Raw genomic sequence first — 54,682 nt, 5'->3', positions numbered from 1 at the left:
CGATCGGTGGCGGGCGGCACCAGGGAGGACAGCTCGATGCGGGTCTTTTCCCGCCGCGCCGCTTCGTGGGGCGACAGCGGCGCGGCCAGCACCACCGCCGAATCATGGATGCGGGCGGCGGGGGCGAGGCGGGCGACGGAGTCGAAATCGGTGCCCTGATTCGAGCCGGTCTGGATCGGCTTCCAGTAATCGGCGGCCCAGTGCTGGGCCAGCCAGGCCGAGACCAGGGTCTTGCCCACGTCGGTGTCGGTGCCGGTGACGAAGACGCCCCTCATACGCGGTAATCCAGCAGCAGAATGTCCCAGGTGACGGTGCAGGGTTTCCCCATGGCCTTGATGATGCGCCGGAGTTGTCCCGGCGGCAACGGGCGATGGCCGGGCTTGGGCGTCTGGGCGCCCAGCGCTTCTAAGGATTTGAGGAAGTCCCGCCCGTCGGCATAGTCCAGGGTCAGGGGCTGGGACTCCACCTGGGCACCGGCAAGCATGGCGGCCAGGGCTTGCGCTTCGGGATAGTCGGGCACGCCGGAGTCCAGGCCCAGCGCCCGGTGCGCGTCCTTCCACTGGGCGAAGGTGCCGGCGCCTAAGGTGACGAGCAGCAGCCGCCCGCCGGGGGTCAGCAGGGCGGCCAGCCGGGCCAGGGTGGCGGGCAGGTCGGCGAACCACTGGGCCGCCAGGGACGAGACGATCATGTCGAACGGCCCGGTCACGTGGGGGGCCTCGGCATCCATCACCGCGAAGGAGACCTCCGGCAGGCGGGTGGCGGCGGCCTCGACCATGGCGGGGCTGAGGTCGGTGGCGAGAATGCGCGATCCCGCGGGCAGGGCGGCGGCCAGACGGCGGGTGAGCAGGCCGGTGCCGCAGCCCAGCTCCAGCACGCTGACGGGGGCGGAAAGGCCCCCCAGCCGCTCCACCAGGGCATCTGCGGCCCAGACCTGGGCGCGGGCGGCGGACTCGTAGGTGGCGGCGGCGGCGGAAAACGCCCCGGCGATGGCCTTCTTGCGGCTCATGCCTCCAGCCTCGCGGCGAACAGGCGGACCTGGGACGCCACCCAGTCGGGATGGGTCAGCGGCAGCAGGTGCCCCGCGCCCTCGGCCAGCACCAGGGTCTCGGGGGCGAAGCTGGCCAGGCTCATGCCCCGGGGCACGATGGGATCATTGGTGCCGGCCAATGCCAGGACCGGGCAGGGCAGCATGCGAAGCGTGGTGCGTTCGTCGCACTGGCCCAGCCAGGCCAGCGTTTCCTTGAGCGGCTCGGGGGCGATGGCCGAGGCGTCGGGGTCCTCGATGCCGCAGCGGGCGAGGAAGTCGGCGGTCACCTGCTGCGGCGCTCCGTCGAAGCGGGCCAGCATGCGTTCCACCAGACGGGGCGGCACGCCGTCCACGAAATTGGGCGAGCGGGTGAAGCGGGGAAAGGCGTTGACCGCCAGCAATCCGGCCCAGGGCCGGGGAATGTTGGCCAGCGCCCAGGCCAGCCCCATGGAATGGGCCAGGATCAGCGGGCGCGGCACCTTGGGGCGTTTGGGGCGGCCATAGAAGCCCATATCGACGCAATCGCCCCTGAAATCGGGCAGCCGCTCCAGCACCGGCATCCAGAAGCCGGCATCGAAGCCCCAGCCGTGGACGGCCAAGAGCGGCGGGCTCACCGCACGGTCTCCATGCATTCGAGGATGGCGGCCAGCAGCCGCTCGATGTCGGCATCGGAATGGACCGCCGACAGGGCGAAGCGGATGCGGCTGGTGCCGGGTGGCACGGTGGGCGGGCGGATGGCGATGCCCAGCAGGCCGCGCGCCTCCAGCGCCCTGGCCATATCCAGCGTGCGGCGCTCGTCGCCCAGGACCAGCGGCACGATCTGGCAGGCCGAGGGGCCGGTGTCCAGGCCGGCGGCCCGCAACCCTTCGCGCAGGTGGCGGGCCATCAGTTGCAGGCGGGTGCGCTCGCCTTCCAGGCGCGGCACCAGATCCAGGGCGGCGTCGATGGCGCCCAGCGTGGCCGGCGGCAGGCCGGTGGCGTAGATCAGCCCCGAGGCGCGGTTGATCAGCAATTCCCGCAGGCGGGCCGAGCAGGCCACATAGGCGCCGAAGCTGCCCATGCCCTTGGAGAAGGTGCCCATGGCGATGTCGGCGCCCATGCCCGGCGACAGGCCGAAGCCCTGGGGCCCCAGCACGCCGGTGGCGTGGGCCTCGTCCACGTAGAGAAAGGCGTCCCAGCGCCGGGCCAGGGCGGCCAGCGCCGCCATGTCGGTGACGTCGCCGTCCATGGAGAACACCGTCTCGGTGACGATGAAGCGCGGGCCGGGCTTGCCGGCATGGGCGGCGAGCAGGCTTTCCAGGTGGTCGAAATCGTCGTGGCGATAGCGGTAGCGCCGCGCCCCCGACAGTTCCAGCCCGGCATGCAGGCTGGCGTGGATCAGCTTGTCGGCGAAGACCAGGGGCTCGGCCCCCCACAGGGCCTTGTCCAGCAGGGCGGGCAGCACCGAGGCGTTGCACTGCCAGCCGCTGGCCAGGATCAGGGCGGCCTCGGTCTGCTTGGCCCGGGCGATCTTGGCCTCCAGCGCCTCCATGGCGGCCAGATGGCCGGTGACGAGGCGCGAGGCGCCCGAACCGGCACCGAATTCGTTCAGCCAGCGCCGCGAACGCTCCACCACTTCCGGGTGGCGCGACAGGCCGAGATAATCGTTGGAGGAAAAGTTGACCAGCTCGCGCCCGCCGACCCGCACGCGGCCGGCGGGCAGGGGCTCGACCGGACGCAAGACCCGCTTGCGCCCGGCCTGGTCCAGGCCGTCGAGAAAGTGTCCGATGCTGTCGTCCAGGCCCATCATCACCGCGACTTGATAGAGGGTTTTCGCTCCTGTTGCAAAGGGCGCATGCGGGGGACTACATTGCGGCCCCCGCAAGGCATCATAAGAGGACATGGCGGTGACGGCTCAGGCAGCAGTTGACATGGCGGCGAAGGACGACGGGCTCCGGCACGACTGGAGCACCGAAGAAATCGAGGCGCTGTTCGCGCTTCCCTTCAACGACCTGATGTTTCAGGCCCAGACGGTGCATCGCGCCAATTTCGACGCCAACCGCGTCCAGGTGTCGCGCCTGATCTCCATCAAGACCGGGTCCTGCCCCGAGGATTGCTCCTACTGCCCGCAAAGCGCCCACTACGCCACGGGGCTGGAGAAGGAAAAGCTCCTGGCGGTGGAAGAGGTGGTCGAATCCGCCCGCAAGGCCAAGGACGAGGGCGCGTCGCGCTTCTGCATGGGCGCCGCCTGGCGCGGCCCCAAGGGCGACGATTTCGAGGTGGCGGTGGCCATGATCGAGGGCGTCAAGGCGCTGGGCATGGAAACCTGCGCCACCTTCGGCCTTCTGGACAAGTGGCAGGCCCAGCGCCTGAAGGAAGCCGGCCTCGACTACTACAACCACAACATCGACACCAGCCCGGAGCATTACTCCGAGGTCATCACCACCCGTACCTTCCAGGACCGCCTGGACACCCTGGACGTGGTGCGCGACGCCGGGCTGCACGTCTGCTCGGGCGGCATCGTCGGACTGGGCGAGACGCGGACCGACCGCGCCCGCATGATCCAGACGCTGGCCAACATGCCCAAGCATCCCGACAGCGTGCCGATCAACCTGCTGATCCCCATCCAGGGCACGCCGCTGGCCAATGCCGAGCGTCCCGATTCCTTCGACTTCATCCGCACCATCGCCGTGGCCCGCATCACCATGCCAAAGTCGTTCGTCCGCCTGTCGGCCGGCCGCGAAGGCATGACCGAGGAGATGCAGTCGCTGTGCTTCCTGGCCGGCGCCAATTCGGTGTTCTGCGGCCAGAAGCTGCTGACCGCCAAGAACGCCGCTCCGGGCCAGGACAAGAGCCTGTTCGGCAAGCTGGGCCTCAAGCCCATGTGACGTGCCGGGTGGGAGGCCACGCGCCTCCCACCCGTTTCGGCCGATAGTGATACGACATCATTCCGATATCGCTTTTGGCTGATTTTTCTGCTGTCATAAAAGTGCAACAATTCTTCCGTTCCCAGCCTTATGGAGGAACGGATGAATCCGCAGCATCTGGAAATCGCCATTCATCTCGGCAGCGCCTGGGCCGCCGGCAGCCTGGTCGGGGCCGAGCGCAGCTTTCACGGCCGTCCCGCCGGTTTCCGCACCCATGCGCTGGTCTGCGTCGCCTCCGCCCTGTTGATGCTGGTCACCATCTATCAGTGGGAATGGCTGGGCGTGGTGCCCATGGAGACGGTGCGCACCGATCCCACCCGCATGGCCCAGGGCATCATGACCGGCATCGGCTTCCTGGGGGCGGGGGTGATCTTCAAGGAAGGCCTGACGGTGCGCGGCCTGACCACCGCCGCCTCCATCTGGATGACCGCCGCCCTGGGAATTCTGTTCGGCGTGGGGTTCTATTACCCGGCGGTGGCGGCGACAGTGGTGACGGTGGCCACCCTGGCGCTGTTCCGCATGGTGGAATACCGCATGCCGTCGCAGTTCTACGCCCACCACCTGCTGCGCTTCGCCCGCGACAAGGCCATGCCCGAGGCCGAGGTGAAGGGCCTGATCGAAGGCCACGGCTTCACCATCTCCAACATGAGCTACCGCCTGTGCGAGGGCGGCTCGGTGTTCGAATACAAGATGGTGATCCGCACCGCTGACCGCGACAACGTGGAACAGCTGGTGGCCGGATTGCGCGGTTTGGGCGACGTGCTGGAGTTCCGGGTGTCGCCGACGGGCGATTGATTGGAGGCCCCCACCCCGACCCTTCCCAGCGACGCTGGGGGGAGGGTTGGGGAGGGGGCCCTTATCCTTACGCCTTCGGCCGCTTGTCGATCACGCGGCGGGCCTTGCCCATGGAGCGCTCGATGGAGTTGGGGGCCAGCACGTTCACCTTGGTGCTGATACCGATATAGGACTTGATGTGGTGCTGCAGGTCCTTGGACGCGGCCACCAGGGCGCTGTCGTCGTAGGGCTGGTCGGCACGCACTTCCACGTTGACCGTCACCGAGTCCAGATGGCCGTCGCGGGTGACTTCCAGCTGGTAGTGGGGCGCCAGGCGGTAATCCTTGAGGATCAGCTCCTCGATCTGGGTCGGGAAGACGTTGACGCCCCGGATGATCAGCATGTCGTCCGACCGGCCGGTGATCTTGCCCATGCGCCGCATGGAGCGCGCCGTGCCCGGCAGCAGCTGGGTCAGGTCGCGGGTGCGGTAGCGGATGATGGGCAGCGCTTCCTTGGAGAGGCTGGTGAACACCAGTTCGCCCATGGAGCCGTCGGGCAGCACCTCGCCGGTGTGGGGATCGATGATCTCGGGATAGAAATGGTCTTCCCACAGGGTCAGGCCGTCCTTGGTCTCGACGCATTCGCAGGCGACGCCGGGGCCGATCACTTCCGACAGGCCGTAGATGTCCACCGCCTCGATGCCCATGCGGGCCTCGATTTCCTCGCGCATGGCCCCGGTCCAGGGCTCGGCGCCGAAAATGCCCACCTGCAGCGGGCAGGTCTTGGTGTCGATGCCCATGCGGTCCATCTCGTCGGCGATGGCCAGCATGTAGCTGGGGGTGACCATGATCAGCTCGGGCTTGAAGTCCATGATCAGCTGGATCTGCTTTTCCGTCTGGCCGCCCGACATGGGGATGACGGTGCAGCCCAGGCGCTCGGCGCCGTAATGGGCGCCCAGGCCGCCGGTGAACAGGCCGTAGCCGTAGGAGACGTGGCACTTGTCCTGGCGGCGGCCGCCGGCGGCGCGGATGGACCGCGCCATGACGTTGGCCCACATGTTGATGTCGTTCTGGGTGTAGCCGACCACGGTGGGCTTGCCGGTGGTGCCCGAGCTGGCGTGGACGCGCACCACGTCATCCATGGGCACGGCGAACATGCCGAAGGGGTAGGTGTCGCGCAGGTCCGACTTGGTGGTGAAGGGGAACTTGGCCAGATCCTTCAATTCCTTGAAGTCGTCGGGATGGACGCCCTTGTCCTGGCACTTCTTCCGGTAGTGCTCGACATTGTTGTAGGCATGGGTCAGCGACCATTTCATGCGTTCGGTCTGCAGCGCGGAAATCTGGTCGCGGCTGGCGATTTCGATGGGGTCGAGCAGTTCCTTGGCCGGCGGAACGCGGCGATGAGCGGTCTTAGACATAAACATCCTCCCGAAGCGGCGGGACCCTCTGTCGGGGTCTCCGCCAGGACAGTTACAGGTTAAACTTTCTCGATGACCATGGCGATGCCCTGGCCGACGCCGATGCACATGGTGGCCAGAGCCCGCTTGCCGCCGGTCTGGGCCAGCTGCAGCGCGGCGGTGCCGACGATGCGCGCCCCGGTCATGCCCAGCGGATGGCCGAGCGCGATGGCCCCGCCGTTGGGATTGACGCGGGCATCGTCGTCGGCGAGGCCGAGCGCCCGCGTGCAGGCCAGGGCCTGGGCGGCGAAGGCCTCGTTGAACTCCATGACGTCGATGTCGGCCAGTGAGAGGCCCAGGCGGGCCAGCAGCTTGTTGGTGGCCGGCACCGGGCCGATGCCCATGACGCGCGGCTCGACGCCGGCGGTGGCCATGCCCAGGATGCGGGCGATGGGGGTCAGGCCATGGGCCTTGGCGGCGGCCGGCGAGGCGATCAGCAGGGCGGCCGCGCCGTCGTTGACGCCCGACGCGTTGCCCGCCGTGATCGAGCCGCCGGCGCGGAACGGCGCCTTCAGCTTGGCCAGGGTCTCGATGGTGGTCTCGCGCGGGTGCTCGTCATTGGCCACCACCACCGGGTCGCCCTTGCGGGCGGGCAGAGTGACGGGAGAGATCTCCTGGCCCAGGCGACCGTTCTTCTGCGCCGCCGAGGCCTTGGCCTGGGAGCGGAGCGCGAAGGCGTCCTGGTCCTCGCGGGCGATCTTGAACTGCTCGGCCACGTTCTCGGCGGTCTCCGGCATGGAATCCGTGCCGTAGGCCTTCTCCATCTGGGCGTTGACGAAGCGCCAGCCGATGGTGGTGTCGTAGATGCGGGCGTCGCGGGAAAAGGCGCTGTCGGCCTTGTTCATGACGAAGGGCGCGCGGCTCATGCTTTCCACGCCGCCGGCGATCATCAGCTCGGCCTCGCCGGTCATCACGGCCCTGGCGGCGTAGCCCACCGCGTCCATGCCCGATCCGCACAGGCGGTTAAGTGTGGTGCCGCCGATGGAGAAGGGCAGGCCGGCCAGCAGCAGGGCCATGCGCGCCACGTTGCGGTTGTCCTCGCCCGCCTGGTTGGCGCAGCCGTAGGCCACCTCGTCCAGCAGGTTCCAATCCAGCCCGGAATGGCGCGCCATCAGCGCCTTGATGGGGTGGGCGGCCAGATCGTCGGTGCGAACGCCCGAAAGCACGCCGGCGTAGCGGCCGATGGGGGTGCGGGTGTAGTCGCAGATCAGCGCTTCGGTCATCTATGGATTTCCTTCGACGATATGGCCTTCGAGGATGCGGCACTGGCCGCGGAACAGGGCGACCACCTCGCCGGTCTGGGTGGTGACGGTGCAGTCGTAGGTGCCGTTGCGGCCCTTGCGGTGAATTTCCCGGCATTCGGCGACCAGATGGTCGCCCGCCCGAGCGGCGGCGGGGTAGGTGACGGTGCAAGACAGCGCCACCGCCATCCGGTTATAGGCGTTGCAGGCGTGGGCGAAGGCGGTGTCGGCCAGGGTATAGGTGATGCCGCCGTGGCAGATGCCGACGCCGTTGAGCATGTCGCCGGTCACGGTCATGGACAGGCGGGCATAGCCCGGACGAATCTCGTCCAGCCCGATGCCCAGCAGGCGCGATGCGGTATCGCGCTGGCTGAACGCCTCGCCGACGCGCTCGGCCAGGGCCTGGCGCTGGCTGTCCTCGGTTGCCCTGTGGGGCATCGTGTTTCACTCCCGCGGGTCTATCGCCCAATTTGGTATCGTAATACCGAATTAACCGGGGGTGCGTCAATCGGCAGATAAAAGGTGGGCAGCAAATGGAAGGTGGGGACAAACGAAAGCATGTTTCTCTTCGTCTCGGGGGCATACCCCAAGGAAGTAGTTTTCCTTGCAACGATTCCAGTACCGCATTACCGTCAGCCCTGGTGCGCAAAGGGTATAAGGAAGGCGCGACGTGCTTGTTATAAAAGCCGTTATAAAGAAGGTTCTGGGTATCGTGTTCTCCGGAATGACGATGTCAGAAATCTTCGATCTATTCCTGCCCACCCGCCAGTCAGCCTTCGTCCAACGCCGCCGTTCGCTTCTGATCCTGTCGCGCGTCCGGCTGGTGGCGGCGACCTTCGCCGTGCTGACGCCGTTGTGGATTCCGGTCGACCTGATCATCTTCGAAACCACGCTGGCCATGTATCTGGCGGCGCTGCGCGTGATGGCGTCCATCGCCTTCGTGCTGCTGGCGCTGTCCTATCGCGGTTCGGACAGCGTGGCGGTGGCCCGCTGGGGGCTGGTGTGGCTGTTGACCATTCCCACCGTGTTCTTCCTGATCAGCCATCCGCTGCTGGCCCAGTTCGCCATCAACGATCCGGCGCAGCAGGTGATCGCCGCCGGCTACGCCTTCCTGCCCTTCGTCATGGTGGCGGGCCTGTCGGTGTTTCCCATCACCGCCCTGGAAGGCGCGCTGCTGGGTCTGCCGCTGGTGGTGGCCTATTTCCTGACCGGCGTTCTGGGGTATCAGTTGCTGCCCTTCGCGTCCCATCTGGGCGCCCAGTGGCTTTTGCTGCTGCTGGCCATGGTGGCGACCCTGTCGGGCATGAGCCAACTGCACTTCATGAGCCAGTTGGTGGACCAGTCGTCCCATGACGGCCTGACGCGGGCCTATAACCGCCGGGTGGGCGAGGAAATGCTGGTGCAGCAATTCGTCACCGCCATGCGCTCGAAGATTCCGCTGTCGCTGGCCTTCGTCGACCTCGACAACTTCAAGTCCATCAACGACAAGTACGGCCACGAGGAAGGCGACAACGCGCTGCGCGCCGCGTCCACCTCGCTGCGCAAGGTGCTGCGCCGGGGCGACATCCTGATCCGCTGGGGCGGCGAGGAATTCCTGGCGGTGATGCCCAACACCGATCCGGCGGGGGCCGCCATCGCCGTCGCCCGTCTGCGCTCGGCCGGCCTGGGCATGCGTCCCGACGGACGGCCGTTGACCGCCTCCATCGGAGTGGCCGAGCGCATCGCCGACGGCACCGAAAGCTGGAACGAACTGGTCGAGCGCGCCGACCACCGCATGTACGCCGCCAAGCAATCGGGCAAGGACCGGGTGATCGGCTGCGGCGACGTGCTGTTGGCCGAAACCGCCGCCTGACCGCCCGGTTCCCGGATCAGCCCAGCTCGAAGATCCCCTCGATCTCCACCGCCACGTCCAGCGGCAGGGACGGCGCGCCCACCGCGACGCGGGCGTGGCGGCCGGCCTCGCCCAGCACCTCCGCCATCAGGTCCGAGGCGCCGTTGATCACCTTGGGCTGGTCGGTGAAGGCGGGCGTGCAGGCCACGAAGGCGGTCAGTCGCACCAGGCGCCGGATGCGCTCGATATCGCCGCCGGAAGCGGCGCGGGCCTGGGCCAGCAGGTTGATGGCGCACAGCCGCGCCGCCCGGATGCCGTCCTCGATGGAAACGCTGTCGCCCAGCTTGCCGGTTACCGCCAGCTTGCCGTTTTCCAGCGGCAACTGGCCGGAAATGAACACCAGGTTGCCGGTCTGCACGAAGGGCACGTAATTGGCCACGGCGGCCGGCGGGGTGGGCAACTCGATGCCCAGCTGCTTCAGGCGTTGGCTGATGGGGCCGCTCATTCTCCGCTCCTGACAGGTGGTGGTGGGGCGGACAGACTATCGCCTGCCGACCCGCCTGTCATCCACGCCTGCGTTGCCGGCATGGGGCCATGCAATCATGGGGATTGTTGCGGCGCACAATGGTTCCATATGCTTCTTGAAGTCATTCAAGAGCAGGTGTCCCATGTCCCTTTCCCCCACCGTCCGGCCTTGCGCTCCCTCTCCGGTGTCCGAGGGCCGCACCCTCCTGGGTCTGGCCGCCAGCTTCCTGGACAGCCGCATCGTCGCCCCCCTGGCCCTGCATATGGAGCGGGCCCGCCTGCGCGATGAACTGGCCGGGCTGGATCATCGCGAGCTGAAGGATATCGGCATCAGCGATATCGACAGCTTCGTGGCCGGCTGGCGCCCCAACGCCTGATCAACTGGCCCGGTCAGCGAGCTTGAGCCAGCCAGGACTCGATGTCCTGGCGGCTGAGGGTTCCGGTCCGGGATTCCCGTTTGCCCGAGGCCGAGACCAGGATGGTCAGGGGCAGTTCGCCCCGCCATTCGCGGTCGATCTCGAAGCGGAGCTTCTCGACGAAGGAATCGGCGAAGCCCCAGCTTTCCACCTTGTCCAGGCCGGCCCGTTTCAGGGTGCGTTCCACCTTCGGCGTGTCCTCGGGCGGGTCGGTGGTGACCAGGACCACGTCCATGCCGGCGTTCCTGGCGGTCTCGCGCCATTGCGGCAGTTCGGCGAGGCAGGGGGCGCAGGTCAGGGACCAGAAATGCACCACCAGCGGCCGCCCGGCATGGGCCTGCAGCAGAGTCTGCCACGATCCGCGGAGGAAGGGGCGGGGGTCGGCCGAGGCGGCAGCCGGCGCCATGGACAGCAGGACCAGGATCGCCGCGACAACTCTGTTCAGCATGGATTCTCCGTTCGCCCCCTTGCTTGGGGCGGACCCTAATTGTGGCAGCGGCCCCCCGGCGTTGACAACGGTCAAGGCCGTGACGTTTCGTCACTGTTGATCACCTGGGGGGCGGCGTGCTTCAATTCGCCCGCTCTGTTGGGGAGATGACGTGCATGTGGTTCAGATCGGTAAGAGGCGGTATCGCCGCCGTCGCCCTGTTATGCCTGGTGGGAGCGCCGGCACGGGCCCGCGATCTGGTGGTGGGCGTCGAAGCCATCGACTATTCCCCGGTCTACGGCGTCATCGACGGCCAGTTCAAAGGGGCGGCGCGGGAGATTCTCGACGCCTTCGCCAATGCGGGGGGGCATCGGCTGACGTTCCAGGCCCTGCCGGTCAAGCGGCTTTACGCCGAGCTGAACCACGGCGGCATCGACCTCAAATTTCCCGATTCGCCCGATTGGCAGCCGGCCCTGCGCCAGGGGCGGACCACCGCGTTTTCCAAGCCGGTGATCCATTACATCGACGGAACCATCGTCCGGCGCGAGGTGCTGTCCCAAGGTCCGGAAGCCATTCACAGCCTGGGCACCATCGCCGGCTTCACGCCCTTCGCCTGGGGCGAGCGCCTGAAATCGGGCGCGGTGGAGCTGAAGGAGAATTCGTCGTTCGAGCAATTGCTGCGCCAGGTCCATACCAAGCGCGTCGACGGCGCCTACTGCAATGTGGCGGTGGCCCTCAACGCCGCCGATTCCATTTCCGGTCTGGCGGGAAACCTGGCCTTCGCCCCCAATCTCCCCCATGCGGCCGACAGTTACCGCCTGTCCTCGGTCAAGGCCCCCGAGATCGTCGCCGAGTTCGATGAATGGCTGGGCAAGAACGCCCGCCTGGTGGCCGAGATCATCGCCCGGACCGGGGCGGAGCGGGGAGTCAGGTAGGCGCCATTGGGGCCGGAAGGCTGAACCGCACCACCCCGCCCGACGGCGAGGGCTCGACGATGACGCGCCCGCCATGGGCGCGCAGGATGGCCCGGCACATGGGCAGGCCCAGGCCGGTATGGTCGGGGGCCCGGCCGTGGGTCACCTCGAAGACCTCCAGGACCTTGTCGACGATGCCGGGATCGAAGCCCGGACCGTTGTCGCTGACCGTGAATTCCCAGCAATCGTCGCCGCGAACGGCCGAGAGGCTTACGGCCGGCGGAACGCCTGGGCGGGCATGGCGCAGGGCGTTGTCGAACAGCTCGTCCAGCACCTGCGAGATCATCCGTTTGTCAGCGATCAGGGCGGGCAGGGGGGAAAGGTCGATCCGCGCTTCGGTTCCTCCCCGTTCCAGGGCCTTGGCGCGGGCCTGGGCGGCAAGCTGGGCCATGTCGCAGGTTTCCAGCCTGGGTTCCTCGGTCAGGGCGGCCACGTAACGCTGGAAATCGCGCAGCAAGGCGCCGAGATGCGCGGTTCCCTCGGTGATGGAGGCGCACCATTCCATCAGTTCGGTCTCGTCTGCGGCGATTCGCCGCTGGATGCGCTGGGCGCTGATGGCCATGGGGCGCAGCGGTTCCTGCAGGTGGTGGGCGGTCACCATGGCCAGGCGCCGCAATTCGCCATTGGCCTCCTCCAGCTTGATCGCCCGCGTGTCGGCCAGTGTCTGGGCGGCCTCCAACCTGGCATTGCTGCGCGAGACCTGGGCGTAGCTTTCGTGCAGGTTGACGGTGAGCGCGTTGAACGAATCCACCAGCTCGGCCAGTTCGTCGCGCCGCCCCCGCCGGGCCAGTTTCAGCGGCGGCGAATCCGCCTCGGTGCCCATGGTGCGGAAATGGGCGGCGATGGCGGTGATGTGGCGGGTCACCACCAGATGGACGATGTAGAAGATGAAGGCCGAGACGATCAGCGTCTTGATGAATTGCGACAGCAGGATCAGCGCCACCCGGTCGGCCAGGCGGGCGTAGACGCCGTCCAGGCTGGCCGTGGCGACCATGACTCCCAACTGCCGGGTTCCCCGCTCGTCGGTGCGGGTCAGCGGCATGGTCCGGCTGATGACGTGGGCCCCGGCCGGGTTTCCCATGGCCAGGACGATGGGCGAGCGCAGGCCCTCGCCGATTTCCCGGACCTCCAGGGACCGCATGTCGGGCAGCCGCAGCAGGCCTTCCAGCTGCAGCCGCAGATACTCTGTGTCCACGTTCCACAGGCTGACGGCGATGCTGTCCAGACTGCCGCGCTCGATCTCGTTCAGGCGGCCCTCGATGGCCACCACGTCGCGGTGGTAGTCCACATAGAGCTGGGCCGCCGTAGAAATCAGGGTGATCAGGGAGCTGAAGCCCAGAATCAGAAGCAGCAGCCGGGTCGCCAGCCCTGTCCTGCGTCCGGATGCGGCGAGGCCGACGGAGTCCCGCATCAGTGATAATCCCGGCTGGCCTTGATGCGCTCGATGCTGCCGTCGGCGATCATGGCGCGGATGGCGGCATTGATCGCCGGCATGACCTCCAGGCGGCGCGATCCCTTGGCGCACTGGAAGCGAAGCAGCATCTGGGTCAGCTCCAGGCTCTCGCCCAAATGCCGGGCCAGCCCGTTCTGCTCCGCCAAAAAGGCGATGGTCGGCAAGGCGCCCGCCACGGCGTCGACGCGGCCATGGGCCAGTTTGTTGAGGCCCTGGAGATAATCGGTGTCGTATTGCCGGTGGACCGAATCGTCGCCATCGAAGCGGGGCCCGAGCGGCAGGCCACGCAGCACCGAGACCGACAGGCCGCGCAGATCCTCATGGGAGCGCAGGCGCAGGCCCGTGCGGGCGATCACGCCCACCGGATGGCTGGAGATCGCCTCGCCCTGAACCATGAACGGCGCCCATTGCTCGTTCCAGATCAGGATGGTGCAGTCCTGGCGGCTGGTCTCCAACTCGCGGGGGATGCGGGCGAAGGGCTGAAGCTCGATCTGGATGTCCAGGCCGGTCCGCCGGCTCAGCTCGGCGACGATGTCCGGAAACACACCCTCCGCCTTGCCGGATTTCGGCTCGACACTGGCCCAAGGCGCGGTGTCGATGGTGACGAAGCGAACCGGCTCGGCTGCCGCCGTTCCTCCCAGGAACAGGCACAGGGCCAGGATCGCCATCAATCTGGCGGCATGAACCGACATTGCTCCATCCCCACTCGGTCCCGCATCGCCTCCAACGATGACGGAGGACCGATTCGACGGTAGCGAATTTGATGTGTACGTGCAATCACCTACGTCCTGGGGCGGGGCGCTTACTTTCGTCATATTTCATGTAAATCTGATACGAGTTGTGGGGCGTCCCTTTCCGCCCTCCGATGCTAGGATCAATAGGTCGAAGAACGATGGGAGGGGGGCATGACATTCAATCTGAAGGATGTGCGTGACCTGTTGTCCCATCTCGAGGCCGAGGCCGATGGCCGGGACGTCGAGGGCGAACTGGCCCGGGCCGAGGCCGAGCGCCTGATGGTGCTCTATCCGGGAATGGTCAACATCCTGGCTCCCATCGCCGAGCGTCACTCTCGGCAAGCCGCCTGAACCGGCGGGAACTCTCCCCCCTTCATTGACCCCAACCCGCCCGGGCTGGGGTCTTTTCTTTGTCCGCCCCAAGGCGGCGGGCAAAAAAATGGGGCCGGCCCCCGGGGGAGGGCCGGCCCTTCGTTACGCGGATCGAGGAGATTAAGTTCGAATCCGCGCCGGTGTGAGGCACACCATAATATGCCTCAGGTGTCCAGATAACCCATTGATTTTTAATGGTCTGGATGGTGGCCGCGTAGCTAAATCTGGCCGAAACGAATCAACTGACCGCCGCAGAATGCGTCAAAAGCCATGCGGTCGTCCAGCTATATCTGGTATGAGTAAAAAAATGGCGCACCACATATCCACGTGATGCGCCAGATGGCGGTACTCGGATGATCTCAGGCCGTGGGCAGCTCGGCACGGCGATAGAACGTGGCCCCAACTGCCTTTGGATCAAACGCAGGCTCGATACCGAGGCCCCCCAACCAAGCCCTGACGGTGCCCGGAAACAATCGCTTCTCCTTGCTTAGGGTGGACAGTGACACATACTTCGTATCGAACTCGTCCAGATCTTTTGGCTCGATGATCATCTGAATGCGTTTTGTTACGGGGTTGTGGGCGCTGCCGGCAGGGAGCCTCCCGTTTCTGGTCAACCCGCATATAACATTTCGCGTCCACCGCATTCGTGCTTCGACTTGGCTAATGGAGAGGCCGGTGCGTTCAGGCTTAAGCAGTGCTGCCTGAATTTCCTTGGGATCGACCAAGATCGACATGAAACCAGCGATGTCCGCTTGGCGGTATATGCGGTCCAATGTGCCGTCGAGGATCATACGGACCACCGTTACCGTCGAGCAGTTGGCCCGTTTCGCAGCAGTCGGGATTTGGGCGACGTCGATATTTTCGGGGACGGGGCTGCGGGCTCGCGCAGTCAATCGTTCGAGAAAGATATCCAAGTCGCGCTTATCAAACCCATGGTCTTTCAGTACGCCACCCGCCTTGATGAACGGGGTGACAATCCCGGCCTTATGCAGCAGATCGAATTGGATGCGGGGTGTGTTGACGTATTTTCCTGCTGCACCTTTGGGGAGGCAGCGAAGTATCCGTGCGAGGATGCTGGAAGTTCTGTCGTCGGCGAGGAAAGTGGCCTTGTGGGCGCTGAGATGGGCGGCATCGGCGTTCAGCACTCCCGTGGAAACGAGCAGACGCTGAAGCCGCTTCGGATGCATCCCTGTTTCTTCCGAGGCCGTCAGAACGGATCGCAGACGCTCATTGCCTGGGATGATCCCGTAAATCGGCTCGTTTGCCGCCCCATTCGATCAGCGGCGGAACCTCGTCAAGCCCGACGTGGCAGACAGCGAATTTGGCTGCCCCGACGACTGGATGCAGGAGTGACCACCATGGACGACCTTGAACACTTGATTAACACCATGGACTCTGCCCGACACCAGCGTTTCGACCTGTCTCGCCGGCTGTACGGTCGCTATATCACGACCCTGCGGGACAAGACGCTCAGCGGCGAGGTGAAGCGATGGGTGGACGGTACCATTGCCTCACTGTCTGGCGCACACCCTGAAGGACGGATACTGGCGGTCATCGGAGCCTCCGGCACCGGCAAAACCTGGGCGATTGAGCGGGCAATCGATTCGATTCCCGGCCTTAAGGAGGCGATCCTTTGCGTTACCGCGCCGCGACCATGTCCTGCAGGCGGCCGAGCGCCCCGATTACGACGGCTCGATCCTGGTCGGTGATTTTGCGGCAGCCTACGCGGCTGAACGAAGCTGCGAACGCTCGGAAAACATCTTCTTGTCGCCCAGGTGGCACGAGATCAGGCCAGAGAACTCCCGCCTTCGAGTTGACCCAACAAGGGAGGGAAACTGACCATGCTCAGGCTCCGCGTCCCCCTTCTCCCCGGCGAAAGTGCCACCAGCTTCTGCTCACGTCTCGCCCATAGGAACCGGTGCCCGTCCGTTGGGGAATTTTGCCGCGACATGGGCTTTGCGTTTCGCGACGTAATCACCGGCACTGACGAGGCCCTTTTACAGCTCGCGAACCTCGGTGGGGCCGATATCGAGCAACTACGGTCCTGTGCCCTAAGGTTTGACGGATTCGACTACGCCTGCGGAAACAACCTGATCGAGCCCGCCCTCCGACGCTCTATGAACCAACTCATGGTGTGTCCGGCTTGCGTCGCAGCCGATCTTTCCCGGTGGGGTGATGCTGGCGCAGCAGCCCCCGCCGGCCGGACGGCTTGGCTCCTTACCCCGGTCTCGATCTGCGTCGAGCACCACGTCGCCCTGGTCGCTGCCGATATTCGGCCCAAGAATGCACATTGGCGGGCTGCTGAATTCCACGATTTTGCCTCCCGAATTCAGCCCTTCCTTCGGGAGATCGAACACCAATTGGATACTGCTGAACGGAGAGTACCAACCGAGTTGGAGTGCTATCTCCATGCACGCCTCAGCGCCACCAAGCCGGCGATCAACGAATTGGTTGATGCTTTACCTTTCTATGCCGTCCCCCAGGCCAGCCTAGTCATCGGTACATTCCTCCGCTTTGGCCCCAGGGCAGGCCTGAAGCACCTCTCCGATGATCAGCGACGCGAGGTGGAAACTACCGGATTCGACATCCTCAGCGCCGGTCAAGACGCTCTTCGCGCCGCCCTTCGTGCCGGCATGGAGCATTGGCCCAAGGGCAAGAACGCGGCCGGTGCAAACGCTTTCTTTGGAACCCTTCACACCTGGCTTCTTTATCGAAAGGGGGACAGCGCCTATGAGTTTCTCAGAAATGCGATTCGCGAGGTGATGGTATCAGCCACCGCAATGCGGGCATAGGCCCGTCCGGCTCGCCCGATGACGTTCTTGAACTCGGATATATCGATCAGTTCGCCATAGCGATGGAGAGAGTGCATGACGACGGCGGTGGCGGACAGATTGAGCCCCTGCGCCAGTGTCGGTGACGAAATGGTGACCTTGAGGACGTTGTCGCGTAGCAGGCGCTCGACTTCTTTGCGGTAGGCCGTAGGCAGGGCGCCGTGGTGCAGTGCAACGCCGAGGCGCAGGCACTTGAGGATGGCGCTGTCGGGTCCGAGCCACTCTTCGCCGAGGGCGATTGCTGTGTTGAGGACGGCAGGAGCGGCCCCGAGCAACGAGCTTAGCGCGCTGCGCTCATGGAGATCGACGATCACATCTGCAAATGGCTCGACGCTGCGCCGCTCCGGGCAGAAAATGAGGACAGTCTGTCCATCCTCGACCAGCCGCCAGGCCGTCGCGAGACAGAGTTCTCGCTGGTCGCCGGGGAAAAGGCGGGTACGACGCTTCTTTGGCGGCACCCAGTTCGGAGGTGCGCTCCCTGTAAGGAAACGCTGGACCCAGGGGCGCTCGTCGCCGACACGTAGGTTCAAGCGCGCAGTGGGCGATGACCAGACGACCTCACCGAACCGCAGCCGGGTCGGCCGCCAATCATGCTTGATCAGGCCGCCCGGGTGATCCCGCCGCAGCCACCCAGCAAAGTCGTCGAGTTGGTCGCCGTCAGGTAGGATTGCAGATAGGCAGACGATCCGGCGCTGGTGCGCGTCCGGGCGGCGAAGCAGCCGTTGGATCTGCACCTCGTAGCGGACCTCGCGCTCATTGAGGCCGATCATGTGACCTTCGTCGAAGACGAGCAGGCCGACGTCATCAAGAAGGGACGGGTCGTTGCGGAGCGCGAAGTCGAGCTTCTCCGGGGTCGCGACGACGATATCGCGTTCACGGATCGCATCCTCATCGAAGCCGCTTACACCGATGCTACCATAGAGCGCCGAGATCGTTTTGCCGAGCGGACCGAAGGTCCGCTGCAGGGTCGTTTCGGTTTGCGCTGACAGCGCGCGCAGTGGCGTGATGAAAACCACTCGCTTGCCGCCGGCGAGGCAGCGCAGGATGCACAGCTCGGCGATGCGTGTTTTGCCAGCGCTGGTGGGCAGCGATACCACTAAATCATCGGATTGGTCCACCGCGCGGGTTGCTGCCTCGATCTGTGACGGCCACAGGTCGACCTCAGCCTTCTCCCGCCGTTGGAGTAGCGCGATGAACAACTCGCGCATTCGAGGCCAGTCAGCTGCTTCGCTGCCAACGGGCTGGAGCGGCACCTTCTCATGGAAGGTGTTCGACCAGAGGTCCGACAGTAGGTGGATCGCTATTCGATACGTCCACCATTGCGGCAGCATATTCATCTCGCTGCAGATGGAGAGACCTGTCCGAAGCTGCTCCATCGCCTGATCGAGCAGTGGCTTCTCGCCGCGTTCCAGCGCAAGAAGGAATATCGACATGGCCGCAATGAAGACGTCGGTCAGTGCCGTGTCGAGTCCGTCGAAGAGGAGCGCGCTGTCGCCATAGGCCAAGTCGGCATCTGCCTCGGCTTGATCGAGGTTAGCCTGAATGGCGGCCGCAATTCGGGCATCGCTGCCTTGGCCAGATGCCCGATAGTCGAGCACATTGGCGCGCAGGGCGGTGAAATTTCGCCGCATCAAAAGGGCAAGCAGCCGTTCTGTATTCGCGAAATTTTCGTCGGCTTCTACGAGCGCGAGCAGGGAGTATGCTCGGGCGGAGAGATGCGCGAGATGATAGCTCGCTGCGGCAATGATGAAGTGGAAGTCCTGATCGGCCTCCTGGCGATTCCCCTTGGCGATCACGGCCTCAAGGGCGGTGGCCGCCTGCTCGAAGGCGGTGCGCGCCTGTGCAGCGTTACCGCCGAGTTCACGCAGGCGAAGGCCGAGGTTGAGAAGGGCATAGCCGTAGGAATGCAAGTCGTAGCTGAGTTGCGGGGCAAAGGCCGGGGCGTCGGGCGGAAGCACGCCATCTCGCCAAATTATTGCGCGCGCCTGGCCGCGCGCAATAAGGCGGCCGCGAAAGCCGGCGGTTGCCGCTTCTGCGATGTCAGCCGCGATTGCCTCAGGCGTTGTTGGCATCGGCAATCACTCGCTCATAGACGGCGCCGATGAAGGCGGCGTGCCCCTCTACATGCAGGCCGATCCCCCACTGATTGATTGGTCCCCGGTAAGACTGCAGCGAGGCCGTTAACAAGGCCTCCGGCGCATTGCCGGAAAAGGTGAAGAGCAGATGTCGGACGTTTTCCGCCCGGATTCCATGCTTGAGCAACGCGTCATCGATCGCGTCGGCGAGTGGCAGATTGTCCAACTCAAGAAGGCGTGCCGAGATGAAGGAAAGCGCGTGGGCAGACGGTAGTCCACCATCTTTGTCCAGGCCGGCCCGGGCTTCGGTGAGGACCTGGGCTGTCAGGCTGGCGCGGCTCTTCGCCTCCGTTTTTAGGAAATGGAGGCGCTGGGTCTGGGCGTCTTGCAGAATGCCAATGACGTCGTCGCCGCGCATAGCCATGTTGCGATGGTCTTTCCAGCGCAGACGCTTAATCGGAGCTTGATAGCCGCCGCTATGCGCATCAATCCATTCCGTTGCGAAGATTTCGCCAAGATCCCCGGAGCGGATCGCCTTCGTGGTCGGGAGCTTGCCCTGGACCAGCGCAGCCGCAGCCGACTTTCCAAGACGGGCGAGTGCGCGTGCCACCTGTTCTTCCGACGCGTAGTGCCCCGGCACGACGGCCGCCGTTGCCTGAATTCCATTCGGAAGGCTTGCGGCTTGGCCGGTCATCACCCTGCGGAAGTGGTTGCCGATCTGCTCGTCCACCGAAAGGCACCAATCATTGAACTGCACCACGCCTTGCCTCCTAGCGCGAGCCAGTGTCCCAATGGTCGCCCCCTATTTGTTCCCCAATTTTGGGCCGACTCTCTGTTGAGAGCCGGCCCTTAAATGAGGGCCCCAAGAGAGGAAAGAACGGTCCCTCAAAACTGGCTGCGGCATGCTGTTGCTTCGTTTGGGCCAGGTTATGCCGCGCACCGGCCAAACTATGGTGCGCGGCATAGCCGGGTTGGCTTGGTTTAGGAGCAGCCGGTGGTGCCGCCGCAGGTGTCGCACTTCAGGCAGGTGCCGTTGCGCACCAGGGTGAAGTTGCCGCATTCGGGGCAGGCGTCGCCTTCATAGCCCTTCATGCGCGCCGCGCGGATCTGTTCGGCGCGGGCGTCGAACTCCTGGATCAGGGCTTCGGCGTTGACCGCGACGCTGACCGCCGATTGGGCGGCGGCCGCCAGCTGCATGGCGCCGCCCGAGATGTCGGCCGACACCGAGGTGGGGCCCGAGCCCCGCGTCATGAACAGCAGGTTGGACGAGCGCACGTAGCCGCGCGACGCCACCTTCTCGACCACCGCCAGCTGCTGGGCGGCGGCGGCGGCCACGGCGGCCTCCGGCAGGTTCTCCTGGGCGCCGCGGCCCACGGTGTCGGGGGTGAGGTCGGCGGGCTCCACATGGGCCAGGTCGTTACGGCCGAGATAGGAGATGGCCAGCTCGCGGAAGATGTAGTCCAGGATGGAGGACGACATCTTGATGGTGTCGTTGCCTTCCACCATGCCCGAGGGCTCGAAGCGGGTGAAGGTGAAGGCCTCCACGAACTCCTCCAGCGGCACCCCGTACTGCAGGCCCACCGAGATGGCGATGGCGAAGTTGTTCATCATGGCCCGGAAGGCGGCGCCTTCCTTGTGCATGTCGATGAAGATCTCGCCCAGCTTGCCGTCCTCGTACTCGCCGGTGTGGAGATACACCTTGTGGCCGCCGACGATGGCCTTCTGGATGTAGCCCTTGCGGCGGTCGGGCAGCTTGCGCCGGGCGTGCACCTGGGAGATCACCCGCTCCACCATGCGCTCGGCGACGATCTCGGTGCGGGCCGCCATGGAGGCGTCGGCCAGATCGTCGGCCAGCTCGCCCGCGTCTTCCAGCAAGGCGGCCTGCAGCGGCTGCGAAAGCTTGGAGCCGTCGCGGTACAGCGCGTTGGCCTTGATGCCCAGACGCCAGGACAGCATGTAGGCGTTCTTGCAATCCTCGACCGTGGCGTTGTTGGCCATGTTGATGGTCTTGGAGATGGCGCCCGAGATGAAGGGCTGGGCGGCGGCCATCATGCGGATGTGGCTGTCCACCGACAGGAAGCGCTTGCCGATGCGGCCGCAAGGGGACGCGCAGTCGAAGACGGCCAAGTGCTCGTCCTTCAGGAAGGGCGCGCCTTCCAGGGTCATGGCGCCGGTGACGTAGGTGTTGGCGGCGTCGATCTCCTGGCGCGAGAAGCCCAGGAAGGCCAGCATGTCGAAGCTGTAGTCGTCCAGCTTCTCCTTGGGGATGCCCAGGGTCTCGGTGCAGAACTGCTCGCCCAGGCCGTACTTGTTGAACACGAACTTGATGTCGAAGGCGCTTTCCAACTGGGACTCGATCTTGTCCAGCATGGAATCGTCGAAGCCCTTGGCCTTCAGGGTGTCGTGGTTGATGTGCGGCGCGCCGCGCAAGGAGGCATGGCCGACCGCGTAGCGGATGATCTCGGCGATGTCGCCTTCGTTGTAGCCCAGATTGGCCAGCGCCTCGGGCACCATGCGGTTGATGATCTTGAAGTAGCCGCCGCCGGCCAGCTTCTTGAACTTCACCAGGGCGAAGTCGGGCTCGATGCCGGTGGTGTCGCAATCCATCACCAGGCCGATGGTGCCGGTGGGGGCGACCACGGTGGCCTGGGCGTTACGGAAGCCGTGCTTCTCGCCCTTGGCCAGCGCCTCGTCCCAGGCCTGGCGGGACGCGGCCAGCAAAGGCGCGTCGGGGCAGTTGGCGGCGTCCAGCGGCACCGGGGTGACCGACAGGCCCTCGTAGCCGGTGCCCATGCCATGGGCGGCGCGGCGATGGTTGCGGATCACCCGCATCATGGCGGCGCGGTTCTTCTCGAAGCCCTCGAAGGCGCCCAGCTCCTCGGCCATGTCGGCGGAGGTGGCGTAGGACTCGCCGGTCATCAGGGCGGTGATGGCGCCGATCAGGGCGCGGCCCTTCTCGCTGTCATAGGGAATGCCGGCGGCCATCAAGAGGCCGCCCACATTGGCGTAGCCCAGGCCCAGCGTGCGGAACTCGTAGGAGAGCTCGGCGATCTTGGGCGAGGGGAACTGGGCCATCAGCACGCTGATCTCGAGGACCATGGTCCACAGCCGGCAGGCGTGGCGGAAGCCCTCGACGTCAAAGGAGCCGTCCTCGTTACGGAAGCACAGCAGGTTCAAGGACGCCAGATTGCAGGCGGTGTCGTCCAGGAACATGTATTCCGAGCAGGGGTTCGACGCGTTGATGCGGCCCGATTCGGGGCAGGTGTGCCACTCGTTGATGGTGGTGTCGAACTGGATGCCCGGATCGGCGCAGGCCCAGGCGGCTTCGCCGATCTGCTCCCACAGGTCGCGGGCCTTCAGCGTCTTGGCGATCTTGGTCGAGTTGCGGTGCTTCAGGTTCCACTCGCCGTCATTGATCACGGCGTTCAGGAAGGCGTTGTCCACGCGCACCGAGTTGTTGGAATTCTGGCCCGAGACGGTCAGGTAGGCCTCGGAATCCCAGTCGGTGTCCAGCACCGGGAAGTCGATCTGGGTATAGCCCTGGCGCGCGAACTGGATGACACGCTGCAGGTAGTTCTCGGGGATCTCGCACTTGCGGCCGTCGATGATGGCCTTCTTCAGGCGCTTGTTGATCTTGGGGTCGAAGCGGGCCTCGCCGTCCTGGCCGTCCCACTCGCGGCAGGCGGCCATCACCTCGGTCAGGCAGCGCTGGGCGAGGCGGGAACCGGCCACCAGGGCGGCCACCTTCTGCTCTTCGCGCACCTTCCACGAGATGAAGTTCTCGATGTCGGGGTGGTCCACGTCCACCACCACCATCTTGGCGGCGCGGCGCGTGGTGCCGCCCGACTTGATGGCGCCGGCGGCGCGGTCGCCGATCTTGAGGAAGCTCATCAGGCCCGACGAGCGGCCGCCGCCCGACAGCTTCTCGCCCTCGCCGCGCAGCCGCGAGAAGTTGGTGCCGGTGCCCGAGCCGTACTTGAACAGGCGGGCTTCACGCACCCACAAATCCATGATGCCGCCTTCATTGACCAGGTCGTCCTCGATGGACTGGATGAAGCAGGCGTGGGGCTGGGGATGCTCGTAGGCGGACTTGGAGCGGACCAGCTTGCCGGTCTTGAAGTCCACATAGGAATGGCCCTGGCCGGGGCCGTCGATGCCGTAGGCCCAGTGCAGGCCGGTGTTGAACCACTGCGGAGAATTGGGGGCGCCCATCTGGCGGGCCAGCATGCAGGCCATCTCGTCGCGGAAGGCCAGCGCGTCGTCCTCGGCGTTGAAATAGCCGCCCTTCCAGCCCCAATAGGTCCAGGTGCCCGCCAGGCGGTCGAACACCTGCTTGGCGCTCTTCTCGCCGACGATGCGCTCTTTCTCGGGCAGCTTGGCCAGGGCCTCGGCATCGGGCTCGTGGCGGCACAGCCAGTCGGGCACGCCCTTTTCGGCGACGCGCTTCAGCTTGGCGGGCACGCCGGCCTTGCGGAAATACTTCTGGGCCAGGACGTCGCAGGCCACCTGCGACCAGTCGGCGGGGACCTCGATGTCGGCGGCGGAGAACACCACCGAACCGTCGGGGTTGCGGATCTCGCTGGTCGCCTTGCGGAACACGATTCCGTCGTAGGCGGTTTCGCCGGACTTGGTGTAGTGACGCTGGACGCGCATTTTGGCCCCTCTGCTCCGCTTGATCCCTGGACGATCCTGCCGAAGCGGACACAGCAGAGGACGGTCGGCGCCCCGCTGCGGGCGCGTCTCCCCCCTTCTCCCGTGTCGTCCACAATATCTTGTGGTCTTCCCTCGACAGAGACGCAGCCTATGTCATTCCGTTCATCGTCGTCAAATGAATCTTCATGAGTCATTCACATCATATTGTGTTCAAATTTTATGGATTATGGCATCCCTAGTGGTGCCGCGGCTCTCCCGCAGGCGCAGATCAAGGGATTGGAGTGTGGTGCTTAACCCCTCTGGACGGGGAGGGTGCCTTTTGCCTATAGTCCGCCCGACATTTGTTTCGCGAGGATCGAGATGGCGACGCTGGGCACCCTGCTTTTCACCTGGGCCAAGGGCAAGCTGGTTGGAACCGATGCCGAGGGCAACCGCTATTACACCGAGCGCAGCGAGGCCAAGGGCCGGCGCACCAAGCGCTGGGTGATCTATAACGGCAAGGTCGACGCGTCGCGCGTCGCTCCCGAATGGCACGCCTGGCTGCACTACACCGCCGACAAGCCTCTGACCGACGTGGCGCGCCAGCCCTGGCAGCAGCCGCACCAGCCCAACAAGACCGGCTCGGCCGGGGCTTACCTGCCCCCCGGACACGATCTGGCCGGCGGCAAGCGCGACCGCGCCACCGGCGATTACGAGGCGTGGCAGCCCTGATATCCGATTGACGGGGGGACGGGGGCATGGTCAGCCGCGTTGATCGCGATACCATCACGGGCGGCGCCGTCGTCCTGGTCGGCGCCGCGCTGCTGATGCTGGCCTTCGCCATCGGCGGCAAGAGCGCCGAGACCGGCGACGGCTATGTGCTGAAGGCCCGCTTCAACCGCGCCGACGGCATCAACGTGGGCAGCGCCGTGCGCCTGTCGGGCTCGGCCGTGGGCAAGGTGGTCGAGCAGACCCTGGACGAACGCTACCGCGCCGTCCTGACCTTGCAGCTGCGCAAGGACATCGCGCTCACCAGCGACACGGCGGCGGTGATCTACACCGACGGCCTGCTGGGGGCCAAGTTCATCGAACTGAAGCCCGGCGGCGACGAGCAGATGCTCAAACCCGGCGCGGAAATCCAATACACCCAGGATGCGGTGGTCATCGAGGACCTTCTGGACATGATCATCCAGCAGGGCCGCGCCAAGCGCGGCTATCTCGACAAGCCCCTGCCGTCCACCACCAATTGAGCAGGTAGGCCATGGGACGGAATCTGATCGAAACCATCATGGGGGCCGTGGTTCTGGCGGTGGCGGGCTTCTTCCTGGTCTTCGCCTACACCCACGCCAACATCAAGAAGATCGAGGGCTACGAGATCTCGGCCACCTTCGCCAGCGTCGGAGGCCTGGATACCGGTGCCGACGTCAAGATCAACGGCATCAAGGTGGGCACCGTCGCCTCGCAATCCCTGGATCCGGTGACCTACGACGCGGTGGTGAAGCTCTCCATCGCCCACGGCGTCACCCTGCCCGCCGACACGGTGGCCAGCGTCTCGTCGGAAGGGTTGCTGGGCGGCAAGTTCGTCAAGCTGACGCCGGGCAAGTCGGCGACCAAGATCGCCGCCGGCGGCGCGCTGGGGCCGTCCAAGAATTTCAAGTCCATCGAGGAGATGGTCGGCCAGCTGATCTTCCTGGCCACCACCGACAACCAGCCGCCTTCCGCTCCGGCCGCCAAGGAATAGGTCCGGTCTGATGGTGACGCCGCGCACCTGGGGGTTGACGGCGATCACCATGGTGGCGTTTGCCGCCAATTCCCTGCTGTGCCGTGAGGCGCTGCGCCACACCGCCATCGATCCCGCCAGCTTCACCCTGATCCGCATCGCCTCGGGCGCCCTGGTGCTGGCCCTGCTGGCGCGGATGCGCCAAGGCGGGGCTTCGGGCGGCAATTGGGGCTCGGCCCTGGCCCTGGTGGGCTATGCGGTGGCCTTTTCCTTCGCCTATCTGTCGCTGTCGGCCGGGACCGGCGCGCTGCTGCTGTTCGGCGCGGTGCAGATGACCATGATCGGAAGCGGCCTGATGGCGGGCGAGCGGTTGCGGCCGCTTCAGTCGACGGGCCTGCTGCTGGCCCTGGGCGGCCTGGTGGCGCTGCTGCTGCCCGGCGTCACGGCGCCCGAGCCGGTGGGGGCGGGGTTGATGATCGTGGCGGGTGTCGCCTGGGGCGTCTATTCCCTGCGCGGCCGCAAGGAAACCGACGCCCTGGCGGCCAATGCCGGCAATTTCCTGCGCGGCGTGCCGTTGGCGGCGCTGGCCTGCCTTGGGATGGCCGTGGCGGGCGAGCCGCGGGTGGATGCAATGGGGCTGGCTTACGCCGTGGCCTCGGGCGGCGTCGCCTCGGGCATGGGCTATGCGCTGTGGTACGTGGCGGTGCGCGGCCTGCCGGCCACCCAGGCGGCCACGGTGCAGCTCAGCGTGCCGGTGATCACCGCGCTGGCCGGGGCGGCCCTGCTGGGCGAGGCGCTCAGCCTGCGCCTCGCCCTGGCCTCGGTCGCGGTGCTGGGCGGCATCGCCCTGGTGGTGGCGCGGCGGCGCTGAGCGGTGGACAGGCTGGGGGCGAAGAGGCAGGATCGGCCTTCGCGACGCCCGGGACCTAGGAGATGAGAATGATGCGGCGAGTTTTGCTGGCGATGGCGCTGTTGACGGCGGTGGCGGCCCAGGCCCAGACTCCGCCTGCCGCGCCTCCGGCCGCACCTGCCGCCCCGCCCCAGATGAGCGGCACCGACCTGTCCTTCGACACGGCGGTGCTGCAGGGCCTCGACAAGGTGACGGCCCGGGTGGTGACGGTGGAGGCCCCGGTGGGCGCCCCGGTGCATGTGGGGGCGCTGGAGATCATCGTGCGGGCCTGCAAGAAGCGCCGCCCCGAGGACCAGCCGGAAAGCGCCGCCTTCCTCGACATCTGGGAATTGCGCAAGGACCAGCCGGCGGCGGCCCTGTTCCGTGGCTGGATGTTCGCCTCCAGCCCGGCGCTCTCGGCCATGGAGCACCCGGTCTACGACATCTGGGTTCTCGATTGCCGGGGCAAGGCGCGCTAACCCAGGGCGAGTTCCCAAGGTACGAACGCGTCGCGGTTGAAGCGGGCCGGTTCGTCCAGGGCATCGGACAGACGCTTCTGATAGTCGGCGCGGGGGATCTCCACCGCGCCGAACTGCTTCAGGTGGTCGGTGACGAACTGGGTATCCAGCAGGCGGAAGCCGCAATGGCGCAGCCGCGCTACCAGATGGACCAGCGCCACCTTGGAGGCGTCGGTGCGGCGCGAGAACATGCTTTCTCCGAAAAACGCACCCCCCAGGGCCAGGCCGTAGAGCCCTCCCACCAGTTCACCGTCCTGGCGGACCTCCACCGAGTGGGCGAGGCCCAGCTCGAACAACTCGACGAACAGCCGGATGATCTCTTCGTTGATCCAGGTTTCGGGGCGGTCGGCGGTGGCTTCGCCGCAGGCCCGCATCACCGTCTCGAAGGCGGTGTCGCAGCGGATGTCGAAGTGGCCGCCGCGCAGGGTGCGGCGCAGGCTCTTCGAGACGTGGAAAGCCTCCAGCGGCAGAATGCCGCGCCGTTCCGGATCGATCCAGTACAGGCGGTTTTCGTCGCGCGACCGCGCCATGGGAAAAATCCCCGAGGCATAGGCGCGCAGCAGGAGGTCCGAGGTGAGCGGTCGCATGACCCCAGCCTAGCGCAATCAAAGGGCCGACGGCAATTCTGCGTCGGGCGCCTGCCGCCGTCAGCGGCCGCTTCTACCTGGGCAGATAGAACCGGCCGGTGATCCCGGTCCGAGCCAGGGTATACGAGCGGTCCAACTCGTCAAACATGTTGTCGGGGAAGTTGATGAAGCGGGGCGGTATGGACTGGGCGCCCTTGGGGTCGTCGACCGGATGGGCGCGCCGGCTGACGACCTGCACTGCGGCGACTTCGTGGCGGGCCAGCACGCCGCTCAGGGCATCGGCTGGCACCCGGCCGTTGATCACCGCCTGGGTGGCCGAATAGCCGTCGACCCACATGGGCTTTCCGGCCCTGAGGCACAGCAGCAGCGATTCGCAGATGGCCGGGCCGGGAACGGCCTTCAGCCAGGCCACGTCCTCGAGGAACAGGGCCTCGCGCTCCTTCAGTTCGCCGCCGGCCATGTCGACCGCGAACCGTCCCAGGGTGATGGGCATGTGGAACAGCAATCCGGCATGGATCAGCAGCGCCAGGGCGGCGCAGGCCCGGGGGCCGGCGCCGGGGCGGGCGCGCATCCAGGCGACGGCCGGGCCGGCGGCCATGGCGCAGGCGATCATGGCGTCGAAGAAGATGTTGGTGTCGACGCCGGCGCCCCCCGAAAAGCCGATGGCGATCAGCAGCCCGAGCGCCAGATAGGCGCCCAGCTTGGCGACGATTCCCCGCTGGCGGCCCAGCAGGGTGAACAGCCCGATGACCGCGATGGGCGCCTGCAGCAGGTCCAGCATCTCGGTGCTGAGGATGATTCCGCGCGCCGGGTCGTATTGGCGCGACGCCAGGAGATTCCGTAAGAAGTCGCTGCCGAACTTGGCCTCGATGACCAGCAGCGCCAGGGCCGCCAGACCCAGGCCGGTGCCGAGATACAGTGCGCGATCGCGGTTGCTGCCCCGCCAGACCAGATGGACGGTGGTCACCAGCGGCAGGGCCAGGACGTTGTGCTTGCATAGCAATCCGGCCGCGAACAGCAGGGCGACCAGGGGCAGGCGGGCCGCTCCGCCGCGTCCGCCGACGTAAAGGGCGAATCCGGCGCACAGAAAGCCCTGGGCCAGCAATTGCGGGTCGTTGACGCCGACGTAATCGGTGGCGAAGCCCGAAAGCATGCCCAGCGCCGCCGCGCCGGACAGCACCGCGTCTTCCCGCCGGGTGCCGGCGGCGCGGGCCACCATGGCCGCCGACAGGGCGATGGTGGCCACGGCGGCCAACGACAGCAGGCGCCCGGCCAGCACCATGTCGCCGATCAGGCTTCCCAGCATTCCCACCAGATAGAAGGAGAGGGGAGGGTAGTTGTTGACGAACAGCGGGGTGTCGGTCGAATACAGCGAAAGCCCGGCCATGGCCCGCATCTGCTGATAGGCGTTCCAACCCTCGTTGTAGTCGATTTCCAGGGCGGTGCCGACACGCAGGCAGGGATAGGCGAACAGGCCGAGCGCCAGGATGGCGAGACCGGTCACGCTCAGCTTGTAGGCGTCAGTCCTGATCACGGCCCCTCTGGGTGTCGATTCTGTGTGGCGGGGATGTAGCAACAATTCGGCCCGGGATCATCCGTTATTTCCCTGTCTGATTCCTTTCCTGGCGGAAATTATGTCTTTGGTCCTGGGGAGTAATAAGGTGATTTCCCCATATCTGCGATCCTGTACATTCGACCCGCTGGATAATGTGGAGCGAAGCATGGGGGTGGTTCCGCCGGTCGCCGGAATCGAGTTGGGCAGAATCGAGCAGGGCGAGTCCGAGGCGCCCGGATTCGGGCGCCTGCGCCGCTGGCTGATCGCGGCCTTCGTTTCCGCCAACCTTTTTCTCGTCATAGCCTATCTGGTGGTGGTGTGGCTGGGGCCGCGCTACACCATGGAGGAGACGGGGCGTTCCATGCGCACCCTGGCCCTGGCCCTGTCCGAGCAGGTGGAGGCGACCATCCGCTCCGAGGCGGCGATCCTGACCTCGCTGCAGCGTGAAATCCGGGCCCGCGGCGGGGTCGACGCCTTCAGCGAGACCGCGTGGTACGAGATGTTCATGGCGCATCTCAACCTGTTCAGCGACGACCCGGCCGACAAGCCTCTGCACGCCCTGTTCTTCGTCAACGCGAACGGTGTCGCCTCGGCCAGCTCGGTCAGCAATCCCACCCGCCAGGCCGACGCTTCCATGCGGCCCTATTTCGCCTTTCATCGCGACAGGCCGGGCGACGAGCTGTTCATCAGCGAGCTATCCCAGTCCAAGATCACGGGGCTGTGGGTGTTCTTCCTGACCCAGCGCATCAGCGGTGAGGACGGGTCCTTTCAAGGGGTGATCGGCATTTCGCTGCGCGTCAACCGCTTCGAGGATCTGTTCGAGCGCCTGCGCCTGCCCGCCGACGGAACCATCGCCATCCATCGCCTGGACGGCGCGCCGCTCTATCGCTATCCCTTCACCGAGGCTTTCGCCCAGACGCAGCCGGGGGCGTTTCCCGGCCTGGGGGCCATGATCGCCAAGCGCTCGGGACATGACGAGAGGGTCAGTCCCTTCGACGGCTCCTCGCGCATCATCGGCTACAACGTGGGACGCAGCTACCCCGTCCTGGCCGTGGCGACCGTGACCCGCGAAGGCGCCCTGGCCGGGTGGCGCCGGACGCTGTCCTGGTTCACCGGGCTGGGAATCGCCGCCCTGGGGCTGGGCGGGATGCTATTCGCCTTCTCGCTCAAGCACCTGGGCAGCCTGGAGCGCGAGGCCTGGTTGCGGCGCCTGTCCGAGGCCGTCGACCAGAATCCCAACATGATCATCACCACCGATCCCGACGGGGTGATCGACTATGCCAATCCCAGCTTCTGCCGGTTCACGGGGTTCAGCCTGGACGAGGTGATCGGTAAGACCCCGCGGATTCAGAAGACCGAGGAAACGCCGCCCGAAACCTATGCGGAGTTGTGGCGCACCATCCTGGGCGGCAACGAATGGCGCGGCGAATTGCTCAACCGGTGCAAGGACGACAGTACCTATTGGGCCTCGGTGGTCATCTCGCCGGTCATCGACGAAGGTGGGAAGCTGCGCGGCTTTGTCGGACAGCAGGAAGACATCAGCGAGCGCAAGCGGATCGAGGGGCGGGTGGCCGAACTGGTGGCCGAACTCAAGCAGTCCAACGAGGAGCTGGAGCAGTTCGCCTATGTGGCCTCCCACGATCTGCGCCAGCCGCTGCGCATGATCAATTCCTACATGGAATTGCTGCGCCGCAAGCTGAAGCCGGCGTTTGACGACGAAGCCTCGGAATACTTCGCCTTCGCCACCGACGGCGCCAAGCGACTCGACCGCATGATCGCCGATCTTCTCGAGTTCTCGCGCATCGGCCGCCAATCCTCCATGGAGCCCGTCGACCTCAACGGGGTGCTGGCCGACGGGCTGAGGAACCTTGGAATCGCCATCCGCGACGCCGGGGCGAAGGTCCAGGTGGCCGACGGCCTGCCCACCGTCCGGGGTGACCGTTCCGAACTGACCCGCCTGTTCCAGAACCTGATCGGCAACGCCGTGAAGTACTGCCCGCCGGATCGTGCTCCGCAGGTGGAGGTGTCATGCCGCGATACCGGGCACGAATGGCTTTTCGCCGTCCAGGACAACGGCATCGGCATCGATCCCGAATGCCTGGACAAGGTGTTCGGCATCTTCCAGCGCATGGTCAGCCGCGAGCAGTACGAGGGTACCGGCATCGGACTGGCGGTGTGCCGCAAGGTCGCCGAACACCATGGCGGGCGCATCTGGGTCGAGTCGGAGGTGGAGCAGGGCTCCACCTTCTTCCTCAGCCTGCCGAAGGCGTGATCAAACGCACTTCCTGATATAGGGCTTGTTTATCTCCCACAGCTCGTCCAGCAGCTTGACGGCGGCGTCCGAGGAGTTGACCACCGGATCGGCCAGCAGGGCCTGCAGCGCCAGTTCCTTCGAGGCGTGGACGGCGGCTTCCACCGACAATTGCTGCACGCCGGCCTGGACCAGCGCCAGCTTCTGGATGGGTTCGGGCAGCGGCCCCAGCGAGACCGGATGCACGCCCGCCGCGTCGACGATGGCCGGGACCTCCACCGCCAGATCGGGCGGCAGGTTGGGAATGGTGCCGTTGTTCATCAGAACCGCCGATTCCAGGTAGTGGTGGCGGTTGTTGATGATGCCGTCCACCACCACGTTGGTGCGCTCGCCCACCGAATGCTTCCACTCGTCGGGCAGCGGCCCGCCCTTCAGAACGCCCTCGATGGTCTGTTGCAGTTCCACCCTTTCCCGGGCGTCGCCGGCATAGTCGTGGCCCTCCTCGCCGCCCTCCCAGCCGAAGGCCAGGTATTCGCCCATGTGGTCGTCGCTGCAGCTCGGCCACAGGCCGTAGATGTTGAACATCTTGCGGCTGAAGGGCTGGAAGGTGGGGTCGAAGGAGGGCTCCTTCTCGCGCAGCAGGGGATAGAGGTCCTCTCCGGTCCAGCGGTTGCGGAACTGCAGCATCCACTGGAAGTGGTTGAGGCCGATGCCCCAGCACTCGGTGTCGTGCCAGGACTGGCCGGTGATGTGGCACAGCGCGCCACGCGCCATGAAGATGCCGTGGCACAGGCCCATGGACTTGATGGGGCTGTACTTGCCCAGCGCCAGGACGATGCGGCTTTCCGGATTGGAGAAGTTGAGGAACAGCGCGTTGGGGCACAGCTCCTCCATGTCCCGGGTGATCTCGAAGATCAGCGGCAGGGTGCGCATGGTGAAGAACAGCCCGCCCGGTCCGCCGTTCTCGCCCAGCGTCTGGCGGATGCCGTGCTTCTTGGGGATCTCGAAATCCATCTTCCACAGCCGCATGCGGTCGATGGCCACCGAATTGATCACCACGGAAGCCCCGTCGAAGGCGGCGCGGCGGTCGGTGGTGGCCTCGATGATCATGCCGGCTTTGCCCTCGGCGTTCATGCGTTCGGCCAGGTCCTTCATGCGGGCCAGGGCCTGCGGGTCGTGGTCCACCAGCACCAGGGTGGACCCCGCCAGGGTGTCCGAGGAGAACATGTCGCGGAAGGTGGACAGCCCGAACGACATGCTGCCGGCGCCGAGAAAGGCGATCTTGGTGATGTTCTTCATGGTTCGACCCTCCCAGGTCATTCTTGATTCTCAGATGGCGGCGATTCCGCCTCTTTCCAAGCAGATGGCGGCTTCGTCCCGATAGTCCCTGGCCAGCGCCAATCCTGCCGCCGCCGCCTCGTCCAGCACCACCACGGCATCCGGGTGGAGTTGCAGGGCCGAGGCCGGGACCAGGGCGGAGACGGGCCCCTCGACCATCTTGGCCACGGCGTCAGCCTTGGACGGGCCGGTGGCCAGCAAGATGATGCGGCGTGCCTCGAGAATGGTGCCGATTCCGGTGGTCAGGGCCGCCTCGGGCACCGGGGCGGGGGCGAAGATGGGGGCGTTGGTCGCCCGCGTGCTGCGGCGCAGGCCCACCAGGCGGGTGCGCCCGGCCAGGCCGCAACCGGGCTCGTTGAAGCCGATATGGCCGTTGACCCCCAGGCCGAGGATCTGCAGGTCCAGTCCGCCGGCGGCCCGGATGCGCTCCTCGTAGGCGGCGCAATAGGCTGCGAGATCGCCCTGGGCCATGCCGTCCAGCAGATGGGTCCGCGCCGGCGATATGCCGGCCTTGTCGATGAAATGGGCGCGAAGCGTCAGGGCGCAACTGGCGGGGTGGGCGCCGTCCAGGCCGAGATATTCATCCAGCCCGAAAACCGTGGCGCGCGAGAAATCGAGGCTTCGCCGCCGGTCGGTCAGTTCGGCGTAGAGGGCAAGCGGCGTCGCGCCGGCCGCCAGGCCGATGACGCAACCGGCCTTGGACCGGACCAGCCCCTCCACCAGGGCGGCGGCGCGCAGGGCGACGGCTTGCGGGTCGGTTTCGATCAGCACTCGCACCGTGTCGTCTCCTGATCAATTCTTCACCATGACCAGTGTACGGGGCCTGATGGGAAATGCATCCTTTATTGCGAGCTTCCCCTTGCGCGGGGGTGGTCTTTCCCGCCAAGATCGTTGGGAAGTTGGGGGCATGAATGAACCACAAGAGCGGCTGGATCGATTACTGGGACGGCGATGTCTCGGTTTATACGGGGGTCCGTCATCTCGAGGCCCATTACAGGGAGTTGTTTGCGGGAATAGCCCCGCTGCTTCCCTGTGCCCCGTTCACCCTGCTGGATTTCGGCTGCGGCGAGGCGCTGATGGCCCCCGACATCGTCGCCAGGGGGGGCTCGGTGTTCCTCTATGACGCCGCCGGCGGGCGGCGGCCCAGGCTGCGCCAGCGTTATTCCCATCTGGACGGCATCGCGGTGCCCGACGACCTGTCCGTCCTGGACGGGACCTGCGACGTGGTGCTGCTCATCTCGGTGATCCAGTACCTGCCGCGTGAAGACCTGCCCGCCCTGCTGGCGCAATTGCACCGGGTGCTCAAGCCGGGGGGCAAGCTGATCATCGGCGACATCCTCAGCCCGAGCAACAGCGTCACCGGCGACGTCCTCGCCCTGTTGAGGTTCGCCTGGCGCGAGGCGTTCTTCGTCGAGGCGGTGAGGGGATTGCTGCGCACCTTCAATTCCAATTACCACCAGCGGCGCAAGACCCTGGGCCTGTCCTCCTACACCATCGAGGAAATCGTGGCGCGGCTGAACGAGGCCGGGTTCGACGCCTCGCCCCTGCCCGGAAACATCGGCCACGCCAGCCATCGCCGGTCCATCCTGGCCCAACGGCGGGGCTGACCTGTCTTCTCTACCCTTGACCATATTTTTCTAATGGTCTATGCCTGAGAATGAAGATGCGATGCGCTTGCATCTGTGGTTGCGAGGCAAAAGGCCATGGACGTTTCGCTGCAGGAGATGAAGCCCGGTGACACGGCCCGCGTGGTGGGCTTCGCCAAGGGCGAGCGGGACTACCGCCAGCGGCTTCTGGCCATGGGGCTGACGCCCGGCGCGGTGTTCTCGGTGACCCGGGTGGCGCCGCTGGGCGATCCGGTGGAGATCACCGTGCGCAACTTCACCCTGACGCTCCGCAAGGACGAGGCTGCCATCCTGAAGGCGGTCAGGGCCTGATCATGGCCCATGTGGTCGCCGTCGTCGGCAATCCCAATTGCGGCAAGACGACGCTGTTCAACATCCTGACCGGCTCGACCCAGCAAGTGGGCAACTGGCCCGGTGTCACCGTCGAGAAGAAGGTCGGGACCTACCGCCGCGACGGCCAGGATTACGACCTGGTGGACCTGCCCGGCATCTACATGATCGGCGGCATCTCCAAGGGCTCCGAGGACGAGAGGGTGTCGCGCGACTACATCCTGTCCGGCGAGCCGGAGGTGGTGGTCAACATCGTCGACGCCTACAACCTGGAACGGAACCTTTACCTCACCGCCCAACTGCTGGAGATGCGGGTTCCGCTGGTGGTGGCCGTCAACATGATGGACCTGGCGGAGAAGAGCGGCATCCATATCGACACCGACGCCCTGTCCCGCGTCCTCGACTGTCCCGTGGTGCCGCTGGTGGCCAGCCGGCGCAAGGGGGTGGACGATCTGAAGGCGGCCATCGCCGCCGCCTGCCGGGCCCGCCGCGTTCCCGAGGTCCAGCCCGATCATGCCGGAGCGGTGGCGGCCGCGCGCGACGCCCTGGCCCCCCGTCTGGCCGAGGCGGCGGCGCGTGCCAAGGTGGATTCCGGCTGGGCGGCGCTGAAGCTGATCGAGGGCGACAGCTTCGCCGACGCCCTGGCCCAGGGGCGGCTGGACGCGGAGATCGACGCCCACCGTGCCGAGATCGAGACGCGATGCGGCGAGGAGGCGGACATCATCATCGCCGATGGGCGCTACACCTTCATCGGCACGGTGATGCAGGCCGCGGTGCAGCAGACCCACAAGGTGTCGCTGGCCATGACCCGGCGCATCGACAAGGTGGTGCTCAACCGCTTCCTCGGCGTGCCGGTCTTCCTGGCCGCCATGTACCTGATGTTCCTGTTCACCATCAAGGTGGGGGGCGCCTTCATCGACTTCTTCGGCATGGCCGCCGAGGCCCTGGTCATCGACGGCAGCGCCCTGGTCCTGGGAGCCGTCGGCGCGCCCGAATGGCTGGTGGCCGTGGTGTCGGGCGGCATCGGCGGCGGCATCAAGACGGTGGCCACCTTCGTGCCCATCATCGGCTCGCTGTTCCTGTTCCTGTCGTTCCTGGAGGATTCGGGCTACATGGCACGCGCCGCCTTCGTCATGGATCGCGCCATGCGGGCCATCGGGCTGCCCGGCAAATCCTTCGTGCCCCTCATCGTCGGCTTCGGCTGCAATGTGCCGGCCATCATGGCCACCCGTACCCTGGAAAGCCGCCGCGACCGGGTGCTGACCATCATGATGGCGCCCTTCATGTCCTGCGGGGCGCGGCTGCCGGTCTATGCCCTGTTCGCCGCCGCCTTCTTCGCCGAGAGCGGCCAGAACGTGGTCTTCTCCCTCTATCTGGTGGGCATCGTTTTCGCGGTCGGCACCGGCCTGGTGCTGAAGGCCACCCTGCTGCGGGGCGAGGCCTCGCCCTTCGTGCTGGAACTGCCGCCCTACCACCTGCCCACGGCGCGCACCGTCATGCTGCAGGCCTGGCAGCGCCTCTCCGAGTTCATCTTCCGCGCCGGGCAGTTCATCGTGCCGCTGGTCACCGTGCTGAGCGTCTTGAACGCGCTGGGCACCGATCTCAGCTTCGGCAAGGAAAACAGCCGGGATTCGGTGCTGGCCGCCGTCAGCCGCGCCATCACTCCCATCTTCCGGCCCATCGGCCTGACCGACGACAACTGGCCGGCGGCGGTGGGGCTGTTCACCGGGGTGTTCGCCAAGGAAGCGGTGGTCGGCACCTTGAACGCGCTCTACACCCAGGTCGGCGCCGAGGACGGCGGTGTGGCGCTGGAAGAGGCCAAGGCCGGCATCGGCGACAAGCTGGCGGCGGCGGCGGCGACGGTGCCGCAGAAACTCTCCAGGCTGGCCCAGTTGGTGGGCGATCCCCTGGGCCTCGATTTGTCCTTCACCGGCTCGTCCGCCGAGGCCGCCGCCGAGCTGAAGGTCAAGGACAGCGTGTTCGGCGCCATGGTCACCCGCTTCGACGGCATGGCCGGGGCGCTGGCCTACATGGTGCTGATCCTGCTCTACACGCCCTGCGTCGCGTCGCTCGGCGCCATCCGCCAGGAGGCGGGCGGCGGCTGGACGGCCTTTGCCGTCGGCTGGACGTCGCTGCTGGGCTACTCGGCCTCGGTGGCGACCTATCAGGCCGCCACCTTCGCCGCCCATCCGGCCCTGTCGCTGGGATGGCTGGCCGCCTGCGCCATGGCGCCGCTGTCGGCGGCCGGGCTGATGTGGCTGGTGGCGCGCGGGCGGGAGCGGCGGCTGGCCGCGCTTTCGGGAGCGCGCCCATGACCCTGGTGGAGGTGAAGGCCTATCTGATGGAGCGTCACCGGGCGGGCTTGAGCGAGATCGCCACCCATTTCGACACTTCGCCCGATACCGTCCGGCAGATGCTCGGCCATTGGATCGCCAAGGACCGCGTCCGGCAGGTGGATGCGGGCTCCTGCGCCGCCGGCTGCCACTGCCATATTCGCCAGGACGAAATATACGAGTGGGTGGGGTGATGTCCTACCCTTTGCCCTGCCCGAGTTAATCCTGTCGTCATCTCGGCGCAATCTTCCTCCTGTACGTTGTCGTTGAAGAGTTTCGCCCCGTCCGTTCGACGGGGACGGGGCGTCCAACAATGCCGACCGTAATCTCGGCGGCAACCCATGCAACGTCAGGGGAGGAGCATTAATGAGTTCACATGGCAAGCCATCGGCCGCGAATCTCGCGAGTGCCGAGCACATTCGGAACAATCCGAAGTTCAAGGAGCTGGTCGCCAAGCGTAACGCCTTTGCGTGGACGCTGTCGGTGATCATGCTCACCATCTATTTCGGCTTCATCATGATCATCGCCTTCAACAAGGCGTGGCTCGGCACCCTGATGTCGGCTGCCGGGGTGATGACCATCGGCTTTCCCATCGGCGTGGGCGTCATCCTGTCGGCCATCGTGCTGACCGGCATCTACGTCTATCGCGCCAATGGCGAGTTCGACGAAATGAACCGCCAGATCATCGAGGAATCCCGCTGATGAAGACGACCAAGACCGCAATCGCGTCCGCGCTCGCCTTCGGCGGCACGGCGCTCCTGGCCACCGCCGCCCTGGCGGCCGGCGCCGACATGGGCGGCGCCGAGAAGCAGGCCACCAACTGGCATGCCATCGTCATGTTCGTGATCTTCGTGGGGATGACGCTGGGCATCACCTACTGGGCCGCGGGCCGCACCAAGACCGCCGCCGACTTCTACGCCGCCGGCGGCGGCATCACCGGCTTCCAGAACGGCCTGGCCATCGCGGGCGACTACATGTCGGCCGCTTCGTTCCTGGGCATTTCCGCGCTGGTGTACGGTTCGGGCTATGACGGCCTGATCTTCTCGGTGGGCTGGCTGGTCGGTTGGCCGATCATCCTGTTCCTGATCGCCGAGCGCCTGCGCAACCTGGGCAAGTACACCTTCGCCGACGTGTGCGGCTATCGCCTTGCCCGTACGCCGATCCGCACCTTCGCGGCCACCGGCTCGCTGATCGTCGTGATCTTCTACCTGATCGGCCAGATGGTCGGTGCCGGCCAGCTGATCAAGCTGCTGTTCGGTCTCGACTACCTGTACGCCGTCATCATCGTCGGCGCGCTGATGATGGTCTACGTCACCTTCGGCGGCATGGTCGCCACCACCTGGGTGCAGATCATCAAGGCCTGCCTGCTGCTGGGCGGCGCCACCTTCATCGCCTTCGGCGTGATGAGCCATTTCGGCTTCTCGTTCGAGAAGCTGTTCGTCAAGGCCATCGAGGTGCATCCCAAGAAGGTTGCCATCATGTCGCCCGGCGCCCTGGTGACCAATCCGGTGGACGCCATCTCGCTGGGCATGGCGCTGATGTTCGGCACCGCCGGCCTGCCCCACATCCTCATGCGCTTCTTCACCGTTCCCGATGCGCGCGAGGCGAGGAAGTCGGTGTTCTACGCCACCGGTTTCATCGGCTACTTCTACATCCTGACCTTCATCATCGGTTTCGGCGCCATCACCCTGGTGGCTACCAATCCCGAGTACCTGACCAAGGGCGTCGGCGCCCTGGACCTGAAGGGCGGCAACAACATGGCCGCCATCTGGCTGGCCCACGCCATCGGCGGCGACATGTTCCTCGGCTTCATCTCGGCCGTGGCCTTCGCCACCATCCTCGCGGTGGTGTCGGGCCTGACGCTCGCGGGCGCGTCGGCGATTTCGCACGACCTGTACGCCAGCGTCATCATGCACGGCCAGGCCACCGAGGGTAAGGAAGTGACCGTCTCCAAGATCTCGTCCATCGCTCTCGGCGTCGTCGCCGTGCTGCTGGGCCTGGTCTTCGAGAAGCAGAACGTGGCGTTTATCGTGGCGCTCACCTTCTCGGTCGCGGCCTCGGCCAACTTCCCGGTGCTGGTGCTGTCCATGTTCTGGGGCGGCTTGACCACCCGTGGCGCCGTTCTCGGCGGCATGGTCGGCCTGTTGATGTCGGTGATCATGGTGGTTCTGTCCAAGGCCGTGTGGGTGCAGAGCTTCGGCTTCAAGGCCGAGATCTTCCCCTTCGCCTATCCGGCCCTGTTCTCGGTGCCGGCGGCCTTCTTCTTCTCCTGGCTGTTCTCCATCATGGACAACAGCCCGCAGGCCCAGGCCGAACGCGCCGCCTACGAAGCCCAGTCCATCCGGTCCGAGACCGGCCTGGGTGCCGAAGGCGCCGCCAGCCACTAAGGCGTGGATTCGACCTCAAGGCGGGGGCATCGGGAAACCGGTGCCCCTGTTTTGTGCCGAATTCATGAAAAAAGGGCGCCTACCACGAGGGTAGGCGCCACAGAGGACAAAGTGGATCACAAAAGCGAGCATCAATCGCAGCCATGAACACTATGGTTCGATGTCGCATTGGTGTATCGCGCGGACAAGCTTAAACGGGCCAGATTGCGCCAGCATGACATCAGAATTAAAGTTGGCTCAGAGGGGACTGGGAGCGAAACCATGAAGGTCCTGCTGGTTGAAGATGAGCGTAAGATCGCCGAATTCACCGCCAAGGGCCTGCGCGAGCACGGCTTCGTGGTGGACGTGGCGGCCAGCGGTGACGACGGCCTGGGCATGGCGCTGATCAGCGAGTACGACCTGCTTATCCTCGATGTCATGCTGCCGGGGCGCGACGGCTGGTCCGTGCTGTCGGAACTGCGGGGCAGGGGAGTGCAGGTGCCGGCCCTGTTCCTGACCGCCCGCGATGGCGTCAGCGACCGCATCAAGGGCCTGGAACTGGGGGCGGACGACTACCTGCCCAAGCCCTTCGCCTTCGCCGAACTCCTCGCCCGGATCAGGACCATCCTGCGGCGCGGTCCGGTGCGCCAGCCCGACGTCCTGACCGTCGGCGACCTGAAGCTGGAGCCCGCCCGCATGAGCGCCTTTCGCGGCGAGACCCGTCTGGACCTGACGCCCAAGGAATTCGCCCTGCTGCATCTCCTGGCGCGGCGGCCGGGCGAGATCCTGTCGCGCCATTACATCGCCCAGCAGATCTGGGACATGAATTTCGACGGCGATTCCAACGTGGTGGACGTCCATATCCGCCGTCTGCGCATCAAGGTAGACGATCCCTTCGAGCGCCGCCTGATCAAGACGGTGCGGGGTGTCGGCTACGCCCTGGACGACGCGGGATGAGCATGCTGCCCCGGGCCTTCCGCTCCATCGCCGGGCGCCTGACCATTCTGTTCATCTTCACCTCGGTGGCGACCCTGCTGGCCAAGGCGGTGTTCACCTATCTCACCTTGGCGCCGGTGCTGTCCGCCCAGGAGGAGCAATATGTCATCGCCCGGGCGGAGTACCTGGCGCTCAAGGTGGGCATGGCCGCCGGTTCGGGCCAACCTCCCAGCCTGCCCGTGCTGTTACCGGCCGATGCGCCGGGGCTGGTCCGCATTTTGGGGGGTGACGGCAAGACCCTGGCCGAGATCCACGGCATGAGCGCCGAATTTCCCGATCTGGGGGCGGCGATGGGCGGGCGGCCGGCCCTGGTGCGCGGCCAGTCTGACCGCCAGTATTGGGTCGTAAGCCGGTCCAGCGGCGGCGACGTCCCCATGACCGTCCAGGTGGCGTCGGAGGCCTCGGAATTCCGGCTGCTGGCCCCCACCGGCGGACGGCTGTGGCTGGCCTCGCTGGTGGCGCTGATCCTGAGCGGATTCGCGGGCTACCACATCGTCCGCCACGGCATCCGGCCGCTGCAGAATCTGGCCGAGACGGTCAGGGCGGTCGGCGGGGCGACCCTGGGCCGGCGTATCGAGGCGGGCAACCTGCCCCACGAGCTGCGTCCCCTGGGCGTCAGCTTCAACGCCATGCTCGACCGCCTGCAGGTGTCGTTCGACCGGGTGGCGCAGGTCACCGACGATATCGCCCACGAACTGCGCACGCCGCTGGGCGTCATGACCAGCCAGATCGACGTGGCGCTCACCGCCGAACGGCCGGCCGGCGAATACCGCGAGGTGCTGGAATCGGTGCGCGAGGAACTGACCGCCTTGTCGGACATGGTCCAGCGCCTGCTGTTTCTGTCGCGCGTCGAGAACCAGTCGGTCACCGTCAACCGCGAGCCGCTGGATATCGTCGCCGAATTGGAGGCGGTGCGCGAGTTCTACGACCCGCTGGCGGCGGAAGCCGGCATCAGTCTGACCGTCTCCGCTTCCCAGCCCAGCCTCGACGCCCAGGGCGACCGGGTGCTGCTGCGCCGCGCCGTCATCAACCTGGTGGCCAACGCGGTGCGCTACACGCCGCCGGGCGGGCGGATCGTCATGGAAGCCGAACGCGACGGGGATCTGGTGCGGATCGCGGTCAGCGATACCGGGTGCGGCATTCCCTCCACCTATATTCCCCGGCTGTTCGACCGCTTCTTCCGCGTCGACCGGGCGCGCGAGACCGGCGGCGGGCACATCGGGCTGGGGCTGGCCATCGTCAAGGCCATCGCCGAACTGCACGATGGTTCGGTGGTGGTGGAAAGCGAGGTGGGGCGGGGAACGCGGGTGAGCCTGGCCCTTCGGTCGCCGTCGGGGCCGGGCTGACATCGCCGCCCGGCCCGTTGGCCAAAATCGATCACGCGACCGCGGAGAACTTTCCCGCCTTGGCGTTGCAGACCGGGCACTGGTCCGGCGCCTCGCCGATCACCGTGTGTCCGCAGATGGCGCAGACGTGGATCTCGCCCTCGGGCAAGTCGTGACCGGCCTCGATGGCGGCCAGGGCGTCCAGGAACAGGCCGTGGTGAACCTTCTCCACCGCCATGGCGTGGCGCATGGCCAGCAGCGCCTGACGGGCGCCCTCGGCCTCGGCGGTGGCGATGAAGTCGGGATACATTTCCTCGAATTCGTGCTTCTCGCCGGAGATGGCCTCGCGCAGGTTCTCGGCCGTCGCCTTGACACCGCCCATGGCCCGGAGATGGGCGTGGGCGTGAATGGTCTCGGCCGCCGCGACGGCGCGGAACAGCTTGGCGATCTCGGGCAGGCCGTCCTTGGCGGCGGCCTCGGCGAAGGCGAGATACTTCCGGTTGGCCTGGCTTTCGCCCGCGAAGGCCGCGGCGAGATTGTCGTTGGTCGTCATCATTTTCCCCCTCGATCGGTTCCGGTCCAAGCCGGATCGGGGCGGATCCTATCGCAGCCGAGTCCGGGGGGGAATATGGATAGGGTCCAGCCCTAGATCACGCAGGTGGCGAGATTGACCAGGAAGCCGCCGATCAGGTGGTGGGGGTCGGTGCCGAATTCCTTGTGGAAGGCGGCCTCGTCCTTGCGGTCCAGGTTCTGCAGCGGATCGAACATGGCGTGGAAGAACATGCAGAACTCCCGCTCGCCGAACTGGATCGGGTCGTCGTAGGGGCTGTGCTCCTTGGTGACGAAGGCGTTGGACGCCAGGCTGACCGTGGTGGGACGGTACTGCATCAGCTTGATGAACCAGTCCTTGCGCAGATCGTAGCGCTTGAACGAGGCTGCGATCTTGACCAGGACGTGCCACAGAATGACCTTGGCCTCGGCATCGGCATAGAAGGCGTCCCAGGTGAAATGGTCGCCCAGGTCGTCCTTCAAGGTCTTGACGATGGTGTTGCAGCGCTCGGCGGCCACCGCTTCCTCGTCGCCCAGCACCATGTGCAGGAACGAGAAGATGTTGGGGATCAGCACCCGGTCCAGGCGGTCTTCGGAGAACAGCGACGACAGGGGGTGCAGCATCAGCCGGCCGAAGGCGTTGGTACGGCGCTGCTCCATGTTTTCGCCTTCCACCACCTCCATCAGCTCGCGGTAGGAGCGGTGGTAGAAATCGTCGAAGGCGACGGAATCCTTCAGTTCGGCCACCAGGGCTTCCAGGGTGCGCATGTCGATGGCGTGGCCGTGCAACGCCTGTTCCGCCGCCCTGACCAGGGCGTCGAGGACCACGTTGGTGGTCTTGCGCAGATGTTCCGGCCCACGGCCCGTCATCACTCACCTCGGCGAATATTCCGGCACGGATGTTATCATCCATTTCTTAAGAATGTAATTCGCGCTCCGATTGCTTTCCAGGCCGGGCAATCGTAAACAAGCGGAAAGGTCTCCAGACGGACGGCTTGGGATGAAGATTCTCGTGATCGTTGCCGGACTTCTTTTTCCCATCGCCGCCTGGGCTGAGCAGTGCGGCCCGGTGCGGGGCGTCGCGGGGCGGTTCGACTACTATCTGCTCAGCCTGTCCTGGGCGCCGGCCTTTTGCGATACCCAGGCCGGCCGCCGCAACCCGCAGCAATGCGGCGCGGGCGCCGAATACGGCTTCGTGGTGCATGGGCTGTGGCCGCAATATTCCGGGGGACAATGGCCGCAATGCTGTCAGGCGGTGGACCCGGTCAGGCCCTCCGCCGCCGTGGACGAGGCGTCGAGGGTGATGATCGGCCCGGGGCTGCGCCAGCATGAATGGAACAAGCACGGATCGTGCGTCACCAGCCGCCAGGACGAGTATTTCGACAAGATCAACCGGGCGGTGGCGGCCTTCGGACTGGCGCCTTCGCTCCGGGCCGGCGGGGGCGGGCGCATCCGGGTGTCCGATCTGAAGCGGAATTGGCCGGTTCCGCCGCAATCCCTTACCGTGAAGTGCCGGGGAAAAAGGCTGGCGGAGATCCGTATCTGCCTGGACAAGGAACTCTCGCCCATCCCATGCCCGGCCGCCGAGGTCGGGAACGACAATTGTCCGGGAACGGTCATGCTCGACTGAAGTATTAATATCCCTCTCCTCAAGATGGGGAATCCCCGGTATCGTGCCGGGGTATTCGAGGTCGGGGAGAGACGCCTTCTGAACATGATGGAACAAATCGTCAGGCGGCTTCTGCCGGTCCGCCATGATGCGGCCGACGATCAGGCGATCAAAGATCGCCTGATGATCCAGATCTGTCTGATCACCTCCATCTACTCGGTGGTCTACGTCATGGTGTCGCTGGGAATCGGCTATCCCGTCGGCGTGGTCCTGATGTCGGCCTGTTTCATCATCATCCTGGCGTTGCTGGCTTCTTTCCGCGCTTTCGGCGGCTATCGCCTGACCGGCAACCTGTTCCTGGCCAACTGCCTGTTCGTCGCCATCCTCTCCAACAGCGCCCTGACGGGGGGAGACGCGTCGCCGGTCATCCACTGGATCTTCCTGGTTCCGGTCTGCTCGGTGATCCTGCTCGGGCTTTCCTGGGATACGATGGCGTGGCTGACGGTCAGCATCGCGGGCCTGGTGTCCATGTCCGTCGCGGCGGCCTTCGGGCAGGTCTTTCCCGAACTCTACGACCTGACCCACAAGACGGTGTTTGCGGTTCTCTGCAATCTCGGCCTCAGCACCATCCTGTTCTTCGCTGCCGCCACCTTCCACGCCAATCGCGGCGCGCTGATCGGCCGGTTGCAGCGGACGGAACTGGCGCTGCAGGAAACCAACCGGCAGATCCGCAGCGCCCTCGACATCCAGCGCAAGGCGGTCCAGGAGCAACGCAACTTCATGGCCATGGTCAGCCACGAATTCCGCACTCCGCTCGGCATCATTTCGGGGGCCGCCTCGGTCCTCGCGCTCACGTCCCAGGGCGAGGGTGATACCGGGACCGAGACCGACAAGGTCTTCCGCGCCGTCCGGCGCATGGATCACATGATCGACATGCTGACCGACGACGATTGGCTGGAGATCGCCTCCAGCGAATTCCGCCATACGCCGGTCGATCTCCGGGCCCTGGTGGAATCGGCGGTGACGGACATCACGGACCTGACGCCTTCACGGCCGATCCGCCTGTCCCAAACCGAGACGGTGACCGTCTGCGGCGACAGGGACCTCCTGGCCGTGGCGTTCTCCAACCTGCTGGGCAACGCCAGCAAGTATTCGCCGCCCTCGGCCTCCATCGAGGTGCAGATAAGCCGGCAGGAGGACAGGGCCATGGTCCGCGTGGTCGATCATGGCGCGGGGATCGAGCCGGCGGATCTGCCACGCGTCTTCGAGAAATATTACCGCTCCAGCACGGTGGAGCACACGCCGGGAACCGGCCTGGGGCTCTATCTGGTCAAGCGCATCGTCGAGCGCCACGGCGGGTCGGCCTCGGTGGCGAGCACTCCCGGACAGGGGGCCACCTTCACCTTGAGCTTTCCCCTTGGCGGCTGAGGATTTACGGCGACAGCCACGCCCGTAGCGCGGCGCTGACCGCGTCGGGCCGCTCCATGGGCGACAGGTGGCCGCAATGGGGGATGTTCACCCGCCGGGCCCCCTTGATCAGCGCCGCCATCTCGTCATGGCGGTCGGGAGGCGTCAGGGTATCCTCGGCGCCGCACAGCACCAGGGTGGGGCAGGCGATGGCGGACAGCGAATCCCTGGAATCGGGGCGCGCCATGATGGCGGCCTGCTGGCGGGCGAAGGAATCGGCCCCTACCATTCTGGCCATGTCCTTGGCCAGACCGGTGATGGCCTCGTCCTTCAGATGGTCGGGATGCAGCAGCAGGGGCAGCATGGTCGGCATGATCTTGTCGAAGCCGCCCGCGCGGGCCAGTTCGATCGCGTCTTTGCGGCGCTGGGTCTGTTCGGGCAGATCGGGCCGCGCCGTGGTGTCGAGCAGGGCCAGGCGCTCCACCCGATGGGGGGCCTGGCGCATGATCTCCATGGCCACGTAGCCGCCCATGGACAGCCCGGCCAGGGCGAAGGTGGCGGGCGCCGCCGCCAGCACCCGCCCGGCCATGGCGCCGAGCGTATCGTCCTGGGTCAGGTCGCCGACCATCACCTCGGCCAGTCCGGCCAGGGCGGCCGCCTGGGCCGACCACAGCCGGTGGTCGTTGAGCAGGCCGGGCAGCAGGACGAGGTTGCGGCTCATCCGACCAGCTTGCGAATCAGCCAGGACGCCCCGAAGCCCAGGCCGATCCAGAAGCCGTAGACCATCACGTTGTCGAGGAAGGCTTCCATGTTCATGGTATCGGGCTCCTCAGATGAGGCCGGAGGTGGGGGACGAGGGGTCGGCATAGCTCTTCTTCGGCATGCGCCCCGCCAGATAGGACAGCCGCCCGGCCTCGATGGCCAGCTTCATGGCGCGGGCCATGCGCACCGGATCGCGGGCATGGGCGATGGCGGTGTTCATCAGAACGCCGTCGCAGCCCAGTTCCATGGCCACCGCCGCATCGGACGCGGTGCCGACGCCGGCGTCCACCAGGACGGGGACCTTCACGCTCTCCTTGATGATGCGGATGGTGGTGGGGTTGAGAATGCCTAGGCCCGAGCCGATCAGCGAACCCAGCGGCATGATGGCGACGCAGCCCATGTCTTCCAGCATCTTGGCCTGGATGGGGTCGTCGGAACAGTAGACCATCACCTCGAACCCGTCCTTGATCAGGGCCTCGGCGGCCTTCAGGGTCTCGGGCATGTTGGGGTAGAGCGTGGTCTGGTCGCCCAGCACCTCGAGCTTGACCAGGTTCCAGCCCCCCGCCTCGCGCGCCAGGCGCAGCGTGCGCACCGATTCGTCGGCGGTGTAGCAGCCCGCCGTGTTGGGCAGGAAAGTGTACTTCTTGGGGCTGACGTAATCCACCAGCATGGGCTTGGACGGGTCGGACAGGTTCACCCGGCGCACCGCCACGGTGACGATCTCGGCGCCCGAGGCCTCGATGGCTTCGGCGGTTTCCTCGAAATCCTTGTACTTGCCGGTGCCGACCAGCAGCCGCGAGGTGAAGGTCTTGCCCGCCACGGTGAAGGTATCGGCCGCATCCGAGCCGCCGCCGATGAACGCGACGATTTCCAGCTTGTCGCCGTCATTCACCGCCACCTGGGCGTAGGAGGATTTGGGAACGATCTCCAGATTGCGCTCCACCGCCACCTTGCGGGAATCGACGCCCAATTCGCCCAACAGGGCCTCGACGGTCATGGTGGCGGAAAAGCTCCGCTCCTCGCCATTGATCACCAGCTTCATGAATGATGTCCCTGCATCCAACAAGGGGCGCCTGGGCCCCCGTACACGTTCGAGCCTGAAACATGGCACCGAGCCGCCCGCGAGGCAATCCCCCGGCGCATCGCCGGTGATCCGGCCCGCCTTATCCGGCGGAAAGCATCTCGGCTCTGGCGCCGGCCTCCTGACGCCGGCCGAGGGTTTGGGCGGGCAGGCTGACGCACAGCACGGCGCCCCGGCCATCCTCGCCCTCTTCGGCCCACAGCGCCCCGCCCAGCAGGAAGGCCATCAGGCGGGCGGCCGCCAGACCGGAATGCATGGTGCCGCCCTCGGCGTGGACCAGCAGGTGGAACATGCGTTCGGGGTCGCGCTCGGCCATGGGGCGGCCGTTGTCGTCGAAGCGGATTTCCCACTCCCTGTCCAGGGGGCGCGCCCTGACGGACACGGCCGGCGGCGCCTCCGGGCGGCGATGGCGGACGGCATGGGCCAGCAATTCGGTGAACAGGTCGGCGATCATCTCGGCGTCGGCCGTCACCTCGGGCAACTGGCGCCACTCCAGCCTGACCGCGTTGTCGAGCCTTTGTCCGGCGACCTTGAGTGCGTCCTCCAGGGAAACGGCGGCCGGAACCAGGGCGCGCTCCCGCAGGCCGAGATAGCTGGACAGCGCCTTCAACTGCGCCTGCATGCGGGTGACGCCGGACTTGAGAAAATCCACGTAGCCGATGCCCTCGTCCCCTTCCGCGCCGGTCTGGTGCCAGCGCACCAGCAATTGGGAGTAGGACAGGATGGTCCTGAGCGGCTCGCGCAGGTGGTGGGTGGTCAGCAATGCCACATGGGTGATGTCCTGGGTGGCCATCTTCAAGTGGGCCGAATGGGCGGCCAGCTGGGTCCTGGCCTCTTCCAGTTCGTCCACCCGCCGCGACAGGCTGCCGGTGGTTTCCTCGATCACCGCCAGCGAGCGGTCCAGGGCCTTGCGTCCGATCATCCGGGCCAGGAGCAGCAGCAGGGCCATGGAGGCAAGGCCCAGCCCGCCCGACAGAAGGGCGGGCCGCAGCGCCTCGTCCAGCGGCACTTCCATCACCACGCGGCCCACCGGCAGCTTGCCATCGGTGACGGTATCCTCGAGATGGAGGTTGAAGCGCCCCACCTCGCCGCGGACCGGAAATTCGTTGATGGTGCCGCCCAGGTCGATGAAGGCCAGCCGCGACGGCGGATTGGTGCCGCCGCGCAGCACGCCCGCCACCACCGAGGGCAGACGGACGCTTTCGAATTCCCAGATGTCCAGATTGGCGGCGATGAACGAGGAAAGCTGGTCGGCCACCAGGCCGAGACGGATTTCCGCCTCGACCCGGGCCCGGCTATAGCGTTCCCAGACATCGAAGGCGGGAATGACGAACAGCCACAGGAACCCCACCGTCACCAGACCCAACGTGAACATCCGCCGCACCCGGGTGACGGATTGGACGACGGCCCGGCTGGTGTCGCGGTGGGGCATCAGGGCCCGGTTACGGGCAGGCAGCCGCTGGCGCGCAGCAGCGAGGACGCGGCGGGCGAGCGGGCGTAATCGACGAAGGCCCTGGCCTGGGCCGAGGGCGAGGGCGGCAGGGCCAGGACCAGGGGGACCTCGGGAAGCCGGTGGCCGTTCTCCAGGGTCTCCAGGCTGGGAGCCACGCCGTCCAGGGGGACGGCGATCAGCTTGCGCTTTTCCGCCAGCAGGGGCGCGAAGGCGCCGAAGGTCAGCAGCGTGCGGCTGGTCTCGACCGCATCCATGGCCTCCTGGTCGGTGAGTGCCAGGACGGCGCCGCGGGCGTCCCTGGCCGCCGTCACCGTCGGAGCCAGGTCGGGATAGGCCTCCAGCAGCCGGATGAAGCCTGTATCGGATGGCGGACGCAGCAGCACGCGCACCTCGCCGCCGGGGAACGGCGGCAGGGCATTGGCGAACAGGGCGGGAAGGTCGCGGCGGTTCAGCGCGACGTCACGGCGCTCGGCGTTGATGTAGAACACCAGGGGCGTGCGGCAGATGGGGACCGAGGCGCCGCCCTCCACCTCGCCGGCTTTAAGGGGGCGGGCCAGGATGCCCACATCCAGCTTGCCCGTGGCCAGCCCCTTGACCGCCCCGGCGGTGCCGACGCTTTCCGGGACCCAGACGGGGGTGTCGGGATGGTCGCGCCGATATTGCTCCGCCAGCAGCCGGACCATGGCGATGCCGATTCCGGTGCCGGCGGCGCGTACTGTCTCCGCCCTTGCCGGCATGGCAAGCAGGCTTGCCGCTACGCCGAATGCAAGCCCGAACCTGCGCAGGCTCATCATGGTTTTCCTGTATGCGCGCCCCATTTGTATCACTTTTGCCAAGTGACCAAGACTTAGGCAAGGGAGGAATGCATACCCCCGACCAAGGATTGGGGTGGATCGCTTCTGTGCCTTGCGCGGCGGCCGACCCGTGCTATAAACCCTGCCATGGTGAGAAACAGGCCCGATCCCATAATCAGCATTCTGAACGGTCCCAACCTCAACATGTTGGGCACCCGGCAGCCGGAGCTGTACGGGACGGAGACGCTTGCCGACATCGAGGCCGCCTGCCGGACCCATGGGGCATCGCTCGGCCTGGCGGTGGAGTTCTCGCAGACCAACATGGAAGGCGAACTGGTCACCCGCATTCAGCAATGCCGGGGCCATGCCGCCGGCATCATCATCAATGCCGGGGCCTATACCCACACCTCGGTGGCGATTCTCGACGCCCTGCTGGCGGCCGAGGTTCCGGCCATCGAGGTTCACCTGTCCAACATTCACCAGCGGGATTCGTTCCGCCATCACTCTTACGTGGCCAAGGCGGCCAAGGGAATGATCTGCGGGCTGGGAAGCCACGGATACATCCTGGCGCTCGACGCGCTGGCCCGCCTGATCAAGGGAAATGCAGAGGCATAATGGGCAACAAGACTCCCATCGACAGCGAACTGGTCCGCACCCTGGCGGCCCTGCTGGATGAAACCAATCTCACCGAGATCGAGTACGGCGTCGGCGAGATGCGTATCCGCGTCGCCCGTCAGGCGGCGCCGGTGGCCGTGCACCACGCCGCCCCGGCGGTCGTCGGCCATGCCGCCTCCATGCCGGCCCAGGCGTCGGCGTCCGACGCCGACCATCCCGGCGCGGTGACCTCGCCCATGGTGGGCGTCGCCTACCTGGCGCCCGAGCCCGGCTCGCCCAAGTTCGTCAATCCCGGCGACATGGTCGCCGAAGGCCAGACCATCATGCTGATCGAGGCCATGAAGACGTTCAATCCCATCCGGGCGCCCAGGGGCGGCAAGCTGACCCGCATCTTCGTGACCGACGGCCAGCCGGTGGAATTCGGCGAGCCCCTGCTGATCATCGAATAGCATGATGTTCGAGAAGGTCCTCATCGCCAACCGGGGCGAGATCGCACTCAGGATCCATCGCGCCTGCCGCGAGATGGGCATCCGCACCGTGGCGGTGCATTCCACCGCCGACAACGACGCCATGCATGTGCGCCTCGCCGACGAGGCCGTGTGCATCGGCCCGCCCTCGGCCCGCGATTCGTACCTGAACAAGGCGGCGATTCTGTCGGCGGCGTCCATCACCGGGGCGGACGCCATCCATCCCGGCTACGGCTTTTTGTCCGAGAACGCCGACTTCGCCCAGATGGTCGAGGAACACGGCTTCGTCTTCATCGGCCCGACGGCGGAACACATCCGCATGATGGGCGACAAGATCACCGCCAAGCAGGCGGTCAAGGACGCCGGCATCCCGGTGGTGCCGGGTTCGGACGGTTCCATCGATAGCGAGGAGCAGGCGCTGGAAGTGGCGGCCGCCATCGGCTATCCCGTGCTGATCAAGGCCACCGCCGGTGGCGGCGGCAAGGGCATGAAGGTCGCCCGCAACCCGGAAGAGCTGGCCGAATCCTGGAAGCTGGCCCGCAACGAGGCCAAGGCCGCCTTCGGCAACGCCGACGTCTACATGGAGAAGTATCTCGGGCATCCGCGCCATATCGAGATGCAGATCCTGGCCGACAATTACGGCGCCGTGGTGCATCTGGGCGAGCGCGACTGCTCGTTGCAGCGCAAGCACCAGAAGGTGCTGGAGGAGGCTCCGTCGCCGGCCTTGAACGCCGACCAGCGGGCCAAGATCGGCAAGATCGCCTGCGACGCCGTCGCCAAGCTGGGCTACCGCAACGCCGGCACCATCGAGTTCCTCTACGAGAACGGCGAGTTCTACTTCATCGAGATGAACACCCGCCTGCAGGTGGAGCATCCCATCACCGAGGCCATCACCGGCATCGATCTGGTGCGCGAGCAGATCCGCATCGCCGCCGGCGCGCCACTGGGCTACACCCAGGCGGACGTGCGCTTCGCCGGCCATGCGCTGGAATGCCGCGTCAATGCCGAGGACCCGCAGACCTTCACCCCGTGCCCCGGCCGGATCGAGGGTTATCACTCGCCGGGCGGCCTGGGTGTGCGGGTGGATTCCGGCCTCTATGCCGGCTATCGCATTCCGCCCCATTACGACTCGATGATCGCCAAGCTGATCGTCTACGGCAACACCCGCAACGAGGCGCTGATGCGCCTGCGCCGGGCGCTGGGCGAGTACGTGATCGAAGGCGTCAAGACCACGCTGCCGCTGCACAACCGGCTGGTCCAGGACGCCGATTTCGTCAACGGCGACTACGATATCCACTGGCTGGAAAAGTTTGTGGCGCAGCACTCCTGAGCGGGGGCTGTCGCGGTAATTGCCAGGGGGCGGCCGGTTCGGCCGCCCCTTTCGCTTTGGTCCGAATACCCCCACGCCGCCCGGTGTTGCCAATGGATGGCAGCAAGGAGTAGGTTTGGGCCGAATTTTCCGGGATACCAAACGATGCGCCCCGATCTTGCGGCCAAGTACGACCTTCGCGTTCCCCGCTACACCTCCTATCCCACCGCGCCGCATTTCCATCCCGGCGTGACGGCCGAGACCTACCGGGGCTGGCTGGGGGAGATCGATCCCAAGCTGGAATTGTCGCTCTACCTCCACATCGCGTTTTGCGCCGAGATGTGCTGGTTCTGCGGCTGCCACACCAAGATCACCAAGCGCTATGCCCCCGTCGCCGCCTATATGGACGCCCTGTGGCGCGAGGTGGAACTGGTGGCCGAGGCGCTGCCCACCCGCATGACGGCGCGCCACGTCCATTTCGGCGGCGGCTCGCCCACCATTCTCTCGTCCGGGGATTTCGTCCGCACCATCGACCTGTTGAAGAGCCGCTTCATCCTCAAGCCCGACGCCGAGGTGGCGGTGGAGCTTGATCCGCGCACCGCCGACGAGGCCTATGTCAAGGCCATGGCGGGGGCGGGGGTGACGCGTGCCTCCATCGGCGTGCAGGACCTGGACGACAAGGTGCAGCAGGCCATCAACCGCATCCAGCCCTACGAGGTCACCGAGCGGGTGGTGGAATGGCTGGGCAAGCACGGCGTGCCCGAGGTCAACATCGACCTGATCTACGGCCTGCCGCACCAGACCCTGGACGGCCTGCTGGCCACCATCGACAAGGCGGTGCGGGGCTTCAGGCCCAAGCGCGTCGCCCTGTTCGGCTATGCCCACGTGCCGTGGATGAAGAAGCACCAGCGGCTGATCCCGGAAGACACCCTGCCCGATACCGAGACCCGCTGGCAGCAGTATGAACAGGGCTGCAAGCTGCTGACCGAGACCCTGGGCTATGTCCAGATCGGCCTCGACCACTTCGCCGCTCCCGACGACGCCATGGCCATCGCCTTGAAGGAAAAGCGGCTGCACCGCAACTTCCAGGGCTACACCACCGATTCCGCCACCACCCTGATCGGCTTCGGGGCGTCGGGCATCGGTTCGCTGCCCCAGGGCTATGTGGTCAACGACGGCGAGGTCCACGCCTACCAGCGCGCCATGGCCGAAGGAAAGCTCGCCACCTCGCGCGGCGTGGCCATCAGCCCCGACGACATCCTGCGGCGCGAGATCATCGAGCGGCTGATGTGCGACCTGGAAATCGACCTGGACAAGGTCGCCGCCCGCCATGGCGCCGACGGCTCGCAGTTCGGCCCCGAACTGGCCTCGCTGGCGCCTTTGCAGGCCGACGGTCTGGTCGAGGTCGCTGGCCACCGCATCCATGTCACCGAGGAGGGCCGCACCCTGGTGCGCGCCGTCTGCGCCGCCTTCGACCGCTATCTCAAGGCGGGCGAGCAGCGCCATTCCAAGGCGGTGTAACAAGATGACCATGGCCTGGTACGACTACTTCATGGGCTTTGCCAAGCACGCCGCCAGCAAGTCCAAGGACCCCAGCACCCAGGTGGGCGCCGTGGCGGTGGGGCCCGACGGCGAGATCCGCGCCACCGGCTATAACGGCCTGCCCAGGGGCGTCGAGGACAAGCCCGAGCGCATGGAGCGCCCGGCCAAGTATCTGTGGACCTCGCACGCCGAGGAAAACCTGGTGGCCCATGCCGCCCGGGTGGGGGTCAGCCTCAAGGGCTGCACCGTCTACGTCACCCACTATCCCTGCTCGCGCTGCGCCCGTTCGCTGATCCAGGCCGGGGTGGCGCAAATCCACGTGGGCGACGGCACCACCTCCATGCCCGCCGAGGAATTCGACACCGCCCGGGTGATGTTCGAGGAATCCGGCGTCAAGGTGGGCTGAATCGAAAAATCGGAAAACTCTCAAACCTGAGTGGCGTCCGAGCCCCTGAAGAGGCAGAGCGTTTTCGTACAACCAGAATCCCAGGGCGCTTCCGCTTTAAGCCGAAGCGCCCTGGGTCTTTTCTGCCAGGAAAGAGCTTCGCTTTCTCAAGGTTCGGATACCGCTCGGGCTGAAGAGTTTCGCCCGGATGCGGCCATTTCGTTACGTCATGCTTTGAGGCCGTCCGAGAGACGCGCTCCCCCCTTCCTGCTCGGATACCAACATCTTCAGGCGCCGTCGCCGGCCCCACGGGGTGGTCGGGAGTCCATGATTGAGAGTTGTCCTCATCGGCACGCCTATGCCGAAAGATGGTTTATATATACTAAAAATGATTCAAAAGTTGTGTGCATATGAGCCATAATCTCAATAAGGATCAAGCCTAATTAAATTCAATTATAAATAGAGATGCGGAGGGGTCCGATGTCTGCCAATCTGCCGACCAACAGTGCGATATATGCTTCCTTTGTCGCCGATAGCGATAGCAACGCCTTGCTGTTATGCGCTTCTCCGGACGGGTGTTCCTGGGGGCCCAACATCGATATAGCCGACCAGACGACCCTGGCCATCCCGGACCTGGCTGTGTTCAACAGCCAGTTCTGGGTGTCGTTTGTGGCCAGCAACGGCAACAATCCGCAGGTGCTGCTGTGCTCGTCCCCGGACGGGGTGAATTGGTCGAACAACATGGTTGTGGGCGGCCAGTCCTTCAGGTCGCCCAGGCTGACAGTGTTCAATGGCCGCCTCTGGCTGGCCTATGCCGATACCAGCAGTGATCTCTGGGTGGGGTCGTCGCCGGATGGCGTCAACTGGACCCCGTTCTATCCGGTGAATCAATCGACCTGGGGGTTTGATTTCACCTCGTTCAACGGCCAGCTGTATATCGTGTTCATCACCTCCAGTTCCTCTCAGGATCTGCTGGTCTGCTCATCGCCCGACGGCATCAACTGGTCGGGCAACACGCCCATTAATCAGTCGAGCCTTACCGCGCCGGCAGTGGCCGTGCTGAACGGCCAGATGGTCGTGGCCTTCGTCGCCAACAGCAGTTCCAATGAATTGCTGACCTGCATTTCCTCGGATGGCGTGAATTGGTCCGGCAATCACTGGGTTGACCAGACCACGGCCTATGCTCCGACCCTGACCGCCTT

55 protein-coding genes (2 of these 55 running past the window's edge) are annotated in these 54,682 nt (G+C 66.0%); 30 read left to right on the top strand and 25 right to left on the bottom strand.

Annotation, left to right across the window (positions count from 1 at the left end; translation table 11 throughout):
* The 4 genes in view from bioD to XM1_RS16485 are tightly spaced (each overlapping or abutting the next) and all read right to left on the bottom strand, a layout consistent with a single transcriptional unit that may run on beyond the window.
* Positions 1-275: the beginning of a dethiobiotin synthase gene (gene bioD / locus XM1_RS16500; protein WP_068435375.1), read on the bottom strand. 343 nt of this gene lie to the left of the window's left edge; 275 of the gene's 618 nt are visible here — the first part of the coding sequence; the start codon lies at positions 273-275; the stop codon falls past the left edge of the window.
* Positions 272-1,006, bottom strand: a complete 735-nt coding sequence (locus XM1_RS16495; protein WP_068435373.1) for a methyltransferase domain-containing protein — start codon at positions 1,004-1,006, stop codon at positions 272-274. The genes bioD and XM1_RS16495 overlap by 4 nt, the downstream gene beginning before the upstream one ends.
* Positions 1,003-1,641: an alpha/beta fold hydrolase gene (locus tag XM1_RS16490; protein WP_068435371.1), complete on the bottom strand. Its 639-nt coding sequence runs from the start codon at positions 1,639-1,641 to the stop codon at positions 1,003-1,005. The genes XM1_RS16495 and XM1_RS16490 overlap by 4 nt, the downstream gene beginning before the upstream one ends.
* A complete protein-coding gene (locus XM1_RS16485; RefSeq protein ID WP_082700566.1) occupies positions 1,638-2,816 on the bottom strand; it encodes an 8-amino-7-oxononanoate synthase in 1,179 nt (392 codons plus the stop codon). Before XM1_RS16485 ends, XM1_RS16490 begins: the two co-directional genes overlap by 4 nt.
* Before the next feature lie 121 nt (positions 2,817-2,937).
* On the opposite strand from XM1_RS16485, the gene bioB reads away from it, so the two are divergent.
* Together bioB and XM1_RS16475 are read left to right on the top strand one after the other, a co-directional pair.
* Positions 2,938-3,894 (top strand): biotin synthase BioB, encoded by a 957-nt coding sequence (bioB, locus tag XM1_RS16480; RefSeq protein WP_068435370.1) that lies wholly within the window; start codon positions 2,938-2,940, stop codon positions 3,892-3,894.
* A 141-nt stretch (positions 3,895-4,035) separates the two neighbouring features.
* Positions 4,036-4,728 (top strand): MgtC/SapB family protein, encoded by a 693-nt coding sequence (locus tag XM1_RS16475; RefSeq protein WP_068435368.1) that lies wholly within the window; start codon positions 4,036-4,038, stop codon positions 4,726-4,728.
* Between the two features lie 67 nt (positions 4,729-4,795).
* On the opposite strand, the gene paaK is transcribed toward XM1_RS16475, so the two are convergent.
* From paaK to paaI, 3 genes are read right to left on the bottom strand one after another with little or no spacing between them, the layout of a single operon-like run.
* Positions 4,796-6,124, bottom strand: a complete 1,329-nt coding sequence (gene paaK, locus XM1_RS16470; RefSeq protein ID WP_068435366.1) for a phenylacetate--CoA ligase PaaK — start codon at positions 6,122-6,124, stop codon at positions 4,796-4,798.
* Positions 6,125-6,183: 59 nt separating this feature from the next.
* Positions 6,184-7,386 (bottom strand): 3-oxoadipyl-CoA thiolase, encoded by a 1,203-nt coding sequence (pcaF, locus tag XM1_RS16465; protein WP_068435365.1) that lies wholly within the window; start codon positions 7,384-7,386, stop codon positions 6,184-6,186.
* The gene (gene paaI / locus XM1_RS16460; protein ID WP_068435364.1) at positions 7,387-7,842 is read right to left on the bottom strand and encodes a hydroxyphenylacetyl-CoA thioesterase PaaI; all 456 of its coding nucleotides are present in this window, start codon (positions 7,840-7,842) and stop codon (positions 7,387-7,389) included.
* A gap of 286 nt (positions 7,843-8,128) precedes the next feature.
* Here paaI and XM1_RS16455 point away from each other — a divergent pair, with 286 nt between their 5' ends.
* Positions 8,129-9,256: a diguanylate cyclase gene (locus XM1_RS16455; RefSeq protein ID WP_068435362.1), complete on the top strand. Its 1,128-nt coding sequence runs from the start codon at positions 8,129-8,131 to the stop codon at positions 9,254-9,256.
* Between the two features lie 16 nt (positions 9,257-9,272).
* Here the strand turns inward: XM1_RS16455 and XM1_RS16450 are convergent, their stop codons facing one another.
* Positions 9,273-9,740, bottom strand: coding sequence for a RidA family protein (locus XM1_RS16450; RefSeq protein WP_068435360.1), 468 nt, complete (start codon positions 9,738-9,740; stop codon positions 9,273-9,275).
* Between the two features lie 163 nt (positions 9,741-9,903).
* Here XM1_RS16450 and XM1_RS16445 point away from each other — a divergent pair, with 163 nt between their 5' ends.
* Positions 9,904-10,137 (top strand): DUF1127 domain-containing protein, encoded by a 234-nt coding sequence (locus XM1_RS16445; protein ID WP_231920552.1) that lies wholly within the window; start codon positions 9,904-9,906, stop codon positions 10,135-10,137.
* Positions 10,138-10,150: 13 nt separating this feature from the next.
* Here XM1_RS16445 and XM1_RS16440 read toward each other — a convergent pair whose 3' ends face one another.
* Positions 10,151-10,624: a thiol-disulfide isomerase gene (locus tag XM1_RS16440; RefSeq protein ID WP_068435353.1), complete on the bottom strand. Its 474-nt coding sequence runs from the start codon at positions 10,622-10,624 to the stop codon at positions 10,151-10,153.
* A gap of 155 nt (positions 10,625-10,779) precedes the next feature.
* Here XM1_RS16440 and XM1_RS16435 point away from each other — a divergent pair, with 155 nt between their 5' ends.
* A complete protein-coding gene (locus XM1_RS16435) occupies positions 10,780-11,538 on the top strand; it encodes a transporter substrate-binding domain-containing protein (protein ID WP_068435351.1) in 759 nt (252 codons plus the stop codon).
* Here the strand turns inward: XM1_RS16435 and XM1_RS16430 are convergent.
* Both XM1_RS16430 and XM1_RS16425 read right to left on the bottom strand, forming a co-directional pair.
* On the bottom strand, positions 11,531-12,988 hold the full coding sequence (locus tag XM1_RS16430; protein WP_068435349.1) for an ATP-binding protein: 1,458 nt from the start codon (positions 12,986-12,988) through the stop codon (positions 11,531-11,533). The genes XM1_RS16435 and XM1_RS16430 overlap by 8 nt on opposite strands.
* Positions 12,988-13,722 carry an ABC transporter substrate-binding protein gene (locus XM1_RS16425; RefSeq protein ID WP_068435347.1) on the bottom strand — a complete coding sequence of 245 codons (735 nt, stop codon included), beginning with the start codon at positions 13,720-13,722 and terminating at the stop codon, positions 12,988-12,990. Before XM1_RS16425 ends, XM1_RS16430 begins: the two co-directional genes overlap by 1 nt.
* A 213-nt stretch (positions 13,723-13,935) precedes the next feature.
* Here XM1_RS16425 and XM1_RS16420 point away from each other — a divergent pair, with 213 nt between their 5' ends.
* Positions 13,936-14,115 carry a hypothetical protein gene (locus XM1_RS16420; RefSeq protein ID WP_068435344.1) on the top strand — a complete coding sequence of 60 codons (180 nt, stop codon included), beginning with the start codon at positions 13,936-13,938 and terminating at the stop codon, positions 14,113-14,115.
* Positions 14,116-14,495: 380 nt separating this feature from the next.
* Here XM1_RS16420 and XM1_RS16415 read toward each other — a convergent pair whose 3' ends face one another.
* Entirely contained in the window at positions 14,496-15,323 is an 828-nt protein-coding gene (locus XM1_RS16415; RefSeq protein WP_068435342.1) for a hypothetical protein, read from the bottom strand.
* A 171-nt stretch (positions 15,324-15,494) separates the two neighbouring features.
* Between XM1_RS16415 and XM1_RS24190 the strand changes: the two genes are divergently transcribed.
* Both XM1_RS24190 and XM1_RS23520 read left to right on the top strand, forming a co-directional pair.
* Positions 15,495-15,845 carry a hypothetical protein gene (locus XM1_RS24190; protein ID WP_156428764.1) on the top strand — a complete coding sequence of 117 codons (351 nt, stop codon included), beginning with the start codon at positions 15,495-15,497 and terminating at the stop codon, positions 15,843-15,845.
* A 132-nt stretch (positions 15,846-15,977) separates the two neighbouring features.
* Complete coding sequence (locus XM1_RS23520) at positions 15,978-16,928, top strand: TniQ family protein (protein ID WP_082700563.1); 951 nt, start codon at positions 15,978-15,980, stop codon at positions 16,926-16,928.
* On the opposite strand, the gene XM1_RS16410 is transcribed toward XM1_RS23520, so the two are convergent.
* The 3 genes from XM1_RS16410 to XM1_RS16400 form a co-directional block, all read right to left on the bottom strand.
* On the bottom strand, positions 16,865-19,039 hold the full coding sequence (locus tag XM1_RS16410) for a DEAD/DEAH box helicase (RefSeq protein WP_231920801.1): 2,175 nt from the start codon (positions 19,037-19,039) through the stop codon (positions 16,865-16,867). The two genes, XM1_RS23520 and XM1_RS16410, sit on opposite strands and share 64 nt — an antisense overlap.
* On the bottom strand, positions 19,023-19,802 hold the full coding sequence (locus XM1_RS16405) for a Hachiman antiphage defense system protein HamA (protein WP_068435340.1): 780 nt from the start codon (positions 19,800-19,802) through the stop codon (positions 19,023-19,025). Before XM1_RS16405 ends, XM1_RS16410 begins: the two co-directional genes overlap by 17 nt.
* A gap of 221 nt (positions 19,803-20,023) precedes the next feature.
* Positions 20,024-23,695: a vitamin B12-dependent ribonucleotide reductase gene (locus XM1_RS16400; protein ID WP_068435338.1), complete on the bottom strand. Its 3,672-nt coding sequence runs from the start codon at positions 23,693-23,695 to the stop codon at positions 20,024-20,026.
* 360 nt (positions 23,696-24,055) lie between these two features.
* Here XM1_RS16400 and XM1_RS16395 point away from each other — a divergent pair, with 360 nt between their 5' ends.
* The 5 genes from XM1_RS16395 (at position 24,056) to XM1_RS16375 (ending at position 26,762) form a co-directional block, all read left to right on the top strand.
* Complete coding sequence (locus XM1_RS16395; RefSeq protein WP_068435336.1) at positions 24,056-24,406, top strand: NADH:ubiquinone oxidoreductase subunit NDUFA12; 351 nt, start codon at positions 24,056-24,058, stop codon at positions 24,404-24,406.
* A gap of 26 nt (positions 24,407-24,432) precedes the next feature.
* Positions 24,433-24,924 carry an outer membrane lipid asymmetry maintenance protein MlaD gene (locus XM1_RS16390; protein WP_068435334.1) on the top strand — a complete coding sequence of 164 codons (492 nt, stop codon included), beginning with the start codon at positions 24,433-24,435 and terminating at the stop codon, positions 24,922-24,924.
* Between the two features lie 11 nt (positions 24,925-24,935).
* Complete coding sequence (locus XM1_RS16385) at positions 24,936-25,415, top strand: MlaD family protein (protein ID WP_068435332.1); 480 nt, start codon at positions 24,936-24,938, stop codon at positions 25,413-25,415.
* A gap of 10 nt (positions 25,416-25,425) precedes the next feature.
* Positions 25,426-26,265 carry a DMT family transporter gene (locus tag XM1_RS16380; protein WP_068435330.1) on the top strand — a complete coding sequence of 280 codons (840 nt, stop codon included), beginning with the start codon at positions 25,426-25,428 and terminating at the stop codon, positions 26,263-26,265.
* A 68-nt stretch (positions 26,266-26,333) separates the two neighbouring features.
* Positions 26,334-26,762: a DUF2155 domain-containing protein gene (locus XM1_RS16375; RefSeq protein ID WP_231920551.1), complete on the top strand. Its 429-nt coding sequence runs from the start codon at positions 26,334-26,336 to the stop codon at positions 26,760-26,762.
* On the opposite strand, the gene aat is transcribed toward XM1_RS16375, so the two are convergent.
* Both aat and XM1_RS16365 read right to left on the bottom strand, forming a co-directional pair.
* Positions 26,759-27,388 (bottom strand): leucyl/phenylalanyl-tRNA--protein transferase, encoded by a 630-nt coding sequence (gene aat, locus XM1_RS16370; protein WP_068435328.1) that lies wholly within the window; start codon positions 27,386-27,388, stop codon positions 26,759-26,761. The genes XM1_RS16375 and aat overlap by 4 nt on opposite strands.
* Before the next feature lie 73 nt (positions 27,389-27,461).
* A complete protein-coding gene (locus tag XM1_RS16365; RefSeq protein WP_068435326.1) occupies positions 27,462-28,922 on the bottom strand; it encodes a hypothetical protein in 1,461 nt (486 codons plus the stop codon).
* Positions 28,923-29,109: 187 nt separating this feature from the next.
* On the opposite strand from XM1_RS16365, the gene XM1_RS16360 reads away from it, so the two are divergent.
* Entirely contained in the window at positions 29,110-31,215 is a 2,106-nt protein-coding gene (locus XM1_RS16360; RefSeq protein WP_068435324.1) for an ATP-binding protein, read from the top strand.
* Here the strand turns inward: XM1_RS16360 and XM1_RS16355 are convergent, their stop codons facing one another.
* Together XM1_RS16355 and XM1_RS16350 are read right to left on the bottom strand one after the other, a co-directional pair.
* The gene (locus tag XM1_RS16355) at positions 31,216-32,493 is read right to left on the bottom strand and encodes an alpha-glucosidase/alpha-galactosidase (RefSeq protein WP_068435322.1); all 1,278 of its coding nucleotides are present in this window, start codon (positions 32,491-32,493) and stop codon (positions 31,216-31,218) included.
* A gap of 30 nt (positions 32,494-32,523) precedes the next feature.
* Complete coding sequence (locus tag XM1_RS16350; RefSeq protein ID WP_068435320.1) at positions 32,524-33,309, bottom strand: glucosamine-6-phosphate deaminase; 786 nt, start codon at positions 33,307-33,309, stop codon at positions 32,524-32,526.
* A 134-nt stretch (positions 33,310-33,443) separates the two neighbouring features.
* Here XM1_RS16350 and XM1_RS16345 point away from each other — a divergent pair, with 134 nt between their 5' ends.
* From XM1_RS16345 to XM1_RS16310, 8 genes are all read left to right on the top strand, one after another.
* Complete coding sequence (locus tag XM1_RS16345) at positions 33,444-34,139, top strand: class I SAM-dependent methyltransferase (protein WP_068435318.1); 696 nt, start codon at positions 33,444-33,446, stop codon at positions 34,137-34,139.
* A 96-nt stretch (positions 34,140-34,235) separates the two neighbouring features.
* The gene (locus XM1_RS16340; RefSeq protein ID WP_068435316.1) at positions 34,236-34,469 is read left to right on the top strand and encodes a FeoA family protein; all 234 of its coding nucleotides are present in this window, start codon (positions 34,236-34,238) and stop codon (positions 34,467-34,469) included.
* A 2-nt stretch (positions 34,470-34,471) separates the two neighbouring features.
* Positions 34,472-36,802: a Fe(2+) transporter permease subunit FeoB gene (feoB, locus tag XM1_RS16335; RefSeq protein WP_068435314.1), complete on the top strand. Its 2,331-nt coding sequence runs from the start codon at positions 34,472-34,474 to the stop codon at positions 36,800-36,802.
* Positions 36,799-37,014, top strand: coding sequence for a FeoC-like transcriptional regulator (locus XM1_RS16330; protein ID WP_068435312.1), 216 nt, complete (start codon positions 36,799-36,801; stop codon positions 37,012-37,014). Before feoB ends, XM1_RS16330 begins: the two co-directional genes overlap by 4 nt.
* Before the next feature lie 172 nt (positions 37,015-37,186).
* Complete coding sequence (locus XM1_RS16325) at positions 37,187-37,522, top strand: DUF485 domain-containing protein (protein WP_068435310.1); 336 nt, start codon at positions 37,187-37,189, stop codon at positions 37,520-37,522.
* Entirely contained in the window at positions 37,522-39,207 is a 1,686-nt protein-coding gene (locus tag XM1_RS16320) for a cation acetate symporter (RefSeq protein WP_068435308.1), read from the top strand. The genes XM1_RS16325 and XM1_RS16320 overlap by 1 nt, the downstream gene beginning before the upstream one ends.
* A gap of 261 nt (positions 39,208-39,468) precedes the next feature.
* Positions 39,469-40,143 carry a heavy metal response regulator transcription factor gene (locus XM1_RS16315; protein WP_068435306.1) on the top strand — a complete coding sequence of 225 codons (675 nt, stop codon included), beginning with the start codon at positions 39,469-39,471 and terminating at the stop codon, positions 40,141-40,143.
* Positions 40,140-41,528, top strand: coding sequence for a heavy metal sensor histidine kinase (locus tag XM1_RS16310; RefSeq protein ID WP_082700560.1), 1,389 nt, complete (start codon positions 40,140-40,142; stop codon positions 41,526-41,528). Before XM1_RS16315 ends, XM1_RS16310 begins: the two co-directional genes overlap by 4 nt.
* Positions 41,529-41,559: 31 nt before the next feature.
* On the opposite strand, the gene XM1_RS16305 is transcribed toward XM1_RS16310, so the two are convergent.
* On the bottom strand, positions 41,560-42,063 hold the full coding sequence (locus tag XM1_RS16305; RefSeq protein ID WP_231920550.1) for a rubrerythrin family protein: 504 nt from the start codon (positions 42,061-42,063) through the stop codon (positions 41,560-41,562).
* A gap of 89 nt (positions 42,064-42,152) precedes the next feature.
* Positions 42,153-42,926, bottom strand: coding sequence for a hypothetical protein (locus XM1_RS16300; protein ID WP_068435302.1), 774 nt, complete (start codon positions 42,924-42,926; stop codon positions 42,153-42,155).
* A 130-nt stretch (positions 42,927-43,056) separates the two neighbouring features.
* Here XM1_RS16300 and XM1_RS16295 point away from each other — a divergent pair, with 130 nt between their 5' ends.
* Entirely contained in the window at positions 43,057-43,686 is a 630-nt protein-coding gene (locus XM1_RS16295; RefSeq protein WP_068435300.1) for a ribonuclease T2, read from the top strand.
* An 84-nt stretch (positions 43,687-43,770) separates the two neighbouring features.
* The gene (locus XM1_RS24585; protein WP_068435296.1) at positions 43,771-45,093 is read left to right on the top strand and encodes a sensor histidine kinase KdpD; all 1,323 of its coding nucleotides are present in this window, start codon (positions 43,771-43,773) and stop codon (positions 45,091-45,093) included.
* A 4-nt stretch (positions 45,094-45,097) separates the two neighbouring features.
* On the opposite strand, the gene XM1_RS16285 is transcribed toward XM1_RS24585, so the two are convergent.
* The 4 genes from XM1_RS16285 to XM1_RS16270 form a co-directional block, all read right to left on the bottom strand.
* Positions 45,098-45,793, bottom strand: a complete 696-nt coding sequence (locus XM1_RS16285; RefSeq protein ID WP_068435294.1) for an alpha/beta fold hydrolase — start codon at positions 45,791-45,793, stop codon at positions 45,098-45,100.
* Positions 45,794-45,901: 108 nt separating this feature from the next.
* Entirely contained in the window at positions 45,902-46,876 is a 975-nt protein-coding gene (thiS, locus tag XM1_RS16280; protein ID WP_068435292.1) for a sulfur carrier protein ThiS, read from the bottom strand.
* Positions 46,877-46,997: 121 nt separating this feature from the next.
* Complete coding sequence (locus XM1_RS16275; protein ID WP_156428762.1) at positions 46,998-48,347, bottom strand: ATP-binding protein; 1,350 nt, start codon at positions 48,345-48,347, stop codon at positions 46,998-47,000.
* Positions 48,347-49,159 carry a PstS family phosphate ABC transporter substrate-binding protein gene (locus tag XM1_RS16270; RefSeq protein ID WP_068435290.1) on the bottom strand — a complete coding sequence of 271 codons (813 nt, stop codon included), beginning with the start codon at positions 49,157-49,159 and terminating at the stop codon, positions 48,347-48,349. Before XM1_RS16270 ends, XM1_RS16275 begins: the two co-directional genes overlap by 1 nt.
* Before the next feature lie 150 nt (positions 49,160-49,309).
* Here XM1_RS16270 and aroQ point away from each other — a divergent pair, with 150 nt between their 5' ends.
* The 6 genes from aroQ to XM1_RS16240 form a co-directional block, all read left to right on the top strand.
* Positions 49,310-49,777 (top strand): type II 3-dehydroquinate dehydratase, encoded by a 468-nt coding sequence (gene aroQ / locus XM1_RS16265; protein WP_068435288.1) that lies wholly within the window; start codon positions 49,310-49,312, stop codon positions 49,775-49,777.
* Positions 49,777-50,226: an acetyl-CoA carboxylase biotin carboxyl carrier protein subunit gene (locus XM1_RS16260; RefSeq protein ID WP_068435286.1), complete on the top strand. Its 450-nt coding sequence runs from the start codon at positions 49,777-49,779 to the stop codon at positions 50,224-50,226. Before aroQ ends, XM1_RS16260 begins: the two co-directional genes overlap by 1 nt.
* Positions 50,227-50,230: 4 nt before the next feature.
* Complete coding sequence (gene accC, locus XM1_RS16255; protein WP_068437952.1) at positions 50,231-51,574, top strand: acetyl-CoA carboxylase biotin carboxylase subunit; 1,344 nt, start codon at positions 50,231-50,233, stop codon at positions 51,572-51,574.
* A gap of 144 nt (positions 51,575-51,718) precedes the next feature.
* A complete protein-coding gene (hemN, locus tag XM1_RS16250; protein ID WP_068435284.1) occupies positions 51,719-53,074 on the top strand; it encodes an oxygen-independent coproporphyrinogen III oxidase in 1,356 nt (451 codons plus the stop codon).
* Positions 53,075-53,078: 4 nt separating this feature from the next.
* Complete coding sequence (locus XM1_RS16245; RefSeq protein ID WP_068435282.1) at positions 53,079-53,501, top strand: dCMP deaminase family protein; 423 nt, start codon at positions 53,079-53,081, stop codon at positions 53,499-53,501.
* A 459-nt stretch (positions 53,502-53,960) separates the two neighbouring features.
* On the top strand, positions 53,961-54,682 hold the 5' portion of the coding sequence (locus XM1_RS16240; RefSeq protein ID WP_068435280.1) for a hypothetical protein. The gene runs 1,054 nt beyond the window's last position; 722 of the gene's 1,776 nt are visible here — the first part of the coding sequence; it begins with the start codon at positions 53,961-53,963; its stop codon lies beyond the right edge, outside the window.

This window comes from Magnetospirillum sp. XM-1, assembly GCF_001511835.1.
Lineage (GTDB): Bacteria > Pseudomonadota > Alphaproteobacteria > Rhodospirillales > Magnetospirillaceae > Phaeospirillum.
This window is presented reverse-complemented; position numbering and strand designations above follow the sequence as displayed.

What these genes read in the sequence shown, in the direction of transcription:
- hemN (WP_068435284.1), top strand. Translation starts at nt 51,719, where the DNA reads ATGCGCCCCGATCTTGCGGCCAAGTACGACCTTCGCGTTCCCCGCTAC.
- accC (WP_068437952.1), top strand. Translation starts at nt 50,231, where the DNA reads ATGTTCGAGAAGGTCCTCATCGCCAACCGGGGCGAGATCGCACTCAGG.
- XM1_RS16380 (WP_068435330.1), top strand. Translation starts at nt 25,426, where the DNA reads ATGGTGACGCCGCGCACCTGGGGGTTGACGGCGATCACCATGGTGGCG.
- XM1_RS16270 (WP_068435290.1), bottom strand. Translation starts at nt 49,159, where the DNA reads ATGAGCCTGCGCAGGTTCGGGCTTGCATTCGGCGTAGCGGCAAGCCTG.
- XM1_RS16395 (WP_068435336.1), top strand. Translation starts at nt 24,056, where the DNA reads ATGGCGACGCTGGGCACCCTGCTTTTCACCTGGGCCAAGGGCAAGCTG.
- XM1_RS24190 (WP_156428764.1), top strand. Translation starts at nt 15,495, where the DNA reads ATGGACGACCTTGAACACTTGATTAACACCATGGACTCTGCCCGACAC.
- XM1_RS16300 (WP_068435302.1), bottom strand. Translation starts at nt 42,926, where the DNA reads ATGACGGGCCGTGGGCCGGAACATCTGCGCAAGACCACCAACGTGGTC.
- XM1_RS16495 (WP_068435373.1), bottom strand. Translation starts at nt 1,006, where the DNA reads ATGAGCCGCAAGAAGGCCATCGCCGGGGCGTTTTCCGCCGCCGCCGCC.
- aroQ (WP_068435288.1), top strand. Translation starts at nt 49,310, where the DNA reads ATGGTGAGAAACAGGCCCGATCCCATAATCAGCATTCTGAACGGTCCC.
- XM1_RS16295 (WP_068435300.1), top strand. Translation starts at nt 43,057, where the DNA reads ATGAAGATTCTCGTGATCGTTGCCGGACTTCTTTTTCCCATCGCCGCC.
- XM1_RS16245 (WP_068435282.1), top strand. Translation starts at nt 53,079, where the DNA reads ATGACCATGGCCTGGTACGACTACTTCATGGGCTTTGCCAAGCACGCC.
- XM1_RS16410 (WP_231920801.1), bottom strand. Translation starts at nt 19,039, where the DNA reads ATGCCAACAACGCCTGAGGCAATCGCGGCTGACATCGCAGAAGCGGCA.
- XM1_RS16320 (WP_068435308.1), top strand. Translation starts at nt 37,522, where the DNA reads ATGAAGACGACCAAGACCGCAATCGCGTCCGCGCTCGCCTTCGGCGGC.
- XM1_RS16345 (WP_068435318.1), top strand. Translation starts at nt 33,444, where the DNA reads ATGAACCACAAGAGCGGCTGGATCGATTACTGGGACGGCGATGTCTCG.
- XM1_RS24585 (WP_068435296.1), top strand. Translation starts at nt 43,771, where the DNA reads ATGATGGAACAAATCGTCAGGCGGCTTCTGCCGGTCCGCCATGATGCG.
- XM1_RS16260 (WP_068435286.1), top strand. Translation starts at nt 49,777, where the DNA reads ATGGGCAACAAGACTCCCATCGACAGCGAACTGGTCCGCACCCTGGCG.
- XM1_RS16415 (WP_068435342.1), bottom strand. Translation starts at nt 15,323, where the DNA reads ATGCATCCGAAGCGGCTTCAGCGTCTGCTCGTTTCCACGGGAGTGCTG.
- XM1_RS16445 (WP_231920552.1), top strand. Translation starts at nt 9,904, where the DNA reads ATGTCCCTTTCCCCCACCGTCCGGCCTTGCGCTCCCTCTCCGGTGTCC.
- paaK (WP_068435366.1), bottom strand. Translation starts at nt 6,124, where the DNA reads ATGTCTAAGACCGCTCATCGCCGCGTTCCGCCGGCCAAGGAACTGCTC.
- XM1_RS16440 (WP_068435353.1), bottom strand. Translation starts at nt 10,624, where the DNA reads ATGCTGAACAGAGTTGTCGCGGCGATCCTGGTCCTGCTGTCCATGGCG.
- bioB (WP_068435370.1), top strand. Translation starts at nt 2,938, where the DNA reads ATGGCGGCGAAGGACGACGGGCTCCGGCACGACTGGAGCACCGAAGAA.
- thiS (WP_068435292.1), bottom strand. Translation starts at nt 46,876, where the DNA reads ATGAAGCTGGTGATCAATGGCGAGGAGCGGAGCTTTTCCGCCACCATG.
- XM1_RS16400 (WP_068435338.1), bottom strand. Translation starts at nt 23,695, where the DNA reads ATGCGCGTCCAGCGTCACTACACCAAGTCCGGCGAAACCGCCTACGAC.
- XM1_RS16375 (WP_231920551.1), top strand. Translation starts at nt 26,334, where the DNA reads ATGATGCGGCGAGTTTTGCTGGCGATGGCGCTGTTGACGGCGGTGGCG.
- XM1_RS16450 (WP_068435360.1), bottom strand. Translation starts at nt 9,740, where the DNA reads ATGAGCGGCCCCATCAGCCAACGCCTGAAGCAGCTGGGCATCGAGTTG.
- XM1_RS16340 (WP_068435316.1), top strand. Translation starts at nt 34,236, where the DNA reads ATGGACGTTTCGCTGCAGGAGATGAAGCCCGGTGACACGGCCCGCGTG.
- XM1_RS16485 (WP_082700566.1), bottom strand. Translation starts at nt 2,816, where the DNA reads ATGATGGGCCTGGACGACAGCATCGGACACTTTCTCGACGGCCTGGAC.
- XM1_RS16285 (WP_068435294.1), bottom strand. Translation starts at nt 45,793, where the DNA reads ATGAGCCGCAACCTCGTCCTGCTGCCCGGCCTGCTCAACGACCACCGG.
- XM1_RS16355 (WP_068435322.1), bottom strand. Translation starts at nt 32,493, where the DNA reads ATGAAGAACATCACCAAGATCGCCTTTCTCGGCGCCGGCAGCATGTCG.
- XM1_RS16425 (WP_068435347.1), bottom strand. Translation starts at nt 13,722, where the DNA reads ATGTCGGTTCATGCCGCCAGATTGATGGCGATCCTGGCCCTGTGCCTG.
- XM1_RS16310 (WP_082700560.1), top strand. Translation starts at nt 40,140, where the DNA reads ATGAGCATGCTGCCCCGGGCCTTCCGCTCCATCGCCGGGCGCCTGACC.
- paaI (WP_068435364.1), bottom strand. Translation starts at nt 7,842, where the DNA reads ATGCCCCACAGGGCAACCGAGGACAGCCAGCGCCAGGCCCTGGCCGAG.
- aat (WP_068435328.1), bottom strand. Translation starts at nt 27,388, where the DNA reads ATGCGACCGCTCACCTCGGACCTCCTGCTGCGCGCCTATGCCTCGGGG.
- pcaF (WP_068435365.1), bottom strand. Translation starts at nt 7,386, where the DNA reads ATGACCGAAGCGCTGATCTGCGACTACACCCGCACCCCCATCGGCCGC.
- XM1_RS16360 (WP_068435324.1), top strand. Translation starts at nt 29,110, where the DNA reads ATGGGGGTGGTTCCGCCGGTCGCCGGAATCGAGTTGGGCAGAATCGAG.
- XM1_RS16315 (WP_068435306.1), top strand. Translation starts at nt 39,469, where the DNA reads ATGAAGGTCCTGCTGGTTGAAGATGAGCGTAAGATCGCCGAATTCACC.
- XM1_RS16325 (WP_068435310.1), top strand. Translation starts at nt 37,187, where the DNA reads ATGAGTTCACATGGCAAGCCATCGGCCGCGAATCTCGCGAGTGCCGAG.
- XM1_RS16385 (WP_068435332.1), top strand. Translation starts at nt 24,936, where the DNA reads ATGGGACGGAATCTGATCGAAACCATCATGGGGGCCGTGGTTCTGGCG.
- XM1_RS16275 (WP_156428762.1), bottom strand. Translation starts at nt 48,347, where the DNA reads ATGCCCCACCGCGACACCAGCCGGGCCGTCGTCCAATCCGTCACCCGG.
- XM1_RS16420 (WP_068435344.1), top strand. Translation starts at nt 13,936, where the DNA reads ATGACATTCAATCTGAAGGATGTGCGTGACCTGTTGTCCCATCTCGAG.
- XM1_RS16430 (WP_068435349.1), bottom strand. Translation starts at nt 12,988, where the DNA reads ATGCGGGACTCCGTCGGCCTCGCCGCATCCGGACGCAGGACAGGGCTG.
- XM1_RS16435 (WP_068435351.1), top strand. Translation starts at nt 10,780, where the DNA reads ATGTGGTTCAGATCGGTAAGAGGCGGTATCGCCGCCGTCGCCCTGTTA.
- feoB (WP_068435314.1), top strand. Translation starts at nt 34,472, where the DNA reads ATGGCCCATGTGGTCGCCGTCGTCGGCAATCCCAATTGCGGCAAGACG.
- XM1_RS16455 (WP_068435362.1), top strand. Translation starts at nt 8,129, where the DNA reads ATGACGATGTCAGAAATCTTCGATCTATTCCTGCCCACCCGCCAGTCA.
- XM1_RS23520 (WP_082700563.1), top strand. Translation starts at nt 15,978, where the DNA reads ATGCTCAGGCTCCGCGTCCCCCTTCTCCCCGGCGAAAGTGCCACCAGC.
- XM1_RS16475 (WP_068435368.1), top strand. Translation starts at nt 4,036, where the DNA reads ATGAATCCGCAGCATCTGGAAATCGCCATTCATCTCGGCAGCGCCTGG.
- XM1_RS16305 (WP_231920550.1), bottom strand. Translation starts at nt 42,063, where the DNA reads ATGATGACGACCAACGACAATCTCGCCGCGGCCTTCGCGGGCGAAAGC.
- XM1_RS16390 (WP_068435334.1), top strand. Translation starts at nt 24,433, where the DNA reads ATGGTCAGCCGCGTTGATCGCGATACCATCACGGGCGGCGCCGTCGTC.
- XM1_RS16330 (WP_068435312.1), top strand. Translation starts at nt 36,799, where the DNA reads ATGACCCTGGTGGAGGTGAAGGCCTATCTGATGGAGCGTCACCGGGCG.